The sequence below is a fragment of the Streptococcus sp. HMSC076C09 genome (assembly GCF_001837905.1).
GTDB classification, from domain to species: Bacteria; Bacillota; Bacilli; order Lactobacillales; family Streptococcaceae; genus Streptococcus; species Streptococcus parasanguinis_I.
Genome location: NZ_KV834640.1, coordinates 220139 through 265509, shown reverse-complemented (window position 1 = coordinate 265509; position 45371 = coordinate 220139). Strand labels below are relative to the sequence as shown.

45 protein-coding genes are annotated in these 45371 nt (G+C 43.8%); 41 read left to right on the top strand and 4 right to left on the bottom strand.

Annotation, left to right across the window (positions count from 1 at the left end):
- Window positions 1-154: 154 nt before the first annotated feature.
- On the top strand, window positions 155-748 hold the full coding sequence (locus HMPREF2704_RS05140) for a TetR/AcrR family transcriptional regulator (RefSeq protein WP_070465310.1): 594 nt from the start codon (window positions 155-157) through the stop codon (window positions 746-748).
- Window positions 748-1311, top strand: coding sequence for an NAD(P)H-dependent oxidoreductase (locus tag HMPREF2704_RS05135; protein WP_003004666.1), 564 nt, complete (start codon window positions 748-750; stop codon window positions 1309-1311). The genes HMPREF2704_RS05140 and HMPREF2704_RS05135 overlap by 1 nt, the downstream gene beginning before the upstream one ends.
- Window positions 1312-1396: 85 nt before the next feature.
- Here the strand turns inward: HMPREF2704_RS05135 and HMPREF2704_RS05130 are convergent, their stop codons facing one another.
- A complete protein-coding gene (locus HMPREF2704_RS05130; protein WP_049475195.1) occupies window positions 1397-2251 on the bottom strand; it encodes a putative RNA methyltransferase in 855 nt (284 codons plus the stop codon).
- Window positions 2252-2486: 235 nt separating this feature from the next.
- Here HMPREF2704_RS05130 and HMPREF2704_RS05125 point away from each other — a divergent pair, with 235 nt between their 5' ends.
- From HMPREF2704_RS05125 to HMPREF2704_RS05110, 4 genes are read left to right on the top strand one after another with little or no spacing between them, the layout of a single operon-like run.
- Entirely contained in the window at window positions 2487-3353 is an 867-nt protein-coding gene (locus HMPREF2704_RS05125) for an ABC transporter ATP-binding protein (protein WP_061590718.1), read from the top strand.
- Window positions 3353-4195, top strand: coding sequence for an ABC transporter permease (locus HMPREF2704_RS05120; RefSeq protein WP_061590717.1), 843 nt, complete (start codon window positions 3353-3355; stop codon window positions 4193-4195). The genes HMPREF2704_RS05125 and HMPREF2704_RS05120 overlap by 1 nt, the downstream gene beginning before the upstream one ends.
- 18 nt (window positions 4196-4213) lie before the next feature.
- Window positions 4214-4669 (top strand): LytTR family DNA-binding domain-containing protein, encoded by a 456-nt coding sequence (locus HMPREF2704_RS05115; protein WP_003013710.1) that lies wholly within the window; start codon window positions 4214-4216, stop codon window positions 4667-4669.
- Between the two features lie 9 nt (window positions 4670-4678).
- Complete coding sequence (locus tag HMPREF2704_RS05110; protein WP_003009732.1) at window positions 4679-5092, top strand: DUF3021 domain-containing protein; 414 nt, start codon at window positions 4679-4681, stop codon at window positions 5090-5092.
- A gap of 62 nt (window positions 5093-5154) precedes the next feature.
- Here the strand turns inward: HMPREF2704_RS05110 and tyrS are convergent, their stop codons facing one another.
- On the bottom strand, window positions 5155-6411 hold the full coding sequence (gene tyrS / locus HMPREF2704_RS05105) for a tyrosine--tRNA ligase (protein ID WP_003004779.1): 1257 nt from the start codon (window positions 6409-6411) through the stop codon (window positions 5155-5157).
- A 182-nt stretch (window positions 6412-6593) separates the two neighbouring features.
- Here tyrS and pbp1b point away from each other — a divergent pair, with 182 nt between their 5' ends.
- The 18 genes from pbp1b (at window position 6594) to folK (ending at window position 28046) form a co-directional block, all read left to right on the top strand.
- A complete protein-coding gene (gene pbp1b, locus HMPREF2704_RS05100) occupies window positions 6594-9050 on the top strand; it encodes a penicillin-binding protein PBP1B (RefSeq protein WP_070845892.1) in 2457 nt (818 codons plus the stop codon).
- A 351-nt stretch (window positions 9051-9401) separates the two neighbouring features.
- Entirely contained in the window at window positions 9402-12971 is a 3570-nt protein-coding gene (gene rpoB, locus HMPREF2704_RS05095; protein WP_023919659.1) for a DNA-directed RNA polymerase subunit beta, read from the top strand.
- A 159-nt stretch (window positions 12972-13130) separates the two neighbouring features.
- Window positions 13131-16784, top strand: coding sequence for a DNA-directed RNA polymerase subunit beta' (gene rpoC, locus HMPREF2704_RS05090; protein WP_049486486.1), 3654 nt, complete (start codon window positions 13131-13133; stop codon window positions 16782-16784).
- A gap of 191 nt (window positions 16785-16975) precedes the next feature.
- Complete coding sequence (locus tag HMPREF2704_RS05085) at window positions 16976-17365, top strand: DUF1033 family protein (protein WP_049496842.1); 390 nt, start codon at window positions 16976-16978, stop codon at window positions 17363-17365.
- Between the two features lie 87 nt (window positions 17366-17452).
- A complete protein-coding gene (gene comGA, locus HMPREF2704_RS05080) occupies window positions 17453-18394 on the top strand; it encodes a competence type IV pilus ATPase ComGA (RefSeq protein ID WP_061590712.1) in 942 nt (313 codons plus the stop codon).
- Window positions 18327-19358, top strand: coding sequence for a competence type IV pilus assembly protein ComGB (gene comGB / locus HMPREF2704_RS05075; RefSeq protein ID WP_176745634.1), 1032 nt, complete (start codon window positions 18327-18329; stop codon window positions 19356-19358). The genes comGA and comGB overlap by 68 nt, the downstream gene beginning before the upstream one ends.
- Window positions 19355-19672, top strand: coding sequence for a competence type IV pilus major pilin ComGC (comGC, locus tag HMPREF2704_RS05070; RefSeq protein WP_070845890.1), 318 nt, complete (start codon window positions 19355-19357; stop codon window positions 19670-19672). Before comGB ends, comGC begins: the two co-directional genes overlap by 4 nt.
- Window positions 19662-20066, top strand: coding sequence for a competence type IV pilus minor pilin ComGD (gene comGD, locus HMPREF2704_RS05065; protein ID WP_003004513.1), 405 nt, complete (start codon window positions 19662-19664; stop codon window positions 20064-20066). Before comGC ends, comGD begins: the two co-directional genes overlap by 11 nt.
- The gene (gene comGE, locus HMPREF2704_RS05060; protein WP_003004353.1) at window positions 20032-20319 is read left to right on the top strand and encodes a competence type IV pilus minor pilin ComGE; all 288 of its coding nucleotides are present in this window, start codon (window positions 20032-20034) and stop codon (window positions 20317-20319) included. The genes comGD and comGE overlap by 35 nt, the downstream gene beginning before the upstream one ends.
- On the top strand, window positions 20309-20761 hold the full coding sequence (gene comGF / locus HMPREF2704_RS05055) for a competence type IV pilus minor pilin ComGF (RefSeq protein ID WP_024054897.1): 453 nt from the start codon (window positions 20309-20311) through the stop codon (window positions 20759-20761). The genes comGE and comGF overlap by 11 nt, the downstream gene beginning before the upstream one ends.
- Window positions 20748-21185 carry a competence type IV pilus minor pilin ComGG gene (comGG, locus tag HMPREF2704_RS05050; RefSeq protein WP_227038501.1) on the top strand — a complete coding sequence of 146 codons (438 nt, stop codon included), beginning with the start codon at window positions 20748-20750 and terminating at the stop codon, window positions 21183-21185. The genes comGF and comGG overlap by 14 nt, the downstream gene beginning before the upstream one ends.
- Before the next feature lie 30 nt (window positions 21186-21215).
- The gene (locus HMPREF2704_RS05045) at window positions 21216-22169 is read left to right on the top strand and encodes a class I SAM-dependent methyltransferase (protein ID WP_070845888.1); all 954 of its coding nucleotides are present in this window, start codon (window positions 21216-21218) and stop codon (window positions 22167-22169) included.
- A 51-nt stretch (window positions 22170-22220) separates the two neighbouring features.
- On the top strand, window positions 22221-23414 hold the full coding sequence (locus HMPREF2704_RS05040; RefSeq protein ID WP_023919646.1) for an acetate kinase: 1194 nt from the start codon (window positions 22221-22223) through the stop codon (window positions 23412-23414).
- A gap of 72 nt (window positions 23415-23486) precedes the next feature.
- Entirely contained in the window at window positions 23487-24218 is a 732-nt protein-coding gene (locus tag HMPREF2704_RS05035; RefSeq protein ID WP_070845886.1) for a CPBP family intramembrane glutamic endopeptidase, read from the top strand.
- A 162-nt stretch (window positions 24219-24380) separates the two neighbouring features.
- Window positions 24381-25337 (top strand): dihydropteroate synthase, encoded by a 957-nt coding sequence (gene folP / locus HMPREF2704_RS05030; protein WP_070845884.1) that lies wholly within the window; start codon window positions 24381-24383, stop codon window positions 25335-25337.
- Window positions 25338-26648 (top strand): bifunctional folylpolyglutamate synthase/dihydrofolate synthase, encoded by a 1311-nt coding sequence (locus HMPREF2704_RS05025; RefSeq protein WP_070845882.1) that lies wholly within the window; start codon window positions 25338-25340, stop codon window positions 26646-26648.
- Window positions 26649-26656: 8 nt separating this feature from the next.
- Window positions 26657-27211: a GTP cyclohydrolase I FolE gene (gene folE / locus HMPREF2704_RS05020; RefSeq protein WP_003019101.1), complete on the top strand. Its 555-nt coding sequence runs from the start codon at window positions 26657-26659 to the stop codon at window positions 27209-27211.
- A gap of 25 nt (window positions 27212-27236) precedes the next feature.
- Entirely contained in the window at window positions 27237-28046 is an 810-nt protein-coding gene (gene folK / locus HMPREF2704_RS05015) for a 2-amino-4-hydroxy-6-hydroxymethyldihydropteridine diphosphokinase (RefSeq protein ID WP_070845880.1), read from the top strand.
- Between the two features lie 65 nt (window positions 28047-28111).
- Here the strand turns inward: folK and HMPREF2704_RS05010 are convergent, their stop codons facing one another.
- Together HMPREF2704_RS05010 and pepA are read right to left on the bottom strand one after the other, a co-directional pair.
- Window positions 28112-29596, bottom strand: a complete 1485-nt coding sequence (locus HMPREF2704_RS05010; RefSeq protein ID WP_021154294.1) for a DUF1846 domain-containing protein — start codon at window positions 29594-29596, stop codon at window positions 28112-28114.
- A gap of 245 nt (window positions 29597-29841) precedes the next feature.
- On the bottom strand, window positions 29842-30906 hold the full coding sequence (gene pepA, locus HMPREF2704_RS05005) for a glutamyl aminopeptidase (protein ID WP_014712788.1): 1065 nt from the start codon (window positions 30904-30906) through the stop codon (window positions 29842-29844).
- A gap of 142 nt (window positions 30907-31048) precedes the next feature.
- On the opposite strand from pepA, the gene HMPREF2704_RS05000 reads away from it, so the two are divergent.
- The 17 genes from HMPREF2704_RS05000 (at window position 31049) to HMPREF2704_RS04915 (ending at window position 45334) form a co-directional block, all read left to right on the top strand.
- Window positions 31049-31339: a DUF4651 domain-containing protein gene (locus HMPREF2704_RS05000; protein ID WP_003004245.1), complete on the top strand. Its 291-nt coding sequence runs from the start codon at window positions 31049-31051 to the stop codon at window positions 31337-31339.
- A complete protein-coding gene (locus HMPREF2704_RS04995) occupies window positions 31336-31653 on the top strand; it encodes a thioredoxin family protein (protein WP_003009797.1) in 318 nt (105 codons plus the stop codon). The genes HMPREF2704_RS05000 and HMPREF2704_RS04995 overlap by 4 nt, the downstream gene beginning before the upstream one ends.
- A 9-nt stretch (window positions 31654-31662) precedes the next feature.
- The gene (ytpR, locus tag HMPREF2704_RS04990; RefSeq protein WP_003009800.1) at window positions 31663-32289 is read left to right on the top strand and encodes a YtpR family tRNA-binding protein; all 627 of its coding nucleotides are present in this window, start codon (window positions 31663-31665) and stop codon (window positions 32287-32289) included.
- Window positions 32290-32390: 101 nt separating this feature from the next.
- On the top strand, window positions 32391-32786 hold the full coding sequence (locus HMPREF2704_RS04985; protein ID WP_003004675.1) for a single-stranded DNA-binding protein: 396 nt from the start codon (window positions 32391-32393) through the stop codon (window positions 32784-32786).
- A gap of 188 nt (window positions 32787-32974) precedes the next feature.
- A complete protein-coding gene (locus HMPREF2704_RS04980; RefSeq protein ID WP_003009806.1) occupies window positions 32975-33958 on the top strand; it encodes a substrate-binding domain-containing protein in 984 nt (327 codons plus the stop codon).
- Window positions 33958-35274, top strand: coding sequence for a sensor histidine kinase (locus tag HMPREF2704_RS04975; protein ID WP_003009809.1), 1317 nt, complete (start codon window positions 33958-33960; stop codon window positions 35272-35274). The genes HMPREF2704_RS04980 and HMPREF2704_RS04975 overlap by 1 nt, the downstream gene beginning before the upstream one ends.
- 5 nt (window positions 35275-35279) lie before the next feature.
- Window positions 35280-35963, top strand: coding sequence for a response regulator transcription factor (locus HMPREF2704_RS04970; RefSeq protein WP_037585171.1), 684 nt, complete (start codon window positions 35280-35282; stop codon window positions 35961-35963).
- Window positions 35960-37258, top strand: a complete 1299-nt coding sequence (locus tag HMPREF2704_RS04965) for an ABC transporter substrate-binding protein (RefSeq protein WP_070845878.1) — start codon at window positions 35960-35962, stop codon at window positions 37256-37258. Before HMPREF2704_RS04970 ends, HMPREF2704_RS04965 begins: the two co-directional genes overlap by 4 nt.
- Before the next feature lie 140 nt (window positions 37259-37398).
- Window positions 37399-37836, top strand: a complete 438-nt coding sequence (locus tag HMPREF2704_RS04960) for a PTS sugar transporter subunit IIA (protein WP_070845876.1) — start codon at window positions 37399-37401, stop codon at window positions 37834-37836.
- A 14-nt stretch (window positions 37837-37850) separates the two neighbouring features.
- The gene (locus tag HMPREF2704_RS04955; protein ID WP_000261775.1) at window positions 37851-38345 is read left to right on the top strand and encodes a PTS sugar transporter subunit IIB; all 495 of its coding nucleotides are present in this window, start codon (window positions 37851-37853) and stop codon (window positions 38343-38345) included.
- A gap of 56 nt (window positions 38346-38401) precedes the next feature.
- Window positions 38402-39244, top strand: coding sequence for a PTS mannose/fructose/sorbose/N-acetylgalactosamine transporter subunit IIC (locus HMPREF2704_RS04950; protein WP_014712796.1), 843 nt, complete (start codon window positions 38402-38404; stop codon window positions 39242-39244).
- The gene (locus HMPREF2704_RS04945) at window positions 39228-40082 is read left to right on the top strand and encodes a PTS system mannose/fructose/sorbose family transporter subunit IID (protein WP_037585172.1); all 855 of its coding nucleotides are present in this window, start codon (window positions 39228-39230) and stop codon (window positions 40080-40082) included. Before HMPREF2704_RS04950 ends, HMPREF2704_RS04945 begins: the two co-directional genes overlap by 17 nt.
- Before the next feature lie 98 nt (window positions 40083-40180).
- On the top strand, window positions 40181-40474 hold the full coding sequence (locus tag HMPREF2704_RS04940) for a hypothetical protein (RefSeq protein ID WP_003004348.1): 294 nt from the start codon (window positions 40181-40183) through the stop codon (window positions 40472-40474).
- Window positions 40475-40603: 129 nt separating this feature from the next.
- Window positions 40604-40885, top strand: a complete 282-nt coding sequence (gene groES / locus HMPREF2704_RS04935; RefSeq protein WP_070845874.1) for a co-chaperone GroES — start codon at window positions 40604-40606, stop codon at window positions 40883-40885.
- A gap of 21 nt (window positions 40886-40906) precedes the next feature.
- Entirely contained in the window at window positions 40907-42532 is a 1626-nt protein-coding gene (gene groL / locus HMPREF2704_RS04930; protein WP_070845872.1) for a chaperonin GroEL, read from the top strand.
- A 749-nt stretch (window positions 42533-43281) separates the two neighbouring features.
- Window positions 43282-44016 carry a response regulator transcription factor gene (locus tag HMPREF2704_RS04920; protein ID WP_070448909.1) on the top strand — a complete coding sequence of 245 codons (735 nt, stop codon included), beginning with the start codon at window positions 43282-43284 and terminating at the stop codon, window positions 44014-44016.
- A gap of 31 nt (window positions 44017-44047) precedes the next feature.
- On the top strand, window positions 44048-45334 hold the full coding sequence (locus tag HMPREF2704_RS04915; RefSeq protein WP_256318012.1) for a sensor histidine kinase: 1287 nt from the start codon (window positions 44048-44050) through the stop codon (window positions 45332-45334).
- Window positions 45335-45371: the final 37 nt, after the last annotated feature.

Sequence of the window (45371 nt, the reverse complement as noted above, 5' to 3'; positions counted from 1 at the left end):
AAGTCTTCTTAGAAACTTTCCTTAGGTGAGTACGTGACAGAAGGTCAGAGACCCTGAAGCTAAGTTTTGAGTATTTTTTATTTGACAAATATAAGTAGACAGTGTATACTTTAAAAAGTAGACGGCGTATACTTTGATAAGGAAAGGTGGTCAAATGAAACGGAATACGGAAGAACTGAAAGAAAAGTTAATTTTGGTCGGCATTGAAGAAATCAGAACTAACGGGATTGACCGGATGTCTATGCGTACAATAGCTCAAAAATGCGGGGTGACTCATGGAGCTCCCTATAAGCATTTTGGAAGTAAAGATAGATATATTCAAGTGGTTATGGAACACTTATCAATGTTCTTTTTGAAAAATATGATACAAGGGATTGATACTTCTATAGATGCAAGAACTCAACTAACTCTGATGGGCTGTAACTTTGTAAGGTTTGCCCAAGAGGAACCCTATCTATTTGAAGCATTATTTATCAAATTTCCATATAACTATTTGGAGTTATCTCAGGAAACTATTTCAGTCAACTCCTCTTTACCAGGATTTGAACATTTTAAGTCGGTAGCGTTAAGACTTAAAGATGAGGAAAATCTTTCTAGTAGTGACGCAGAAATTTTGATCCATTTTTGGAGTTTTATTGCTGGTTTGGCTCTATTGGTAAGGAGTCCCGTTGGAGAAAGCTTTAAAGAAAATGATGTTCAAAAGACCGTTAGAACGATGCTTGATATTTATATAAAAGGAGATAGCTGATGAATGTTTTAATAATCTATTCACATCCGAATGAAACAAGTTATAATGCATCAATCCTTCAAACTGTGCAAAAGCATTTAGCACCAGAGCATGAGGTTAAAATAGTAGACTTATATAAAGAAAACTTTGATCCGGTTTTACGTTTTGATGAAAGGCATAAAAGGAGAGATTTACAGCATAATGAAGACATGAAACCGTATAGAGATTTATTGAGTTGGGCGGATCAGTTGATTTTTATTTTCCCTACTTGGTGGAGTGGAATGCCAGCTATTTTAAAAGGTTTTATTGATCGTGTTTTTGTTGCAGGTTTTGCTTATCAGAATGGACCTCGAGGTCCGGTGGGGCAACTAGATGGAAAAGCGTGGATCATTACGACGCATAATACGCCAAAAATTTTTCTTCCTTTTTCTCAAGACTACGCAAAGGTTCTAAAATCCCAAATCTTGAAACCCTGTGGTATTAAACCGGTTAAAGTGACACAAGTTACACGAGTGGAGTATATGAGTGATCGTCAACGGAAAGAAGAACTCGAAAAAATCGCACAGATAGCCAAAAGGATTTAAAAACGTGCGTTACAAGTCATGACAGAGCATGCAGAAGATGAGTAAAAGGCTGAGACGATTTGTCTCAGCCTTTTTACTTTTCATTTTACGTTCTTTGTATCTTGATTTTCCCAACCAATATTTGGGCCTCAATGGTGATTTCTGTGAGTTGGGTCCAGTCGATTTTTTCTTGGTCTACGTGAAATAGAAGAGGGGTCATGGCGAGGAGCGCCTGGCGTTCTTCAGGAGTTAAACTCTTGGTGAGGCTGACCGTTTCGGATGAGAGGATTTGGCAGTGGTCTTCAAAGTGCACCAAAATTTCCTGGTTGGAGTAGGATTGCTTGGTCAATTGATCTTGGGCCAACTGACGAATTTCTTTCAGATGAGAAGAGGTTGGAACGACCTTAATGATGACCCCTTCAGCCTTTAAAACACGCTCAAATTCAGCGTAATTAGCCGGGGAGAAGATGTCCAAAATGACCTCTATACTCTTGGATTGAATGGGTAAATGAGCCAAGTCTCCTACAAACCAATTGACCTTCCAGCTAGCGTCACTCTTGGCAGCTAGTTGCACAGATTCCTTGGAAAGATCAAAGGCATAGAAAGTAGCCTTGGGATAGGCTTCTTGTAGTTTTCGGGAGTAATAGCCTTCTCCGCAACCGATATCTAGAATTCTAGCATCACTGGTCGGAATTTTTTGTCCGATCGCTGTTAGAATCGGCTCATAAAAACCTGCTTCTAAGATCAGCTGGCGATTCTGGAAATTTTCTTTGTCATAGTCCTTCGATTGTTTGATCTGAGGAGCCAGGTTGACATAGCCAAATTTTGCTAAATCAAAAGAATGGCCCTTGGGACATTTAAAACTGGTCCCCACAAGTTCTAGGTTCAATTGACAAATGGGACAGGCAAAAGCAGTGGCTGTTTGAAATCGTTGTAATTTTGGTTTGATCGGTGTATTCATATTAGTAGTGTAACAAAAGAGCCTCTAGATAGCAACCGATGTTTTAATGGGACTAAGTCACACTTTTTTAACGAATCTACGCGGTATTGAATGGAACTTGAGTCTCTTTATTTAATTTCCTCATTTTAATCTCTTCTATCTCGCCACTCATCTCTTCATTTTGACCACTTATCCCCAAAAGCCGTTTTTTAAGCGGCTTTTTTGCTAGACTGGTTCTATCAAAAGGAGAGAGAACATGATATTACAAGCTAAAAACATCAGTAAACGATATGGAAATCATTTAGCCGTAAACAATATTCACTTACAGTTTGAAAAGGGAACGTTTAATGCAATTCTAGGACCAAATGGGGCGGGGAAATCAACGACGATTTCCATGTTGATTGGTTTGAAACAAGCAACGCAAGGTGAAATCATCTATGAACCAGATACTAAAATTGGTGTGGTCTTCCAGACTAGTGTCTTAGATGAGATGCTAACGGTTAGAGAAAATCTGACCATTCGTGCCAGACAGTACAAAGGCCTAAAACCCAATCGTGTATCTAGTCTCATTAATCGGCTAGGTCTATCAGCTTTCCAAAAGCAGAAATACGGGACGCTTTCAGGTGGCCAAAAGCGTCGGGTTGATATTGCGCGTGCTTTGCTCTCACAACCAGATATTCTTTTCTTAGACGAACCAACGACAGGTTTAGACATTCAAACCCGGAAGTCTATTTGGGATTTGCTCTATCAATTGCAGAAAGAAGAGGGAATGACTGTTGTTTTGACCACGCATTATCTTGACGAGGCAGATGAAGCTGATCAAATTTATATTGTAGACCATGGGGAAGTGATTGCTCAAGGATCGGCACTAGATATTAAGAGTCAATATGCAAAAAGCATCTTGAAGATTCGTTTCAAGGAGAGACAGCAGATAGAAAGTCTCAAAACTTCGGGAATGTCAGTAGAGCAACAAAGTCAATTGGAGTATGTTTTTCAACCTGAGAGTGAAAGGGAAGCCATTGATTACCTGACACAAGTTAGAGATAATCTAGCCCATTTTGAGTTTCGTCCAGGGACCATGGATGATGCCTTTATTGCACTTACAGGAAGGGAGGTTCGCTAATGCTAGCCTTACTAAAGCGAAATTTTTTATTGTACTTCAGGAATCGTTCAGGAGTTTTCTTCTCTCTGTTGGGAGCCTTGATTTCCTTTGTTCTCTATATTATTTTTCTTCAAAAAAATCTAACAGATGCTTGGGCTCAGCTCCCCAATAGTGGTCCTGTGTTAAATAATTGGTTAATGAGTGGGACGCTGGCTGTGACAGGGATTACGACAAGTCTGGCTTCCCTGACTCAGTTAGTAAAGGACCGTGAACATCAAGTAGATCAGGATCTTTATTTATCGGATCAAGGGAAGTGGCGGTTAGCATTTTCGTATCTAACGAGTGCGATCATCATTTCTTTTTCCATGCAGATCCTTATGTATGTGCTGATGTGTGGCTATTTTAGAGAAGTTCCAACCTTATCTCTATTACCTGAAGTGCTCCTCATTATGCTCCTTAGTAGCCTGCTTTCTAGCTTAGTGAATGCCATTTTTGTTTATTTTTTCCAATCCGTAGACAGTCTTGGGAAGTTTTCGACCATAGTGGGTACAGCTTCTGGTTTTTTGGTAGGGACTTATGTTCCTTTAGGTGTTTTACCCACTTTTGCACAATCACTAATGAAGTGCACTCCAGCAACTTATATTGCTGCACTTTATCGACAAGTCCTCATGAAAGAAGCATTAAGTGAGACCTTTAAAGGTCAAGATAATCTTCTTCGAGAGTTTCAAGAAAAAATGGGTGTTCAGCTCAAATGGCAAACTTTATTGACAAAGGAACAAACATACCTTATAGTGTTAGGAGATATTCTTCTAGCTTTGGGGATTTGGATTTCCTTGGCAAAAAGATCGAGTAAAAGAAAGTAAGTGAGAATTGGAGTAGGAATGAAGATTCGTTTTGAGGAAAAACAAGATATCCCAGAAAACGACCCCTGTGTGGTCATTCAAGCCAAGCAATTATCCGATCAAGCACGAGAGGTGATGGACTATCTCGAACAGTTTTCGACAGTGAATCAAGTAGTGATCCCTATCAAAACAGATGATCATTTGATCATGGTGAAAATTGATGACATTATTCTAGCCGAGATAGATAAGAATCAGCTAACCATTTATACGACAGACAAAACGTTCATCGTCAGAGATACTTTGACAAATTTTCAACATCGGATTAATCGTCGTAATTTTTTACAGATATCCCGCCACGCGGTGATGAATATCGACCATTTGGAATCGCTATCGGATAGTTTTTCAGGCAATATGATGGCTAAACTGACACGCGGAGTAAAATCAAGTGTCAGTCGGAAATATGTCAAATCCTTGATGGATTATTTAGGGGTATAGGAGAAAGTGATGAAACGATTTATAGCTTATTTTGTATCTGGTATGAGGACAGGTTCCTTCTTTTATTTGTGTTTGGTGTTATTATCCCATGTCTATCCCAACATCGTCTATCCTGCTGTGAATGTACGCAACATTCTAGCGATCTTTTTAATGAGTGGAACAATGGGGGTCTTGACCTTCATTCTTGAGGAAGAAGAGTTTTTGACCTATAGTTTGCGTGTGGTCCTGCATTTAGTTGTGACAGCTACCATCTTAGCATTAACCTACTTGTTTTTTGGCTGGGGGGCAGCCTTACGGAGCCCGATTCCTTGGTTGATCTTTCTAGCAATTTACGGCCTGATCTGGCTTTATCAGATTTGGCAGCTCCATAAAAAAACTCAACGAATTAACCAAGCTTTGTTGCATCGCAGAAAAGGGAAATAGTCCCAGAAAAAAGTGTATAAGAAAACCACGAAGTTCATACCAAACTTCGTGGTTTTGCTTTCTTAATAAGTCAAAACAAAGTATTTTTTCTTACCGCGACGGATAACGGTCAATTCATTTTCTAATTTATCGCTATCGCTCAAGACATAGTCAAGGTCTTGGATGCGTTCGCCGTTGACGTAGATAGCTCCATTTTGAACATCTTCGCGGGCTTGGCGTTTAGAATTTACCACACCAGCTGTGACCAAGAGTTCAACAATGTTGAGGTTGTCTTCTGCTTGGACCTGGTAGTTTGGCACACCACGTAGGCCTTGTTTGAGTTCTTTAACAGAAAGGTTTTTGATGTTTCCTGCAAAGAGTTGTTCTGTGATGTTGAGGGCTTCCTTGTAGGCTTCTTCGCCGTGGACAAGGGTGACAACTTCACGCGCCAAGATCTTTTGAGCCAAGCGTTCATGAGGAGCGGCCTCAAACTGTTTGCGGATCTCTTCAATCTCATCAAGTGACAAGAAAGTGAAGATCTTCAAGAAGCGCACAGCATCCGCATCCATCACATTCATCCAGAATTGGTACATTTCGTATGGAGATGTTTTGTCTGCATTGAGCCAGACCGCATTGCCTTCTGATTTACCGAATTTCTTACCAGTTGCATCTGTGATCAAAGGCACAGTCATAACATGACCAGTTTTATCTGCTTTACGACGCATCAACTCAGTACCGGCTGTCATGTTTCCCCATTGGTCAGATCCACCGATTTGAAGAGTTACATTGTGTTCTTGGTTGAGGACGTAGAAGTCATAGCCTTGCATAATTTGGTAGGCAAACTCTGTGTAAGAAATCCCTGTTTCAATCCGTTTTTTAACAGATTCTTTACTCATCATAGCATTGACTGTAAAGTATTTTCCGACATCACGAAGGAAGTCGATAAAGCTAATGCTTCCGAACCAATCGTAGTTGTTGACCATTTCGGCTTTATTGTCACCATTTTCAAAATCGAGGAAACGAGACAATTGCCCTTGAATGGAGCGAACCCATTCTTGTACAGTTTCTTTTGTTTGGAGACTACGTTCAGCATCTTTGAAGGACGGATCTCCAATGAGACCAGTCGCACCGCCAACGAGCGCATAAGGTTTGTGGCCTGCTAGTTGAAGACGACGGCTCGTCAAGATGGCAACCAAGTGACCAAGGTGAAGGCTGTCAGCAGTTGGATCATAACCAGTATAATAAGAAACCTGACCTTCTTCCAGTGCTTTGCGCAAGGCTTCTTCATCCGTCGTTTGAAATACCAAACCACGCTCTTTTAGCTCATCAAAAATGTGCATGTGTCTTTTCTCCTTTATAAGTTTATTCATTTCTCTATTCTACCATAAACCACGGAAATGGCAATGCTTTCCATCATTTTCTTGTCCTTACCCAAGCAGAATGAGTGACGATTTCTACGCTCTTGTGATTGAAAACAAAGGGCCTAATCTGCTATAATATAGGGAACAAGGAGAAAGAATCAGTGAATCAATTAAAAGAGAAGCTGCAAGAGTTTTGGAAGAAGGTTCAAAAATTCTTTGCAAAGATGTATACAGAAACTCCGAATAAGGAAAAAAATGAGGAAAGTAGCTGGTCTGTCGGTGATATTTTTGCGACCTTTTTGCGAACCCTCAAACTCTTGTGGGATGTCATGATCGCCCTGTTCGTGTGCCTCTTTTTATTTGGCGCAGGGATCGGGATTGGTTATGCGGCGAGCCTCTTTAGCAATGTCAAGGTTCCAAAGACAGAAGAATTGGTCCAGCAGGTCCGAAACGTCAGCAGTGTTTCAAAACTGACTTATTCCGATAAGAGCTTGATTGCAGAAGTGGACAGTGATTTGATCCGCACGCCAGTCGCAGGAGACGCCATTTCAGATAATGTCAAGAAGGCTGTGATCGCTACTGAGGATGAGAATTTTGAAAGCCACAAGGGGGTTGTACCTAAAGCCGTTCTTCGGGCAACACTTGGATCCGTAGCCGGTGTGGGTTCCTCTAGTGGGGGATCAACCCTGACCCAGCAGTTGATCAAACAGCAAGTCGTGGGAGACGCTCCAACCTTTACTCGTAAGGCGACAGAGATTGTTGATGCCTTGGCTTTAGAGCGGGGAATGGATAAAAATGAAATCCTGACCACCTACTTAAATGTTTCGCCTTTTGGACGCAACAATCGGGGACAAAATATTGCGGGTGTGGAAGCTGCAGCTCAAGGGATCTTTGGCGTCTCTGCGAAAGACTTGTCCGTTCCACAAGCGGCCTTTATCGCTGGCTTGCCACAGAGTCCGATTGTCTACTCTCCTTATGCTGCAGACGGTAGCCTAAAGAGCAAGGAGAACCTCGAGTTAGGTCTGGCGCGTGCCAAAGACGTTTTGTTCAATATGTACCGGACAGGAGCCTTGTCGAAAAAAGACTACGAGACCTATGCTCAGTACGACTTGACCAAAGACTTCATCGCTCCAGATGGCATCGAGAAAACACCGCATGACTACCTCTACTTCCAAGCCATGGCAGAAGCAAAAGAGGCCATGTATGATTACTTGATCAAGCGAGACAATGTCACCAAGCAAGACCTGAAAAATAATGAAACCGTCAAGGCTTACCAGGAATTAGCTGAGAGCGAGTTGCGCGAAGGTGGCTACACCATTCAAACCACGATTAACAAACCGGTTCACAATGCGATGCAGGCCGCGGTATCGAATTTTGGAAGTGTCTTGGATGATGGGACGGGTCTTGTAGAAGTTGGGAATGTCCTTATGGACAACCGAACGGGTGCCGTTTTAGGATTTATCGGTGGACGGAATTTTGACGGCAACCAAAACAACCATGCCTTTGATACAGAGCGTTCCCCAGGGTCTACAATCAAACCGCTGTTGGCCTATGGTATTGCCATCGACCAAGGCTTGATGGGAAGCAATAGCATCCTTTCTAACTATCCGACTAATTTCTCAAGTGGGGAGCCGATCATGCACGTGGATAGCCGAGGAACAGCCATGATGGATCTCCGTGAGGCCCTCAATACCTCTTGGAATATTCCAGCTTACTGGACTTACCGAACCCTTCGTGAAAAGGGTGTGGATGTCCCATCCTACATGAAGAAAATGGGCTATGATATCCCTGAATATGGCATTGAAAGCCTGCCAATGGGGGGAGGAATTGAGGTCACTGTTGCCCAACATACCAATGGTTTCCAAACCATTGCTAACAATGGGAACTACCTCAAACGCTACATGGTAGAGCAAATCATTGATCGAGATGGAGATGTGGTGTATAAGCACGAGGCAGATCCTGTTCGTGTCTACTCTCCAGCAACGGCAACGATTATGCAGGATCTCTTGCGCGGGGTTATTACGTCTGGTGCTACAACGACCTTTAAGTCACGGATTAGCCAAGTCAACCCAACGCTGGCAGGTGCTGACTGGATTGGAAAAACCGGTACCACTAACTCAAATGGGGATATGTGGCTCATGCTGTCCACCCCAAATGTTTCTTTAGGAGGTTGGATCGGCCATGACAACAATGCTTCCATGCAGACCTTGACTGGATACAACAACAATGCCCAATACATGGCGCAGTTGGCGAATGCAATCTACCAAGCAGATCCAAGTCTCTTTGGAATTCAGGATAAATTCACTCTCGATAAGAGTGTGATCCGCTCTGAAGTGCTCAAATCGACTGGTGAAAGACCGGGCCGCGTCAATGTCAATGGTCGGGATATCGATGTGAGCGGTCAAATGGTGACGAGCCTTTGGGCCAAAAACGGAGCGCCAACCACTCAATACCGCTTTGCCATCGGGGGATCGGATAGCGATTATCAAAGTGCTTGGGCAGCGATTCTCGGTAATTCCAGTGGAAATCAGTCGAATAATAAGAACAATTCGACAACCAATAGTTCATCCAGCAATAGTTCAAATCGAAACAGCTCAAATCGTGGCAATCGACACTAGTCTGATCCAGTAGAAAACCTGGAGAAAGCCTTGATTTTTGGAGCAAAAAACGGTATAATAGTGATAACTAATTTGTCGTGTGCTTTATTTGAAATATTGTCCAAATAAGAGCTTACAGCAGTTAAATCTTACTTGAATAAGTCGATTTAGCTGCTCTTTTTGTGCCTATTTTTCAGAAAAATACTAGTTTGTTACACAAATTTAATTTTTCTAAAAATTATAAAAAGCGACGAATGAGGTGAAGAGACAGCTCTTCACGTGATGCAAATCACACAATTGTAGTTAAAACCGGATAGGTGGTGAAAGTCATTTCACCAAGCTATCCTAGTATGGAAAAAGGAGCTAAAAACTTTGGCAGGACATGACGTTCAATACGGGAAACATCGGACCCGTCGTAGTTTTTCAAGAATCAAAGAGGTTCTTGATTTACCAAACTTGATTGAAATCCAGACAGACTCATTCAAAGATTTCTTGGATCATGGCTTGAAGGAAGTATTTGAAGATGTGCTTCCCATCTCAAACTTCACGGATACAATGGAATTGGAATTTGTGGGTTATGAAATCCGCGAACCTAAGTATTCGCTTGAAGAAGCGCGCATCCACGATGCCAGCTACTCAGCACCAATCTTTGTGACCTTCCGTTTGGTCAACAAAGAAACAGGTGAAATCAAGACCCAAGAAGTTTTCTTTGGTGATTTCCCAATCATGACTGAAATGGGAACCTTCATCATCAATGGTGGAGAACGGATTATCGTATCTCAGTTGGTCCGCTCACCAGGTGTCTACTTCAATGATAAGGTGGACAAGAATGGTAAAGTTGGTTATGGATCAACTGTTATCCCTAACCGTGGGGCTTGGTTAGAGCTTGAAACCGACTCAAAAGACATTGCTTACACACGTATCGACCGCACACGTAAGATTCCATTTACAACTCTTGTGCGTGCTCTTGGATTCTCTGGAGATGATGAAATCATCGATATCTTTGGGGACAGCGAATTGGTTCGCAATACCATTGAAAAAGATATCCACAAAAATCCAATGGATTCACGGACAGATGAAGCCCTCAAAGAAATCTACGAGCGTCTTCGTCCAGGTGAACCAAAAACAGCGGAAAGCTCACGTAGCTTGTTGGTAGCCCGTTTTTTTGATCCACGTCGTTATGACTTGGCACCAGTTGGTCGCTACAAGATCAACAAGAAACTCAATATCAAGAACCGCTTGTTGAACCAAACCATCGCAGAACCATTGGTAGATGCTGAAACAGGGGAAATCCTTGTAGAAGCTGGTACTGTCATGACGCGTGATGTAATCGACAGCATCTCAGAACAATTGGATAACGGCTTGAACAAAATCACCTACATTCCAAATGATGCTGCTGTTTTGACAGAGCCAGTAGAATTGCAAAAATTCAAAGTTGTCGCTCCGACAGATCCAGATCGTGTTGTCACCATCATCGGAAATGCTAACCCATCTGACAAAGTACGGATTGTGACTCCAGCTGATATCTTGGCAGAAATGAGCTATTTCTTGAACCTTGCAGAAGGTATTGGCCGTGTAGATGATATCGACCACCTTGGAAATCGTCGGATTCGTGCCGTTGGTGAATTGCTTGCCAACCAAGTGCGTCTTGGACTTTCACGGATGGAACGAAACGTTCGCGAACGGATGTCTGTACAAGATAACGACGTCTTGACACCACAACAAATCATCAACATCCGCCCAGTAACTGCAGCAATTAAAGAATTCTTTGGATCTTCACAGTTGTCACAGTTCATGGACCAACACAACCCACTTTCTGAGTTGTCTCACAAACGTCGTTTGTCTGCCTTAGGGCCTGGTGGTTTGACACGTGACCGTGCCGGATATGAAGTGCGTGACGTGCACTATACCCACTATGGTCGTATGTGTCCGATCGAAACACCTGAAGGACCAAACATCGGTTTGATCAACAACTTGTCATCTTATGGACACTTGAACAAATATGGCTTCATCCAAACGCCATACCGTAAAGTGGACCGGGAAAAAGGTGTAGTCACCAACGAAATCGTTTGGTTGACAGCCGATGAAGAAGATGAGTACATCGTCGCTCAGGCTAACTCTAAGTTGAACGAAAAGGGTGGCTTTGCTGAGCCAATCGTTATGGGACGTCACCGTGGTAACAACCAAGAATTCCCATCTGATCAAGTCGACTACATGGACGTATCTCCAAAACAAGTAGTTGCCGTTGCGACAGCATGTATTCCTTTCTTGGAAAACGATGACTCCAACCGTGCCCTCATGGGTGCCAACATGCAACGTCAGGCTGTGCCATTGATCGATCCAAAAGCCCCTTATGTGGGTACTGGTATGGAATACCAAGCAGCCCATGACTCAGGAGCTGCAGTCATTGCTCAACACGATGGTAAAGTTACTTATGCAGATGCAGACAAGGTAGAAGTTCGTCGGGAAGACGGTTCGCTTGATGTCTACCATATTCAAAAATTCCGTCGTTCAAACTCAGGTACTGCCTACAACCAACGTACCCTTGTAAAAGTTGGCGATGTCGTTGAAAAAGGCGACTTTATCGCTGATGGTCCATCGATGGAAAAAGGGGAAATGGCCCTTGGTCAAAACCCAATTGTCGCTTACATGACTTGGGAAGGGTATAACTTCGAGGATGCCGTTATCATGAGCGAACGCTTGGTGAAAGAAGATGTCTACACATCTGTTCACTTGGAAGAATTCGAATCAGAAACACGCGATACCAAGTTAGGCCCTGAAGAAATTACCCGTGAAATTCCAAACGTCGGTGAAGATGCTCTTCGTGACTTGGATGAAACAGGTATTATCCGTATTGGTGCAGAAGTAAAAGAAGGCGATATCCTTGTCGGTAAGGTAACACCGAAGGGTGAAAAAGACCTTTCTGCTGAAGAACGTCTCCTTCACGCGATCTTTGGAGATAAATCTCGTGAAGTGCGGGATACTTCTCTTCGTGTACCTCACGGTGGAGATGGAGTCGTTCGTGATGTTAAGATCTTTACACGTGCAAACGGAGATGAATTGCAATCTGGTGTGAACATGTTGGTTCGTGTTTACATCGCACAAAAACGCAAGATCCGCGTCGGAGATAAGATGGCCGGTCGTCACGGAAACAAAGGGGTTGTGTCTCGTATTGTTCCAGTTGAAGATATGCCTTACCTTCCAGACGGTACACCGGTTGATATCATGTTGAACCCTCTTGGGGTGCCATCACGTATGAATATCGGTCAGGTTATGGAACTTCACCTTGGTATGGCGGCTCGTAACTTGGGTATCCATATCGCAACACCAGTCTTTGACGGAGCAAGCTCAGAAGATCTCTGGGATACTGTGAAAGAAGCTGGTATGGATAGCGATGCCAAGACCATCCTTTACGATGGACGTACAGGTGAGCCGTTTGACAACCGTGTTTCTGTCGGTGTCATGTACATGATCAAGCTTCACCACATGGTTGATGATAAACTCCATGCCCGTTCAGTTGGACCATACTCAATGGTTACCCAACAACCACTCGGAGGGAAAGCTCAGTTTGGTGGACAACGTTTCGGGGAAATGGAAGTGTGGGCCCTTGAGGCTTATGGTGCATCAAATGTCCTTCAAGAAATCTTGACCTACAAGTCAGATGATGTCAACGGACGTTTGAAAGCTTATGAAGCGATTACCAAAGGTAAACCAATTCCAAAACCAGGTGTACCAGAATCCTTCCGCGTTCTTGTCAAAGAATTGCAATCTCTTGGACTTGACATGCGTGTCTTGGACGAAGATGATCAAGAAGTGGAACTTCGTGACCTCGATGAAGGGGAAGACGATGATGTGATTCATGTGGATGACCTTGAAAAAGCACGTGAAAAAGCAGCTAAGGAAGCAAAAGCAGCCTTTGATGCTGAAGAATCAGAAAAATAATCAGTAAAAATGATTGTCTTGTAAGAAACCAATGCTTCTGACAGGATGATTCGATAACAAGATACAGACACAAGGAGGTGGCAAGAAAGTTTTCTTTCTTTCCCCACCTAAGCTGTATCCAAATGAAACAAGTATGAAAACAAGGAAAGGTAAGAAATAGTGGTTGATGTAAATCGTTTTAAAAGTATGCAAATCACCCTAGCTTCTCCAAGCAAGGTCCGTTCATGGTCTTATGGAGAGGTCAAGAAACCTGAAACAATCAACTACCGTACATTGAAACCAGAACGTGAAGGTCTCTTTGATGAAGTCATCTTTGGACCTACAAAAGACTGGGAATGTGCGTGTGGGAAATACAAACGGATCCGTTACAAAGGGATCGTTTGTGACCGCTGTGGGGTTGAAGTAACACGTGCCAAGGTTCGTCGTGAACGCATGGGGCACATCGAGTTGAAAGCTCCTGTATCACACATCTGGTACTTCAAAGGCATCCCTTCTCGTATGGGATTGACCTTGGATATGAGCCCTCGTGCCCTTGAAGAAGTCATTTACTTCGCAGCTTACGTGGTGATCGATCCAAAAGATACACCACTTGAGCACAAATCCATCATGACAGAACGTGAATACCGTGAACGCTTGCGTGAATACGGACCAGGTTCCTTTGTAGCTAAGATGGGTGCAGAAGCGATCCAAGACCTCTTGAAACAAGTGGATTTGGAAGCTGAAATTGCTCTCTTGAAAGAAGAATTGAAGACTGCAACTGGTCAAAAACGTGTGAAGGCTGTTCGTCGTTTGGATGTCTTGGATGCCTTCTACAAATCTGGTAACAAGCCAGAATGGATGGTTCTCAATATCCTTCCAGTTATTCCACCAGATCTTCGTCCGATGGTCCAATTGGATGGTGGCCGTTTTGCTGCCTCTGACTTGAACGACCTTTACCGCCGTGTAATCAACCGGAACAACCGTTTGGCACGTTTGCTTGAGTTGAATGCCCCTGGTATCATCGTGCAAAACGAAAAACGGATGCTCCAAGAAGCCGTTGATGCTTTGATCGATAACGGTCGTCGTGGTCGTCCGATCACAGGACCAGGTAGCCGTCCACTGAAATCATTGAGTCACATGCTCAAAGGGAAACAAGGACGCTTCCGTCAAAACTTGCTCGGTAAACGGGTTGACTTCTCAGGACGTTCCGTTATCGCCGTTGGTCCAACTCTTAAGATGTACCAATGTGGTGTGCCACGTGAAATGGCGATCGAGCTCTTCAAACCATTCGTCATGCGTGAAATCGTTGCGCGTGATATCGTGCAAAACGTTAAAGCTGCAAAACGCTTGGTCGAACGTGGAGATGAACGTATCTGGGATATCTTGGAAGAAGTGATCAAAGAACACCCAGTTCTCTTGAACCGCGCACCGACCCTTCACCGTTTGGGGATCCAAGCCTTTGAACCTGTCTTGATTGACGGGAAAGCCCTTCGCTTGCACCCCCTTGTCTGTGAAGCCTACAATGCCGACTTCGATGGAGACCAAATGGCCATCCACGTACCGCTTTCAGAAGAAGCTCAAGCAGAAGCTCGTATCTTGATGTTGGCTGCTGAGCATATCTTGAACCCTAAAGATGGTAAACCAGTCGTTACGCCATCTCAGGATATGGTATTGGGGAACTACTACCTCACTATGGAAGAAGCTGGTCGTGAAGGTGAAGGAATGGTCTTTAAAGACCGTGATGAAGCCGTGATGGCTCTTCGCAATGGCTATGTTCACTTGCATACACGTGTCGGAATTGCGACGGATAGCTTGAACAAACCATGGACAGAAGCACAACAACACAAGATTCTCTTGACAACTGTTGGTAAGATTCTCTTTAACGATATCATGCCTGCAGAGCTTCCATACCTTCAAGAGCCTAATAATGCCAACTTGACAGAAGGTGTTCCAGCTAAGTACTTCTTGGAGCCTGGTCAAGATGTCAAATCAGCGATTGAGAAATTGGAATTAAACGTTCCATTCAAGAAGAAAAATCTTGGAAATATCATCGCCGAAATCTTCAAACGTTTCCGTACAACTGAAACGTCTGCTTTCTTGGACCGCTTGAAAGACTTAGGTTACCATCATTCAACCCTTGCTGGTTTGACAGTGGGGATTGCCGATATTCCGGTCGTTGAAGATAAGGCAGAAATCATTGAAGAATCTCACAAACGTGTGGAACAGATCACGAAACAATTCCGTCGTGGTTTGATCACGGATGACGAACGCTACAATGCCGTTACAGCTGAATGGCGTGCAGCCCGTGAGAAATTGGAAAAACGCTTGGTGGATAACCAAGATCCGAAGAACCCAATCGTTATGATGATGGACTCTGGAGCCCGTGGTAACATTTCAAACTTCTCGCAACTTGCCGGTATGCGTGGTTTGATGGCCGCTCCAAATGGACGGATCATGGAATTGCCAATCCTGTCAAACTTCCGCGAAGGTTTGTCAGTACTCGAAATGTTCTTCTCAACTCACGGTGCCCGTAAAGGGATGACCGATACGGCCTTGAAGACAGCCGACTCAGGTTACTTGACTCGTCGTTTGGTTGACGTGGCCCAAGACGTCATTATCCGTGAAGATGACTGTGGAACAGACCGTGGACTTGTGATCCGTGCCATTACTGATGGTAAGGAAATGATCGAGCCACTCGAAGAACGCTTGACTGGTCGTTATACCAAGAAATCTGTTAAACATCCTGAAACAGGTGAAGTCATCGTTGGTCCAGATACCTTGATTTCAGAAGACCTAGCACGTGAAATTGTCAAAGCTGGTGTTGAAGAAGTCACTATCCGCTCTGTCTTTACATGTAACACCCGCCATGGTGTCTGCCGTCACTGTTATGGTATCAACTTGGCGACTGGTGATGCGGTTGAAGTGGGTGAAGCAGTCGGAACTATCGCTGCCCAATCTATCGGGGAACCTGGTACACAGTTGACCATGCGTACCTTCCACACGGGTGGGGTTGCCTCAAATACCGATATCACTCAGGGTCTTCCTCGTGTCCAAGAAATTTTTGAAGCCCGCAATCCAAAAGGGGAAGCGGTCATCACTGAGGTCAAAGGGGAAGTCACAGCCATCGAAGAAGATGCTTCTACACGGACCAAGAAAGTCTTTGTTAGCGGAGCAACTGGTGAGGGCGAATACGTTGTCCCTTACACTGCCCGCATGAAAGTCGAAGTGGGAGATCAAGTTTCTCGTGGTGATGCTCTGACAGAAGGATCTATTCAACCAAAACGTCTCCTTGCCGTTCGTGATGTCTTGTCAGTTGAAACATACCTCCTTGCGGAAGTACAAAAAGTATACCGTAGCCAAGGGGTAGAAATCGGCGACAAACACATCGAGGTAATGGTGCGTCAAATGATCCGTAAAGTACGTGTCATGGATCCAGGAGATACAGACCTTCTCATGGGTACTCTGATGGACATTACAGACTTTACAGATGCCAACAAGGACGTCCTTATTTCTGGTGGAGTTCCTGCGACAGCTCGTCCAGTCCTTATGGGAATTACCAAAGCCTCACTTGAAACCAACAGTTTCTTGTCTGCGGCTTCCTTCCAGGAAACAACTCGTGTTCTTACAGACGCAGCGATCCGTGGTAAGAAAGACCATCTCCTTGGACTTAAGGAAAATGTTATCATTGGTAAGATTATTCCTGCAGGTACAGGTATGGCTCGTTACCGTAACTTGGAACCACAAGCGATTAATGAAGTTGAAATTATCGAAGAAGTGCCATTAACAGATGGAACAGTTGATGAAGTTCAAACAGCTGAAGTCGTAGAAGAATAAGAAAATTAGTCGGAACTACAAGTTCCGGCTTTTTTTTGAAAAAAGGACCCAATAGTAATTAGGCAGTCTATTTTTGGAAAATATTGGTGAAAATCACCTGAAAACTGCCTGAAAAATCATGCTCTGAGCAGAAAACTTTTATTCTCAAAGAATTTTCTATATAATAGACGATACAAAGGATGGAAGAGTTTATGTATCGAGTGATTGAAATGTACGGGGACTGTGAACCCTGGTGGTTTTTAGATGGTTGGGAAGAAGATATCGTGAGTAGTCGGAAGTTTGAAGACTATTACCAGGCTTTGAAATACTACAAGCAGAAGTGGTTGGAGTTAAATGAGCACTTTCCAAGTTATAAGAGTCGGAGTGACCTCATGACGATCTTTTGGGATACCAAGGAGCAAGAGTGGTGTGAGGACTGCAGTGAAGATGTGCAGTTTTTCCATTCGATTGTCCTCCTAGAAGACGAGCACAAGATCCCTAAAAGCAAGCTCCGTCCAGGTTACGAAAAGGAAAGAGGCAGTCGCAAGCACCGTTCTTGTCAATATACACTCGATTCAAAAAAGGGGACGACCCTGTCATAAGAGAAATGCGGAAGATTTTTTAGAGCGATCTAGAAAGTCTTCTTTTTTTGTCTTCTTTTTCGAATAGTATAAGTGAGAGGAGGAACTATGGTTCAAGAAATTGCAAAAAAACTGATCCGTATGGGGAAAAAGGAAGAAGCTCAGGATCTTTACTTCATTCCTCGGAAGGAGAAGTACCAAGTTTTTATGAGGGTGGGAGACGAGAGGCGCTTTGTGCAGTCCTTCCCTTTTGAGGAGATGACAGCTATTATCAGCCACTTTAAGTTCGTAGCAGGGATGAATGTGGGAGAAAAAAGGCGCAGCCAGCTAGGATCGTGTGATTACCCTTTGGAGAATGGAGTGGTCTCGATTCGCTTGTCGACGGTGGGGGATTATCGTGGTTATGAAAGCTTGGTCATTCGGCTCTTGCATGATGAGGAACGTGAATTGCGGTTTTGGTTTGATCAGTTGCCGGACTTGAAGAAGAAATTGGCTGGTCGTGGCCTCTATCTCTTTGCAGGTCCTGTTGGTTCGGGAAAGACCACTCTCATGCATGCGTTGGCGCAAGAGCGCTTTGCGGACCAGCAAGTCATGTCTATTGAAGACCCTGTCGAGATCAAGCAGGACAATATGCTTCAACTTCAGCTGAATGACCAGATCGGCATGACCTATGACAACCTGATCAAACTCTCCTTACGCCATCGGCCGGACCTTCTCATTATTGGAGAGATCCGAGATAGGGAAACAGCTCGTGCGGTCGTACGAGCTAGTTTGACAGGAGTCACCGTCTTCTCTACTATTCATGCGAAAAGCGTTCGAGGTGTTTATGAGAGGCTCTTAGAACTTGGAGTGAGTGAGGAAGAGCTCAAGATTGTTTTACAGGGTATTTGCTACCAACGATTAATTGCAGGAGGAGGTGTGGTCGATTTTGCGACGGAAAACTACCAAGAGCACTCAGCCAGCCGCTGGAACCAACAAATGGATCTCTTGGCTCAATCGGGATATATCCAGCTGGCTCAGGCGCAAGCCGAAAAAATTATCTACAGCTAAACAAAAGCAAATCATTGAATTGTTTTTGAATCTTTATTCAAGTGGTTTTCATCTAGCTGAGATTGTCGATTTTCTGGATCGCTCTCACCTAGTGGAGAGTCGGTTGGTCTCCCAGATGCGAGAGGACCTCTCTCGGGGGCGGAGTTTTTCAGAGATGATGGCAGGGATCGGTTTTTCAGATGCGGTCACGACGCAACTGTCTCTCGCTGAGCTCCATGGCAATCTTGCATTGAGCTTGGAGAAAATCAGTGCTTATTTAGAAAACATGCGCAAGGTCAAGAAAAAGCTGATTGAGGTGAGCACTTATCCTCTTATCTTACTTGGGTTTTTAGTTTTGATTATGCTAGGCCTGCGTAATTATTTGCTCCCTCAAATGGATGCTCAAAATATTGGGACACAATTGATCAGTTCCTTCCCCCAACTCTTTTTGGCCTTAGGAGCGGGACTGGTGACCTTCTTCTTACTCGGCTTTCTCTATTATCGGAAGTCGGGCAAGATCAAGGTTTTTAGAACCTTGTCTCATCTGCCTTTCGGGAAAGGCATGATTCAAGCTTATTTGACAGCCTATTATGCCAGAGAATGGGGCAATCTGATTGGGCAAGGATTGGAATTGTCTCAGATTTTTTCCATGATGCAGGAGCAAAAATCCCAGCTTTTTCAAGAAATTGGGAGGGACTTAGCTCTTTCTTTAGATCGTGGCCAGTCCTTTTCAGAAACGGTCAGGGGGTATCCTTTTTTCAAAAAAGAATTGCCCCTTATGATTGAATATGGTGAAGTCAAATCAAAGCTCGGAAGTGAGTTAGAGATCTACGCTGAAAAAACATGGGAAGATTTCTTTCGTCAGGTTCACAAGGCCATGAATGTGATACAACCCTTGGTGTTTGTCTTTGTGGCTCTTGTGATTGTGTTACTCTATGCAGCCATGTTGCTGCCGATTTATCAAAATATGGAGGTTCATTTATGAAAACATTAAAAACCTATCAGGTTAAAGCCTTTACACTTATTGAAATGTTGGTGGTCTTATTGATCATCAGTGTGCTTTTATTGCTCTTTGTGCCGAATTTGACCAAGCAAAAAGACTCCGTGAAGGAGACAGGAAATGCAGCGGTTGTGAAGGTGGTCGAAAGCCAGGCTGAATTGTACGAGCTCAATCATACCAATGACCAAGCCACTCTAGCAAAGCTGATTGCTGATGGAAATATTACCAACAAACAAGCAGAGTCCTACCGTGCCTATTATGCGAAAAATAGTGGAGAAACTCGTGCGGTTGCAGATTAAGGCCTTCACCTTGGTGGAGACTCTTCTGACCTTGATGATCGTCAGTTTTATCTATCTGGGCTTATCGGGATCGATCAAGACGAGCTTTCAGCAGGTGGAAGAAAAAGTATTTTTTGCAGAGTTTGAACACCTCTATCAAGAAAGCCAGAAAATAGCGCTGGCAAGGCAAACGGAATTGGATGTTGAAGTGACTGCAAGGAAGATTCAAACGCCTTACCAGACGGTGGAGATTCCTGATTCTGTCATTTTGCAAGATCCTAAAACTATTCGTTTAGACCGAGCAGGTGGCAATTCATCCCTGGCCAATGTTCACTTTCAGACACAGAGAGGAGTGGTGACCTATCAACTGTCGCTTGGAAATGGGAAAATTAAAAAAAGCATCCGTTCCCGCTAGTATTCTCATAGAATCCTTAGTTGCCTTGGGTTTATTTGCCATGATTACGACCTTATTGTTAGGGGAGATCCGGCGTTCGCGCAAGGAGCGACTAGCGGATTTCAAAGAGGTAGAGGTCTTATCTGTCGCTCAAATGGCGCTTCAGACAGGGCAAAATCATCTGGAGGCCAATGGTATTCAGGTTCAAGTCGAAAAAGATGCCGATCAGCTCACGGTCTATCATCAAGGGAAGGTGGTACTGCATGTGGAATAACGGAAAGGTCAATGCCTTTACCCTGCTCGAAGCCTTGGTCGCTCTCTTGGTGCTCAGTGGGGGTGTGTTGGTCTTTCAAGGCTTGACCAAGCTCCTGCATGCTGAATTGGACTACCAGGCGCATCAAAAGCAGGAAGAATGGGTACTTTTTCAGCAACAATTGCAGGTGGAATTGGATCGGAGCCATTTTGAAAAAGTAGCGGACAATCATATCTACTTGGTTCAGGATCAAAAACCAATTGCCATTGGTCAATCTAAAGGAGATGATATCCGAAAAACAGATGATAAGGGCAGGGGCTATCAGCCTATGATTTCAGGAGTTCGCTCTAGCCAAATTTGGCAGGAGGGAGAGTTGATTCATCTGCGTTTGAATTTTGAAGAAGGTCTAGAAAGGGAGTATGTCTACCATGTGGTACCAGCGATGCAAAATGAAAAAAGTTAAGGCTGGTGTCTTGCTCTACGCCCTCTTGATGGCAGCGATTTTTAGTCTCTTGCTTCAGTTTTACCTGCACCGTCAGGTTGCGGAGAGACGGATCTTAAAGACGAGTCAAGATCGCCTTCGGGCCTATGCTTTGGTGCAATTGGCTCTTGAAAAGAGAAAGAGTGATGAGAAGACATCAGAGATTCATTTAAAGTCTGGAACAGTTCAGCTAAAGAAGGATACTGGTTTTCTTCATGCTCAGGCTAAGATGGATGGCGAAAGCTATGAGTTTGTCCTTCCTGTAAGGGAAGAAAAGGAAAGCAAGAAGAGTCAAAAAGAAAAGAAGAAGACGCAGAAAGATAAGGAGAAGGCAGGGAGCGAAAAGCCTTCTGAAGAGACGCCAAAAGAGGCCAAGGAGCCATCAGAAAATAGCGAAAAAGACTAATTTTTGGTATGATAGGGTGCGGAGGAAATCATGAATTTCGAAAAAATTGAACAAGCCTATACCTATCTATTAGAAAACACTCAAAGTATTCAAAATGAATTGTCGACCAACTTTTATGACGCCTTGATTGAACAGAATGCCATGTATTTGGATGGCAAGACGGATCTAGACATTGTTAAAAACAATAGCAAAAAATTAAAAGAACTAGGTTTAAGTAAGGAAGAATGGCGCAGAGCCTACCAATTCCTTTTTATGAAAGCTGCTCAGACAGAACCTTTACAAGCGAATCACCAGTTCACACCAGATGCGATTGGTTTTATCATTACATTTTTGATCGATCAGTTGGCTAAAAGCGACCAACTGGATGTCTTAGAAGTGGGAAGTGGAACCGGAAATCTCGCTGAGACCATTGTCAACAATAGCCGCCTCAAGATTGATTACTTAGGATTGGAAGTAGATGATCTCTTGATTGACCTATCTGCTAGTATCGCAGATGTGATGGAGTCTAGCGTTGTCTTTGCACAAGGCGACGCGGTGCGTCCACAAGTGTTGAAAGAAAGTGACTTGATCGTTAGCGACTTACCGATTGGCTATTATCCAGATGATGCGATTGCACAGCGCTATCAGGTGGCGAGCTCCGAAGGCCATACCTATGCCCATCACCTCATGATGGAACAGGCTCTGAAATACCTGAAACCTCAAGGAGTAGCCATCTTTTTGGCTCCAAATAATCTCTTGACGAGCCCTCAGAGTGATCTGTTGAAAGCTTGGCTAACAGACAAGGCTCAAATCCTTGCCATGCTGACCTTGCCAGAAACTCTCTTTTCAAATCCAGCCTATGCTAAGACGATTTTCGTCCTACGGAAACAAGAAGAAGAGTCTGTTCAGCCCTTTGTCTATCCGTTTACCGATCTCCAGGATCAAGACCAGGTGGTTCACTTTACGGAAAGTTTCCAAAACTGGTTAAAGGATAGTGAAATTTGATCAAAGATCTGATATAATAGAGGAAGTGAAAACGCTTAATGAGGTGAATATATGTCGAAAACAATTTCTATTAATGCAGGAAGCTCTAGTTTGAAATGGCAATTATACCAAATGCCAGAGGAAACTGTTCTTGCAAAAGGGTTGATTGAACGGATCGGTTTGAAAGATTCTATTTCAACTGTTAAATTTGATGGACGCTCTGAAAAACAAGTATTAGATATCCAGGACCATACACAAGCTGTAAAAATTTTGTTGGATGATTTGATTCGCTTTGATATTATCAAATCCTACGATGAGATTACAGGTGTGGGCCACCGCGTCGTTGCTGGTGGAGAATACTTCAAGGATTCTGCCTTGGTAGATGACGAAGTCCTTCGAAAAGTAGAAGAATTGTCTTTGTTAGCACCTCTTCATAATCCTGCAAATGCAGCTGGAATTCGTGCCTTTAGAGAGATTTGCCCAAATATTACCAGTGTTGTGGTATTTGATACTTCTTTCCATACAACCATGCCGGAAAAAGCTTATCGTTACCCTCTTCCAACTAAATATTACACAGAAAATAAGGTCCGTAAGTACGGCGCTCATGGAACCAGTCATCAGTATGTAGCTGGTGAAGCTGCTAAACTTCTTGGAAAACCATTAGAAGAATTGAAATTGATCACCTGCCACGTTGGAAATGGTGTATCTGTTACAGCGGTTGACAAGGGAATCTCTGTGGATACCTCAATGGGCTTCACCCCTCTAGGTGGAGTCATGATGGGAACCCGTACAGGGGATCTCGATCCAGCGATTATTCCTTACTTGATGGAACATACAGAGGATTTCAATAAGCCTGAAGATATCAGCCGTATCCTCAATCGTGAATCAGGTCTTCTGGGTGTTTCTGGATCTTCTAGTGACATGCGGGATATCCATACAGCGATGCACAATGGAGATGAAAAAGCTAAATTGGCTTACGATATCTTTATCGATCGTTTGCAAAAATACATCGGTCAATACTTGGCTGTCTTGAATGGTGCAGATGCCATCATCTTTACAGCAGGAATCGGTGAAAATGCAGTAAACGTTCGTTCTTCTATTATCAATGGAATCAGCTGGTTTGGCTGCAAGGTCGACCCTGAAAAGAACGTCTTTGGAGTTGTCGGAGATATTTCCACAGATGATTCCCGTGTGAAGGTATTGGTGATTCCAACTGATGAAGAGTTGGTGATTGCGCGTGACGTTGAACGTTTCAAAAATCAGTAAACTGAAATAAAGAGAGAAGGCTGAAGGCGAAAGTCCCAGTCTTCTTATTTTATACAAGAAAGAGGTTGTCCATTGAAAAATATACAGTCTTTTGTTCGAAAGCACCCATTATGTAAGAATGCCCTCTGGCTCCTTCTTTTTGTGCCCTTATTCTTCCTCTCACAATTTCCCCTCATCACTATGATTTATTCCCTTCAAGAAGGAATGGATGCAAGGTGGATCACTATCCTCACTCTCATGGTGACAGTGGCAGTGCTCTTTGTTTTTTATAAGGTCATCAAGATGAGCCCTCTGGAGAACTTAGATGTTCGGGTCATTACCTGGCCGGCTTTGGGGAGAAATTTTCTTTTTCTTCTCTTGTTGATGGCTAATAATCTGCTCGCCTATCCCTTGTTGAAACAAGAGGCAGGTGGTACAACAGCAAACCAAGCGGCTCTGAATGAGCTGCAATCTCATGCTCCTTTTCTTGCTATGGGAATGGTCGTGATCCTTGTCGCTCCGATTCTAGAAGAGCTACTTTGTCGGGCCATCATCCCTCGTTTGATCTTTCGAGGAGCAGAACCGATCGGTTACTTAGCCGGTGCTCTCTTTTTTACTTACTTGCATGGACCGAGCGCCTTGGGGGAATGGGTAGCCTACGGAGGCATGTCCTTGATCTTAACTTGGGTGGCTTATCGCTACAAGCGGATCGAGTATAGCATCTGTCTCCATATGACCTTGAATGCGCTAGCTTATTATTATCCGGCTGTACTCCTCCTTTGTTTATTGCCGGTATCGAGAGTTTTCTTCCATGATAAATTATGATAAAATGGTAGGTACCAATGAGTTTTGATGCAGAATCTTCGTACAGAAGGTCAGAAAAAATGAGAAATCCGTATGGAGAATGAACTCAGAGGTTTAGAACATTTGTTCTAGCCTCTTTTGTTCGCAATCATGCTGTTGGAAAGGAATTGATGGAGAACGAAAATGATTGATAAAAAATGGCTGAATGGCCAAGGGACCCTTCTTTGTGGGATCTTAAATGTCACTCCGGATTCATTTTCTGATGGGGGTAAGTATACGAGTGTGGATGCAGCCTTGCAACAGGCGAGAAAACTGATCCAAGAAGGGGCTCAGATCCTCGATATCGGGGGAGAATCAACCAGACCCAGACCAGGAAGTCATTATGTGGAGATCCAAGAAGAGATTGACCGCGTGGTTCCAGTGATTAAAGCTATCCGGAAAGAAAGTGATATCTTGATCTCAGTGGATACCTGGAAGTCCCAGGTGGCGGCGGCAGCGCTGGAAGCTGGAGCCGATATTGTCAATGATATTACTGGTTTTCTTGGGGATTCTAAGATGGCTACTGTGGTTGCAGAGCATGAAGCCAGCGCAGTTCTCATGTTTAATCCAGTGATGGCAAGACCGCATCATCCAAGTTCCACTATTTTTCCAACTTTTGGTTTCGAACCAGCTTTTACAGAAGCAGAGCTTCAAACAATGGCTCAAGAACCGATTCAAGACGTGATGTGGACCTTCTTTGACCGCTCGCTTGCAGTCGCAAAAGAAGCCGGTGTCCAGACGGAACGGATCATGCTGGATCCTGGGATCGGCTTTGGTTTGACCAAGCGCGAGAATTTGCTCTTGTTGCAAGAGCTTGAAACCATCCACCAAAAAGGTTATCCGATCTTTCTAGGGGTCTCCCGCAAACGTTTTGTGGTCAATATTATTGAAGAAGCTGGATTTGAGACAGATCCTGCAACGGAGACTGGTTTTTGGAATCGGGACCTGGCTTCGAGCCATTTGACCAGTATTGCAGCCAGTCAAGGAGTCGAAGTGGTGCGGGTGCATGATATTCCCCTACACAAGATGGCAGCCAGTCTGGGCCAAGCCATTTTCCAAGCCCAAGAGGCAGCAGATACCAATTTAAAACAATACAAGTAAATGAAGACAAAAGAACATCAGTTGGATCTTCGTTGGCTAGAAGCCTATCGTTCCCAAGATCCACATTTCGGCTTGGAGCGCATGGAAGCTCTCTTGGCTTTGAGAGGAAATCCTCACCTAGACTGTCGGGTCATTCATGTTGCGGGGACCAATGGCAAAGGCTCTACCATTGCTACCTTGTCCCAACTCTTGAGGAAGGCAGGTTTACGCGTTGGAGTCTTTACCTCTCCTTATCTGATCCATTACAATGACCAGATCACCATTAATGGCGAAGCCATTTCCGATCAAGACCTGCAAACCTACCTGGATAGCTACCAACAGCTCTTGGAAGCTGAAGAATCAAGAGACATCTTTCAAGGTTTGACGGAATTTGAAGTGATGACGGCGATCGCCTATGATTATTTTGCTCATGAGGAGCTGGATTATGTGATCATGGAAGTCGGTATGGGGGGACGACTAGACAGTACCAACGTCTGCCAGCCCGTTCTGACTGCGATCACTTCGATTGGCTTGGATCATGTCGCCCTTCTTGGGCCAGATCTGGCTTCCATCGCCCGTGAAAAGGCAGGCATCATTAAGCCAGGAATTCCTCTGGTTCTAGGGAAATTAGAAGCAGAAGCCAGCCAAGTCATTGAAGGCATTGCGATTCAGAAGCAGGCACCGATAACAGCCTATGACAGAGATTACCAAGTTGAGCTAGAGGCCTCTTGTCTATCGGGCCAATCCTTTTCTTATCACAGTTCCAAAAGAGAAACAGCCTCCTATCAAGTAGCGCTCTTGGGTCATCACCAGGCCAGAAATGCAGCTCTTGCGATCAGTATCTGTGATGTACTTTTTGAAAGAGAAGGGCGTGAACTCTTGTCAAGAGAGTTAGTGGATGAGGCCTTGCATCAAGTCGTCTGGCCTGGCCGGATGGAAGTGATCTCTCAAAAACCCATGATCTTGCTGGACGGGGCCCATAACCCCCATGCCGTTGCGCCTTTGATCGCAAGTCTTCGGGAACTGTTTCCAAGTCAAAAAAAGACCATTCTTTTTACCTGCATCCGGACCAAAGCCTTAGAAGAGATGCTCATTCAGTGGCAGGAACTGGAAAATAGTCGCTTGATCCTCACGACTTTTGAAGATCCAAGAGCCTATTCTCAAGAAGAGATGACAGCTGCTGCGAACCACCACCAGCTGGAGGAAGTCAACTGGCGAGAATTTCTACAAAACTGGCAAGCTGGAGATGATGAGCTCCTCATTGTAACAGGATCGCTCTATTTCCTTAGCCAGGTACGACCTTATTTATTAAAAACAGAAAAATCCAACTAGGAGATGATATGGATACAAAGAAAATTGAAGAAGCAGTGAAAATGATCATCGAGGCAGTCGGTGAAGATGAGAACCGTGAGGGACTTCAGGAAACGCCGACCCGCATTGCAAAGATGTACCAAGAAATCTTTGCAGGACTGGGGCAGACAGCAGAAGAGCACCTGTCTAAATCATTTGAAATCATTGATAACAATATGGTGGTCGAGAAGGATATTTTCTTCCATTCCATGTGTGAGCATCACTTTTTGCCATTTTATGGAAAAGTGCACATTGCCTACATTCCAAATGGCCGTGTTGCTGGGCTTTCAAAACTGGCTCGTACGGTCGAAGTTTACGCTAAAAAACCACAGATTCAGGAACGTTTGACGGTAGAAATCGCAGATGCCTTGATGGAATATCTTGGAGCACAAGGAGCACTTGTCTGGGTAGAAGCAGAGCATATGTGTATGAACATGCGTGGTGTCCGTAAACCTGGGACCGCTACAGTGACAACTGCTGCGCGTGGACTGCTTGCGACAGATAAAGACTTAAAAAATGAAGCCTATAAACTCATGGGCCACTAATGGCTGGCTATAAGAGGTGAAGAGAGTGGATCAATTACGGATCAAGGACTTAGAGGTATACGCCTATCACGGTGTTTTTCCAGCAGAAAAAGAATTAGGACAACGCTTTGTCCTAGACCTATGGGTAGATTATGAGATGACTCGTGCTGCCCGTACAGGTGATTTGGAAGCTTCGATCCATTACGGGATCTTGGCGGAACAGTTGACCGAGTGGATGCAGGCAGAAAAGATCGATCTGATTGAAACGGTGGCCTTTCAATTGGTTCAAAAGATTTTCGAAAGCTATTCCTTTGTAGAAAAAGTTCGTCTGGAGTTGAAAAAACCTTGGGCTCCTGTTCCCTTGCCACTAGAGACTTGTTCGGTGACAATCGAACGGGAGAAAAAACGGGTCTTTATTGGGCTTGGCACCAATATGGGAGATAAACAACTGCAACTAGAGACGGCGCTAGAAAAACTCAAGGATCGAGGCATTCATCTTCTTCAGACATCCACAAGGATTGAAACAGAACCTTGGGGAGGAGTGGAGCAGGACACCTTTTTGAATCAGGTGGCAGAAGTTGAAACCTGGATGACCCCAGAGGATTTATTAGAGACCTTACTTGCCATTGAGCAGGAAATGGGACGTGTTCGTGAGGTCAAGTGGGGGCCACGTGTGATCGATCTAGATCTGCTCTATATGGGGGACACCATTTGTTACAGTCCAAACTTGATCTTGCCACATCCTTATGTGGCAGAACGTGCCTTTGTCCTAGAATCTTTGAATGAAATTGCTCCTCATTTTGTGGACCCTGTTCAAAGAAAGCCTATTCGCCAATTATGGGATGCCGTCAAATAGTCTCTCTTCTTTGCATCATAAAAAAAACAATCCCTATTCGAGGGATTGTTTTTGTTTGTCTGAGTTTATTTACGATACAAGCGATCGTATTGGTAGACAGGGTCCATAGTGACGTTGATACCGAGCTTGCGAAGGACATTCTTGTCTTCGTCTGTCAGCATCACGGTTGAGTGGGCTTCACTGCCTTTCAACTTGCCTAATTCTTGCATAGCAAGCTTAGCGTCTTCATTGGTCATAGCTGTAATGGCCAGGGCAATGAGGATTTCGTTCGAGTGAAGACGAGGATTGCGGCTACCCAAATGATTGATCTTCAAGCCTTGGATAGGTTGGACGTATTCTGGCTCGATTAATTTGGTTTCTTTATCAATATGCGCCAATTTCTTGATCGCATTGATTAAGAGGGCTGCGGTTGGGCCAAAGAGATCGGAGGTTTTTCCGGTTACCATCTCGCCGTTTGGCAATTCAAGGGCCAAGGCTGGCTCCCCTGTTTCTTCTTCTTTCTGACGAGCAAGAACAGTCACTTTCCGGTCATTTGGAGTAATGCCCAAATCATTCATCAAGAGCTCAATCTTCTTGACAGCTCCTTCACCGACGCGTTCAGCTTTGACATCCAAGATGGTTTGGTAATAGCGACGGATGATTTCTTGTTGGGAAGCTTCAATCGCAGCGTCATTGTCCACAATGGCAAAGCCAACCATGTTGACGCCCATGTCTGTTGGAGAAGCGTAAGGAGAGGTTCCTAAGATGCGTTCCAACATGCGCTTCAAGACAGGGAAGATTTCGATATCGCGGTTGTAATTGACCGTTGTTTCTCCGTAGGTTTGGAGGTGGAAGGGATCGATCATATTGACATCGTCTAGATCTGCAGTCGCTGCTTCATAAGCCAAGTTGACTGGGTGGTGCAAAGGAAGATTCCATACTGGGAAGGTTTCAAACTTGGCATAACCTGATTTGATCCCATTTAATTGGTCATGGTACATATTGGACATACAAGTTGCCAGCTTACCAGAACCAGGTCCAGGAGCTGTCACAACGACCAAATTGCGGCTAGTCTTGATGTAGTCATTTTTCCCCATCCCTTCAGGAGAGATGATGTGGTCCATATCGGTCGGATAGCCCTTGATCGGATAGTGGAGATAAGAGGCGATCCCGCTCTTGTCCAGTTGTTTGCGAAAGGCATCTGCTGCAGCTTGTCCAGCATATTGGGTGATGACGACAGAGCCTACAAAGATCCCCAATTCATTGAATTTGTCGATCAAGCGTAGCACTTCTTGGTCATAAGAAATTCCTAGATCCCCACGGGCTTTTGAGTGCTCAATGTTGTTGGCGTTGATGGCAATGACAATTTCCACCTGGTCGCGCAATTCTTGGAGCAACTTGATCTTATTGTCTGGTTCGTATCCAGGGAGGACACGAGCAGCGTGGAAGTCTTCTAACATCTTACCACCAAATTCAAGGTAGAGCTTGCCATCGAATTGGTTGATCCGCTCAATAATGTGGTCACGTTGCAAGTTCAAATACTTTTCAGAACTAAAAGCTTGTTTTTTCATGTAAAACTCCTGTATATAAGGGAAGGGTCTGCCTCACAAATCCAAGGATGAGTGTTCCGTTCCCTACCATTTCATTCTTTCATATTATATCAGAAAACAGATGGAAGATAAAATATTCTAAGATACTTTCCTAAGGGGAGTGTGGATGCCAAAGGGTTTAATGGTGACTCACGCTGGAAAGTTTCAAAGAGAACCTTGTTTTCCCCCTAAAAAAGCCCCTTACGGGGCTTCGTGATAGATGTTGTTTAATAGTGTTTGATCAAATCAACTGTAGAACGATCCAATTTCTTAACCAATGCTTGCAAGAAGGCTTGTGCTTGCAAGAAATCATCCATGGCATAGAGGGTTTGGTGAGAGTGGATGTAACGTGCACAGACACCAATGGTTGTTGATGGGACTCCGCCATTCTTCAAGTGTGCTGCACCTGCATCGGTACCACCTTTGGCACAATAGTATTGGAATTTGATGCCCGCTTCTTCAGCAGTAGTGAGCAAGAAATCTTTCATATTTGGTAGCATGATGTGACCTGGATCGTAGAAGCGAAGCAGTGTTCCTTCCCCAATCGCACCTTGGTCTCCAAAGACATCAGCTGCTGGCGAACAGTCTACAGCAAGGAAGATTTCAGGATCAAATTTAGTGGTTGAAGTGTGAGCTCCACGAAGTCCCACTTCTTCTTGAACGTTGGCCCCTACATAGAGTTCGTTGTTTAAGGCTTGTCCAGAAAGGCTCTTAGCCAATTCGCTGACCATCAAGACGCCGTAGCGGTTATCCCATGCTTTGGAGATGACGTTTTTACCATTAGCAGTGAGAATCGCAGAGCTATCTGGGACCAAGGTATCTCCAGGACGAACCCCATAGCTTTCAGCTTCGGCTTTAGAGCTAAAGCCTGCATCAAAGACGATGTCACTAATGGCAGGTACGGTTGGTCCACCTGTTCCACGTGTCAAATGAGGAGGAACAGATCCTGAAATAGCAGGGTATTCACGTCCGTCACGTGTAAAGAGTTTGAAGCGTTGGCTGCTGACGACCATCGGATTCCAACCTCCGATTGGGACAACACGGAAAGTTCCGTCAGCTTTGATTTCGCTGATCATAAAACCAACTTCGTCCATGTGAGCAGCTACTAAGATACGAGGTGCATCGGCAGCTGTTGAATGTTTGACCCCAAAGATCCCACCGAGACCATCTGTCACGATTTCGTCCACATGAGGGGTCAATTGTTGGCGCAAATAATCCCGTACAGGAGCTTCATGACCTGAGATAGCAGGGATTTCAGTTACTTCTTTGATTTTAGAAAATAAATCAGTCATAGGTTACCTTCTTTCTGATGCTATTTTAACACTTTTTCTACAAGGATGGTAGCGTTATTATGGAAATCAATCTCAAAAAGCAGAGGGAGAGATCCAGCCTAGACCGTTGTCCCTCTGCTTATTTTGTGTTACAATAGGCACTATGAAAGCTAAAAAAATTATTTTGTCTAGTCTGGCTGTAGCAAGTGCAGGAGCTCTTGCGGCCGGTGTTTATAAAATCGCCAAAGATCAAAAGCGTCTCCGTACCCAAGAAGAGTTGGTAGCAGAAGTACGGGAGCAAATGGAAGCCATGGGGACGATTGCGACCCTGTATGTGGAACTCTACGAGTCTAGTGAAGAACGCTTAGTAGGAGGCGTCATTTTTGAAGATGAGCGCCATTACCGCTTTGTCTATGAGGACGGTCTCTTGCATTATGAAGAGGAAAAACTATGATTACACCAAATTCTCTAGAAGAAATTGCTTCTTATGTAGAGCAAGATGGCAAGAAAGTGTTTGTCTTTTCAGCAGATTGGTGTGGGGATTGTCGTTACCTCAAGCCTTTTTTGCCGGAGATTGAAGCTGAAAATCCCGAATTTACCTTTATCTTGATTGACCGAGATGCCTATATGGATCTGGCGAAAGTCTGGGATGTTTATGGGATCCCAAGTTTGGTGGTTCTGGAAAAGGATAAGGAAATCGGTCGGTTTGTCAATCGGGATCGAAAAACCAAGGCGCAGCTTACAGCATTCTTAGCAGGATTAAAATAGGAGAAAAACATGATTGTAACATACAACAAAGAACAAGTCGGCGATGTCTTGATGCTGACCTTGAAAAATAGTGGAGAAGCAAAGCTCGCGGTGGAGAGAAAAGGAAAAGTGGCTCGCGTTTACCGTGAGGACAAGCAAGAAACCGTTGCCTGGAATATTTTTGATGCCTCATCTTTCTTCGCCATCGAAGGCAAGGGCCAAGTCTTTTTGACAGATGAGCAAGTAGCTCGTTTGAATCAAGAATTGGAAAGAGAAGGCTTCGCAGAACGTTTGGTCAATGATCGGGAACCAAAATTTGTGGTGGGAGAAATCCTTGAAATGGTAGCCCATCCAGATAGTGACCACTTGAATATCTGCCAAGTAGCAGTTGGACCAGATAAGACGGTTCAGATCGTAGCTGGAGCTCCAAATGCGCGAGTGGGTCTCAAGACCATTGTCGCTCTTCCAGGTGCCATGATGCCGGATGGTAGCTTGATTTTCCCAGGGGCCCTTCGTGGAGAAAAAAGCTATGGGATGATGTGCAGTCCGCGCGAATTGCACTTGCCAAATGCTCCTCAAAAACGAGGCATTATTGAATTGGATGACGCAGAAGTAGCAGGGACACCTTTTGATCCTGCTCGTCACTGGCACGAATAAAGAGAAGAATCTAGGATGTTTTGGATCCTAGATTTTTTTGATTTTGGTTTGTCACCTCCATTTTTTGAAATTTTTTCGAATAAATAGATAGGAGGTAAATGATGTATAATAAAGTTATTTTAATCGGTCGCCTAGTAGCGGCCCCAGAATTGCATAAAACCAGCACAGACAAATCCGTTGCCCGAGTGACCGTTGCGGTCAATCGTCGCTACAAGGACCAAAACGGGGAGCGAGAGACTGATTTTGTCAATGTCGTTGTCTGGGGGAAATTGGCTGAAACCATGGCTAGTTATGCTAGCAAAGGGAGCCTGATCTCTTTGGATGGAGAGATTCGGACGCGCCGCTACGAGAAAAATGGCGTCATGCAGTATGTGACAGAGGTCCTCTGCCAAAGTTTTCAGTTGCTAGAGAGCCGCGCTCAGCGAGCGATGCGTGAAAATGGTGGAACGGGAGATTTAGCCGATATCATCTTAGAAGAGGAAGATCTTCCCTTTTAGGATCAAAAAAGAAAGCTGGTTCGTTTATAGACCAGCTTTTTTGATACTTGCTAGGGATTTTATTCGGGAACGACTCTTTTAAAAATAAATCAAAAATATGCATCTGTACAATAAAAGCCAGCACTTTTCTTGAAAAAGTAGTAAAATAAAGTAATATATATTCAAAATTTTCAGAAAAGGAACGGAGTTTGAAGAGGAAAGAAGAAAGAAAAGAACTGTTAAAATGGCTGATAAAACGGGTTCTACTGGTGATTCCAGTGGCCTGCCTCCTCTTGTGGATCTATGCCGTTTGTCAAACCAGTAGCATCAAGGATCAGACCAAGATTGGTGTCACCTATATGACCATGAACAATGAGTTCTATAAAAGTATTCATTCGGAAATTAGTCGGATTGCCGATGAGAGAGGGGCTCTTGTATCTGTTCGAGATCCGGAATTGGATGAAAAAAGGCAGAGCCAGCAGATCGATGATTTTTGCGCTCAAAAAGTAAATGTGATTGTGATTAATCCGGTCAAAGGGGATAGTCAGCCGATTTTAAGGGCTCTTAAAAAAGCTAGAAAACAAGGAATTAAGATCATTGCAGTTGATACCCAGCTCAAGCATTTTAAGCCGGATGCCAGCATTGTCTCCGACAACTACCAAGCAGGAGTCTTGATTGCGAAAGAGTTGATGAAACGCTCTTCAAATGCTCGGATCCTTCTCTTGGAGCACAAAGGGACTGTTTCGGCAGATACGCGGATTCAGGGATTTAAGGATACCATCAAAGGACATGGGTCTTATCAGATCATCTCGGAACTAGAAACCAAGGGGCAGACGGAGATCGCCATGCCAGCTGTCCGTAAGTTCTTGCAGTCAGGGGGGAATGTCGATACTCTAGTCTCCTTGAATGACCGCTCGGCTATAGGAGCTTTAGCGGCGATCAAGGAGCAAGGAATCACCCATCCCATTGCGATCTATGGGATTGATGGCTCACCAGATATGAAAGCCTTGCTACACTCGACAGATGATGTCGTAGGAACCGTTGCCCAGTCTCCGTTGAAGATGGGAGACCGCGTGATGGAGGTCATCCAAGATATGGCTGATGGGAAGAGCTACCAAAAAGAAATAACCATTCCGGTTCAGATGATGACAAAGGAAAACATCGATCAATTTGATGTGAATGGGTGGCAGTAATGAGAAAATTTAGAGGTGTGAGATACAGTTTGGCCATTCTGATGGTCGTGAATTTTATCGCTGTGATGCTCAACAGTATCATCTATCTTCAAGCAACCAATTATATCATTGCTCAACGACAAGCTTCCCTATTAGTAGAACGCTTAGAGCGCATTCCTTTTGCGCCCTCTACAACTTTTTGGTTGTCTGCACTCTTATTTGCTGGGATTGCCTTGATTTCCATGAGTCGTTATCGGTCTCAAACGAGTCGATGGTCCATTTTTGATAAGTGGAACATTCTGGAGATCCTCCTGATGTTGCTCTTGATGTGGGTCCAAAATGTAGCTTATAACGGGCTCATTCTCTTGGTTTTTGCGGATATCTTCTATGGTTCCAAAGAGTTGAATACCAAGCGAGACCGCAAGTATTGGTTTGCTTTTATCCTAGTAAGTTTCTTGATGCTTCTTGTGACCAATTCAGACGTCTTTTCGCTTTTCTTTCCGATTCCTTCTCTGGATGTCTATATTCATTTTTATCCTGCCTCCATTCGGATTCTGGCCTTTTTCTTGAAGAATTCCCTCTATGCCTTGAATATGGTGCTCTTCATTATTTCGCTTTTGTTCTATATTATGAATGTTCTTGCGGAAAACCACGAAGTAGAAGAAGAGTTGGCCATGGTTTCGAAGGTCAATACGGAGTTGAACAACTATATGGCCTTGTCTGAGAAGATTGCAGAGGATCGGGAGCGCAAGCGGATTGCTCGGGAAATTCACGATACCTTGGGACACGCGCTAACAGGGATCTCAGCAGGTTTAGATGCTGTCGGAGTCTTGATTGATATCGATCCCAATCGGGCAAAAGAGCAGGTGAAAAGTGTTTCAGAAGTGGTTCGTGAAGGAATCCAGGATGTGAGAGGCTCTCTCAACCGCCTCCGTCCAGGTGCCCTTGAGGGACGAACCCTCAAAGATGCTTTAGAAAAGATGATCCGCGAGTACCAGACGCTCTCCAACTTGCAGGTTGATTTACGCTATGAATGGGTCGATGTCGATATGGACGTCATGATTGAAGATACGATCTTTCGTGTGATCCAAGAGTCTATGACCAATGCGGTTCGCCACGGTCATGCCAGTCAGATGAGCCTTCATTTTTTTGAGGATAAAGAAAATTACCTGATTGAGTTGCAGGACAATGGGGTTGGATTTGAAACCTTGACCTATGGCTATGGGCTCAAGCAGATGATGGAGCGTATTTCCATCCTAGGAGGACAGCTTCAATTTGAAAGTCGCGATGGATTTTTCACGCGCGTCAGTTTACCGAAATATAAAGAAGGGAGATAGAGATGGTGATAAAAGTAATGGTAGCAGATGACCAGGCCTTGATTCGAGAATCTCTGAAAATTATTTTGTCAGCCCACCCCGATATTGAAGTGGTGGCCACAGTGGAAGATGGGAATCACGTCTTGTCGAGCATTCCACAGACACATCCTGACCTGATCTTAATGGATATTCGGATGCCAGGCATGGATGGGGTCTTGGCGACAAAAGAAGTCAAAGAGCACTATCCGGATATCAAAATTATTATTTTAACGACCTTTGATGATGATGAATTTATCTATAGTGCACTCAAGTATGGTGCTTCAGGTTATCTTTTAAAGGGAGCCTCGACAGAGGAACTCTATGAAGCGATTAAGGTGGTGTATCAAGGCGGAGCCATGATCAACCCGAATATCGCTAGTAAAGTCTTTCAAATTTTCTCACAAATGGCCAAGACCAACTTCTCTATTGCTGTGGATGAGGACAATGTCAAGGATTTGAGCACGACGGAATGGCGCATTATCCAAGAAGTCGGCTATGGGGAGTCTAATAAAGAAATTGCGGCTAAACTTTTCTTATCAGAAGGAACCGTGCGCAATTACTTATCAACAATTTTGGCGAAATTAAACCTACGAGATCGAACGCAATTAGCGATCTGGTCAGTCCAAACAGGAGTGACGAGACGTGATTTTTCTAAAGGAAATACAGAATGAAATTGAAGCGAAAGCATCTTTGTTGGGGGATCGGCCTCCTTGTTGTGCTCTGTGCGAGCGCGGGTTTTTATTGGTGGAAACAGCAACCGACCGTCCTCCATATCGGCGTTTATGCAGGTTCTAGCTGGGATGTGCCGACCAGTCAACGTTCCCATGCCTTGGATCGTGCGATTCAAAAATTTGAAAAATCCCATCCCCACGTTCGTGTAGAGTATGAAAATGGGATTCCTCAGTCGGATTATTCTGACTGGCTTTCCGAAAAGATTGTCTCAGGAAAGACGCCAGATGTGTTTATGGTCTCTGAGCAAGATCTTTCCTTATTAGCAGCGCGAGGCGTATTAGAAAAGTTAAACGGCTATATGGATCGAAAAGATCAAGCTGCCTTTTATCCCGTTGCCTTTGAATCCGGTGTCTATCAGGGGCAAACCTATGCCTTACCTTATGAAAGCAATCCGATTTTGATGTGTGTCAATAAAGATCTCTTGGATAAAGAAGGTATCGCGGTTCCCAAAGAAGGCTGGACCCTTGAAGAGTTCTATACGATTTGCAAGAAACTAACCAAAGATACCAATGGGGATGGGCAATTGGACCAATTTGGGAGTACAGAATACACCTGGAAAGAAGCCTTGGCGGCAAATGGAGGTCATCTCTTCCAAGGAGGCATGCTCAAGCTGACAGCTCCAGAAGTCAAAGAATCTTTGACTTTTCTGCAAAAATTGGAAGATCTAAATAAAAATTACAAGGTGAGCTCTAAAGATTTTGACCAGGGGAAAGTCGCCTTCTATCCCATGACCTTGGCCCAATATCGGACCTATAAACCTTATCCTTACCACGTTTCTAAATATTCAAACTTCACCTGGACCTGTATCCCGATGCCTGCTAAGTCAAAAACGACCAAGGCAACCTTGGTCACAACGACTTCTTTTGCTATGTCAGCTCGAAGTTCTCATTCCAAGTTGGCTTGGGAACTGATGCAAGTTTTGACAGAGGATCCAGACATTCAACAAACCCTCTTTGCCCAATCCCAAGGGATCTCCGTCATGCCACAGGTCGTCAAGAGTCGCTCTAGTAAAGACCTCCTGCAGGTAGATGATTTTGGGACGGATTCCTTGACCAATCAGACCTTGAACCGCATCATGGAACAAGCTGTTGAAAGTAGCCCGAAAAATGTCTCAAAAGAGCTGTTAGAAAAGTTAGATTACTTGATTGGCAATGCCTTGCGCGATCAAGATGTTGAGAACCGCTTGCCTCAAATTCAGAGGGAGATTGAAAGTAGTCTACAGGTAGGAGTTTAGAGTAAAATAAGATGGCATTTTGTCAAGTGACAGATGTCATTTTTTTATTGCTAAATGTCATATTGGGAATGTGACATTTGACAATGTAAAAGCGCTTTCAAATAGTCTACAATAGAGTCAAATAAAGGAGGCGTAGCAAAATGAAATACCTCATTTTGGTCAGTCATGGTGGACTGGCAGAAGGTCTAAAAACATCACTAGCCATGTTTGCTGGTGACAAGTTGGATCAGGTCATCGCAGTTGGACTCAAAGAAGGAAAATCGGTCGATGACTTCGCAGTTGATTTCAGAGAGAGCATTTCAGGATTGACAGCTGATGATTCTGTTTTGGTCTTGGCAGATATCGTAGGTGGTAGTCCATTAACCACTGCAGCCACGGTTCTAGAAGAAGCTGGAAAGCTCGATGGAGCCTTGATCCTTGGTGGGATGAACCTCACCATGGCCTTGACGGCAGTTGTGATGAAGGATGTGTTGGATGGAGACGAATTGTCAGCCACCATCTTATCAGAAGCACGATCTGCACTACAGCCTTTTGAAGTTTCAGCCACTGGTGCTGAAGAAGATGATGACGATATTTAATAGGGAGGTACCTTATGGTAGTAACATTTGTACGGATTGATGACCGCATGATTCACGGTCAGACAGTCACACGCTGGGCAAAGGAAAAACCATGTGATGGTTTGATTGCCGTAAACGATGCAGCAGCATCAAACAAGGTTTTGATCCAAGCTTACAAAGGCGCATCAGACAAGAAAACCTTTGTATGGACAAAGGAAGCCTTTAAGGAAAAATCAGCAAAAGTAACAGAATCAGATAGTCGTTACTTCTTGATCACCAAAAATCCAATCGATATGAAGGAAATTTTGGTCGACCAAGGGTTTGTCCCAGGTGATGTTAAAGAAATCATTGTTGGCCCTGCAAATGATCGTCCTGGAGCTGTGAAATTGGGAAATAACCAATCCATCACTCAGGAAGAAGCAGAAGCCTTCCAAGCCATTCAAGCAGCAGGCTACAAGGTGAAATTCCAATTGTTGCCAGATGTTTCCATCGGGTATTGGGATGATTTCAAATCAAAATTTGGTTTTTAAAACTAACAGTCCTATCTGTTAGGTAAATATATTTACAAACAAAAGGAGCGTTTGTTATGACAATTTCATGGATTCAAGCAATCTTGCTTGGTATTTTCGCCAGCTTGTCTTCAATGCCTGGTATGGGGGGTTCCAGTATCGGGAACTATACACTCGGTCGTCCTTTGATCGGTGGGTTGATTTCAGGTTTAATTCTTGGAGATGTGACAACTGGTATTATGGTCGGGGTTGCCCTTCAAGTCGTTTATATCGCCTTGGTAACACCTGGTGGTACCGTATCTGCCGATGTGCGTGCCATCTCTTACATTGGTGTTCCTCTTGCTATCTTGTTTGTGCATGCCAATAACATCACAGATGAAGCAGGAATCGCCGCAGCTGCAGCTCCAATCGGTGCAGCCGTTGGGACAATCGGTACAGTTCTTTTCTACGGTACCGCTACTATGAACTTGGTATGGCAACACATTGGTTGGAAAGCCGTTGAAGAAGGAAACTTCAAAAAACTCTACGCAGTTGACTGGGTTTACCCTTGGATCTCTCACTTCCTCTTCTCTTTCCTTCCAACAATGATTATCACCAAATACGGTGAAAACATGGTTGATTTGATGAAACAATACCTTCCTATGGATGGTTACTGGATGAAAGCCCTCTTTACAGTCGGTGCTCTTCTCCCATGTGTCGGTATTGCCATCTTGTTGAAACAAATTGTTACAGAAGCAACTGACTTCATTCCATTCTTTGTTGGATTTACCTTGGCAAAATCTCTCGGATTGAACTTGGTATCCAGTGCTGTTGTTTCATTAATCTTTGCAGTAATCTACTATGAACTTGAAGTGATCAAATCGATGAAAGCTGCTCCAGCCGGAGTGGTGGACCTAGACGATGATGAGGAGGATATTTAAAATGGCTGATAGAAAGAAAATTTCAAAGAAAACATTAGCAAAAGCATTCCATCATTGGTATTATGGTCATTTGACTTGTTTCTCTCAAGAACATATGCAAACCTTCGGGTACTTGACTTCTATGCTTCCAATCGTAGAAGAAATGTATGACACAAAAGAAGAACAAAAGGATGCTATGCAAACCTATACGGCCTTCTTCAACACTGAACCACAACTTGGATCTCTTGTTGTAGGGATCACAGCTGGTTTGGAAGAAGCGCGTGCAAACGGAGATGCAGTGGATGGCGAAACCATCAACGGTATGCGTGCCGGTTTGATGGGACCAATCGCTGGTATTGGTGACTCATTGGTTGTTGGTACCTTGATCCCAGTTCTCTTGGGGATTGCCCTTGGACTTTCTAAAGGTGGTAACGTCGCTGGTGCCCTCTTCTACATCGTCGTATGGAACCTCTTAGTCTACTTTGGTATGCGCTTTGCCTTCTTCAAAGGTTACCAATTAGGGGATAAAGCCGTTGAATTCCTTGTAGGACCAAAAGGACAAGCTCTTCGTAAAGCGATCAGCGTCGTCGGTGGTATGGTTATCGGTGCCGTAGCAGCTACTTGGGTATCTGTTACAACAGCCCTTCAATTCAAGAATTCTGAAGGAAAAGTCTTCTTGAACATCCAAGAAAAGATCGATGGTGTTTATCCAGGTCTCTTGACAGCAGCCTTCATCACTCTTTGCTGGTGGTTGATGTCTAAGAAAAAAATTTCACCAAACAAAGTTATGTTACTTCTCGTTGTAGTTGCTTTGATCGGTGTTGCCCTTGGTATCTTTGACCCACATCTTAAATACTAAGGTAAAAAAACGAATTTGCTAGTAGGAGTTTTTGAGAATGAAGTGAATGGACCTCCTTTACTTGCACTTCATTCTCAATTTTTATCAGGAGGAATCCCATGGTTACAAAACAAGAACTTGTCAATGGATATGAAACAGAAATCAAGTACCAACGCCACATGCTTGAAAACCTTGGTCGTTGGTTCAGCTTACTCTTTATCATTGCCAGTATTGGTGTGGTATTGATCTATCTCTTTCACAAAAGTTTCCTCCCACTCTTGATCCTCGGGATTTTACTAGCCTTGGTTGGAATTTTAGGCATGATTGTTTTTGGATATGGCATCTACCGCGGGCGGATCAATCTTCAAAAAGTGATCGACGATTTCAATCAAAAATTGACAATTTTAAATTGATATTTTAGAAACATCTCATCTATTTTTGAGGTGTTTTTTTCTTGACTATTTCTGACCAAGTGATACAATAGAAACATAAGTTAGCACTTACGTATAGAGAGTGCTAAAAACACGTATGGAGGAATGAACATGTTAAAACCATTAGGAGACCGTGTGGTCTTAAAAGTCGAAGAAAAAGAACAGACTGTTGGAGGTTTTGTCCTCGCAAGTGCGAGCAAGGCTGATACAAAAACAGCTGAAGTAGTGGCCGTTGGTGAAGGTGTGCGTACCCTAAGTGGTGAACTCATCGCTCCAGCTGTAAAAGCAGGAGACCATGTTTTGGTTGAAAGCCATGCAGGAATTGAAGTGAAAGATGGGGAAGAAACCTACACCATCGTTGGAACAGCAAACATTCTTGCAATTGTAGAGTAAGAGAGGAAAGAGGTAAGAGAAATGGCAAAAGATATTAAATTTTCATCTGATGCACGTTCTGCAATGGTCCGTGGTGTCGATGTCTTAGCAGATACAGTGAAAGTTACGTTGGGCCCTAAAGGTCGCAATGTGGTTCTTGAAAAATCATTTGGTTCACCTTTGATCACAAATGATGGGGTGACCATCGCAAAAGAAATCGAATTGGAAGACCATTTTGAAAATATGGGTGCCAAATTGGTGTCAGAAGTGGCTTCTAAGACCAATGATATCGCAGGTGACGGTACAACGACCGCAACGGTCTTGACTCAGGCCATCGTCCGTGAAGGGATCAAAAACGTCACTGCAGGTGCTAACCCAATTGGCATCCGCCGTGGGATCGAGACCGCTGTTGCAACAGCAGTAGAATCTTTGAAAAACAATGCGATCCCAGTATCAAGCAAGGAAGCCATTGCTCAAGTAGCTGCTGTGTCTTCTCGTTCTGAAAAAGTCGGTGAGTACATCTCTGAAGCCATGGAAAAAGTTGGTAAAGATGGGGTCATCACGATTGAAGAGTCTCGTGGAATGGAAACAGAACTGGAAGTCGTTGAAGGTATGCAGTTTGACCGTGGTTACCTCTCACAATACATGGTCACAGATAATGAAAAAATGGTGGCAGACCTTGAAAATCCATACATTTTGATCACTGATAAGAAGATTTCAAATATCCAAGAAATCTTGCCATTGTTGGAAAGCATTCTTCAAAGCAACCGTCCACTCTTGATCATCGCAGATGATGTCGATGGCGAAGCTCTTCCAACACTTGTCTTGAACAAGATCCGCGGTACCTTTAATGTCGTAGCTGTCAAGGCACCAGGATTTGGTGATCGCCGCAAAGCCATGCTAGAAGACATTGCCATCTTGACTGGTGGTACAGTCATTACAGACGATCTTGGTTTGGAATTGAAAGATGCAACCATTGAAGCACTTGGTCAAGCAGCTAAAGTGTCAGTCGATAAAGACAGTACTGTCATTGTCGAAGGTTCTGGTAACCCAGAAGCGATCGCTAACCGTGTTGCGGTTATCAAGTCACAAATCGAAACCACAACCTCTGAATTTGACCGTGAAAAATTACAAGAACGTTTGGCTAAATTGTCTGGTGGTGTTGCCGTAATCAAGGTCGGTGCTGCAACAGAAACAGAATTGAAAGAAATGAAACTCCGTATCGAAGATGCCCTTAATGCGACTCGCGCAGCCGTTGAAGAAGGGATCGTTGCCGGAGGTGGTACAGCTCTTGTCAATGTCATCTCTGCAGTCGCAGCCCTTGAATTAGAAGGAGATGAAGCGACCGGACGCAATATCGTTCTTCGTGCCTTGGAAGAGCCGGTGCGCCAAATTGCCCACAATGCCGGTTACGAAGGATCTATTGTGATTGATCGCTTGAAAAATGCCGAAGTCGGAACAGGTTTCAATGCTGCAACAGGTGAATGGGTGAATATGATTGATGCAGGAATCATCGACCCAGTTAAAGTGAGCCGTTCAGCCCTTCAAAACGCCGCTTCCGTAGCGAGTCTGATCTTGACGACCGAAGCAGTCGTAGCCAACAAACCAGAACCAGCAGCCCCAGCAGGACCAGGAATGGATCCAAGCATGATGGGTGGGATGATGTAACCTGATACCAATGATTGGTGCTAAAGCACCGAATCATTGGACGGTAGCCGCTATGTTGCGGCCTACCTAATCATCTTACTAGCTCAAAGGGAGGAAAATATCGTTCCTCCCTTTTCACGTCGTAACCCCTTGGTTAATTTATCAGGTGCATTTATTGTTATGGCAAGCACCATGGTGCCTTGCCGAAGTGTCTTACTAGCTCAAAGGGAGGAAAATATCGTTCCTCCTTTTTTATCGTGCTTTGGAATTTTCATGTGTTGTGGAATAATATTTTTATTTTAAATTTTGTAACAGAAATGATAAATACTAATTAAAGAGGACTTGCGTAGATGCTTGGGAATCAAGCGTTTGTGGTGTTTTCAGGCGGAGGAATATTTGCCAACAAATTGCAATACAAATTAACTGATTTTGTAATAATTCTAGTGTATACTAGTAAGAGTAGATCACAGGTCTACATTGTTGCAAGGGGAGAACTTCCCACATACATGTCTATTGACAATAAAACTTGATCGTAATATCGCTGTTAGTAAAATGAGAGTTTGAACATAGCATAGATTTTATCGACCTTTTTCATATTAAAAAATATTTTTCAAATTCCCCTTGCGCAAGCTCTTCCGGATTCCTCCGGGAGAGTTTTTTGTTTAGGAGAAAAGGTAGAAGGCCTATCAAGTCTCTTTTGAAAGAGTGGCTCAGTAGGCATCATTTATGGTAAAATAGAACATATTCGTAGAGGGGAAGGAGTGAGGACTTTGTTGAAGATTTTTGTGTTAGAAGATGAATGGATCCAACAATCGCGTATCGAAGCGGTCTTGCAGGATCTCATCCGTCAAAAATCCCTGCAGTGCAAAGCGCCAGAAGTGTTTGGGAAGTCAAGCCAGTTGCTGGATGCTGTCACAGAGAGAGGCGCCCATCACCTATTTTTTTTAGATATCGAGATTAAAGGTGAGGAGAAAAAGGGTCTAGAGATCGCAAAAGAGATTCGTAAGAAAGACCCCCATGCGACCATTGTCTTTGTCACCACTCACTCTGAATTCATGCCCATTACCTTTCAGTACAAAGTAGCTGCCTTGGATTTTATCGATAAAACGCTGGGTGAGGAAGAGTTCAGAGAGAGAATCAGCTCAGCCATCGATTATACCTTGGAGCAAGCTGGGACCACGATTGCGCAAGATGCTTTTACATTTGAGAGTGCGATGGCGCGTGTACAAGTTCCCTTTAATAAGATTTTGTATGTTGAAACGTCTCCAACTATTCACAAGGTCATTTTACACACTCAGGATGAGCGCTTGGAATTTTACGCTAGTATTGCCGATATCGAAAAAGCAGATCCCCGCTTGTATCGGTGCCACCGCTCCTTTGTGGTGAATCCACAAAATATTACGAAGATTGATAAAGAAGCCAAGAAAGCTTTTTTTGAAAATGGGGACAATTGCTTGATCTCACGGACCAAGTATAGAGGCTTACTGGAAGCTTTGAAAAAATAGAAGGGAGAAAGAATTGCTGTTAGATATTCTAATGTCTTACCTAAAGTTCTTCGTCAGCATGCTGATCTATCGTCATATCAGTAGACAAGAGTTCGCTTGGCGCTGGCTCTTTTTGTGCCCTTTCTTCTTTGCAGTCGTCTTTACCCTTGTGCCACCGGTAGGCTTTTTTGGCTATTTCTTAGTATTTATTGCCTATAGTTTCTATCGAAATCGTAACATACGACACCTCTTGAACATTTTTTATGGGCTCTACCCGGTTGTCGTGGAGAGTCTCATTGGGCGCCTCCTAGCCTTTTATGTCTTTCCGATGCTCGGGATTGTACTTGTTCATGAGGCATCTGTCAGCTGGTATGATGCTCTACTTGAATTGTTGGTCTTTCCTGTTTATATAGGAATCACTAAATTGTTAAAACTAGATTTTACAGATTTAAAAGTAGGGTTTCAACGGCAGTATTTTAATCGTTTCTTACTCCCAATGAATCTTTCCATGTTTGTGTATTTGCTCAGTGTTGTAGGTCTGGTGGTTTTTGAGGATATTATTCCGCATGCAGATGCTTTACGGGAACAGTTAAATAGTATTTATTTGATTTTGTTTTTTGTGATGCTCTTGTATTTCAATGCAGTGTCCAAAGAACGATTGAAACAAGAGATTCTAGAGCAAAAAGATAGGCAACTGCAGGAGTTAGCCACCTATAGTCAACACGTCGAAATGCTCTATGGGGAGATTCGTGCCTTTCGTCATGATTACCTGAATATTTTAACCAGTCTCAAGTTAAGTATTGAGCATGAAGATCTCAATGCGATCAGGGAAGTCTATGAGAATGTTCTTCGAGAGAGTGGCCAACAATTTTACGATAGCAAGTTTGATATTGCCAAACTCAGTCACATCGAAAATCCAGCTGTAAAAAGTGTTCTGTCTGCAAAATTGTTGGAAGCCCAAAATAAAGGGATTGGGATCTCTGTCGAGATCGATGAACCTGTTCGTGATTTATTCATCGAGGTTTTAGATTTCATCACCTTCTTATCCATTCTTTGTGACAATGCTATTGAAGCGAGTCTTGAATCAGATGACCCACAGCTGACTCTTGTCATGCTCCAGGAGGAAAACTCCCTCACCTTAATAGTTGAAAATAGTACAAAAGCTGAAAAAATAGATCTGGCGAGAATTTTTGAAAAGGACTACTCAAGTAAAGGAGATGGCCGCGGTCTTGGCTTGTACAAGATCCAACAATTACTGGAAAAATATCCCAAAACGACAGTGTCTACCAAGAGTTCAAACTACCGATTTACTCAGAGCTTGACCTTTTGGAAGGAATAATGGAAGAGAGAGTGGGACAGAAATCGGTCATTCGTTA

Excerpts from the sequence above, each read along its gene's own strand:
- HMPREF2704_RS05140 (WP_070465310.1), top strand. The coding sequence starts at position 155 with ATGAAACGGAATACGGAAGAACTGAAAGAAAAGTTAATTTTGGTCGGC.
- HMPREF2704_RS05135 (WP_003004666.1), top strand. The coding sequence starts at position 748 with ATGAATGTTTTAATAATCTATTCACATCCGAATGAAACAAGTTATAAT.
- HMPREF2704_RS05130 (WP_049475195.1), bottom strand. The coding sequence starts at position 2,251 with ATGAATACACCGATCAAACCAAAATTACAACGATTTCAAACAGCCACT.
- HMPREF2704_RS05125 (WP_061590718.1), top strand. The coding sequence starts at position 2,487 with ATGATATTACAAGCTAAAAACATCAGTAAACGATATGGAAATCATTTA.
- HMPREF2704_RS05120 (WP_061590717.1), top strand. The coding sequence starts at position 3,353 with ATGCTAGCCTTACTAAAGCGAAATTTTTTATTGTACTTCAGGAATCGT.
- HMPREF2704_RS05115 (WP_003013710.1), top strand. The coding sequence starts at position 4,214 with ATGAAGATTCGTTTTGAGGAAAAACAAGATATCCCAGAAAACGACCCC.
- HMPREF2704_RS05110 (WP_003009732.1), top strand. The coding sequence starts at position 4,679 with ATGAAACGATTTATAGCTTATTTTGTATCTGGTATGAGGACAGGTTCC.
- tyrS (WP_003004779.1), bottom strand. The coding sequence starts at position 6,411 with ATGCACATTTTTGATGAGCTAAAAGAGCGTGGTTTGGTATTTCAAACG.
- HMPREF2704_RS05085 (WP_049496842.1), top strand. The coding sequence starts at position 16,976 with ATGTATCGAGTGATTGAAATGTACGGGGACTGTGAACCCTGGTGGTTT.
- comGA (WP_061590712.1), top strand. The coding sequence starts at position 17,453 with ATGGTTCAAGAAATTGCAAAAAAACTGATCCGTATGGGGAAAAAGGAA.
- comGC (WP_070845890.1), top strand. The coding sequence starts at position 19,355 with ATGAAAACATTAAAAACCTATCAGGTTAAAGCCTTTACACTTATTGAA.
- comGE (WP_003004353.1), top strand. The coding sequence starts at position 20,032 with ATGGGAAAATTAAAAAAAGCATCCGTTCCCGCTAGTATTCTCATAGAA.
- comGF (WP_024054897.1), top strand. The coding sequence starts at position 20,309 with ATGTGGAATAACGGAAAGGTCAATGCCTTTACCCTGCTCGAAGCCTTG.
- comGG (WP_227038501.1), top strand. The coding sequence starts at position 20,748 with ATGAAAAAAGTTAAGGCTGGTGTCTTGCTCTACGCCCTCTTGATGGCA.
- HMPREF2704_RS05045 (WP_070845888.1), top strand. The coding sequence starts at position 21,216 with ATGAATTTCGAAAAAATTGAACAAGCCTATACCTATCTATTAGAAAAC.
- HMPREF2704_RS05040 (WP_023919646.1), top strand. The coding sequence starts at position 22,221 with ATGTCGAAAACAATTTCTATTAATGCAGGAAGCTCTAGTTTGAAATGG.
- folP (WP_070845884.1), top strand. The coding sequence starts at position 24,381 with ATGATTGATAAAAAATGGCTGAATGGCCAAGGGACCCTTCTTTGTGGG.
- HMPREF2704_RS05025 (WP_070845882.1), top strand. The coding sequence starts at position 25,338 with ATGAAGACAAAAGAACATCAGTTGGATCTTCGTTGGCTAGAAGCCTAT.
- folE (WP_003019101.1), top strand. The coding sequence starts at position 26,657 with ATGGATACAAAGAAAATTGAAGAAGCAGTGAAAATGATCATCGAGGCA.
- HMPREF2704_RS05010 (WP_021154294.1), bottom strand. The coding sequence starts at position 29,596 with ATGAAAAAACAAGCTTTTAGTTCTGAAAAGTATTTGAACTTGCAACGT.
- pepA (WP_014712788.1), bottom strand. The coding sequence starts at position 30,906 with ATGACTGATTTATTTTCTAAAATCAAAGAAGTAACTGAAATCCCTGCT.
- HMPREF2704_RS05000 (WP_003004245.1), top strand. The coding sequence starts at position 31,049 with ATGAAAGCTAAAAAAATTATTTTGTCTAGTCTGGCTGTAGCAAGTGCA.
- HMPREF2704_RS04995 (WP_003009797.1), top strand. The coding sequence starts at position 31,336 with ATGATTACACCAAATTCTCTAGAAGAAATTGCTTCTTATGTAGAGCAA.
- ytpR (WP_003009800.1), top strand. The coding sequence starts at position 31,663 with ATGATTGTAACATACAACAAAGAACAAGTCGGCGATGTCTTGATGCTG.
- HMPREF2704_RS04985 (WP_003004675.1), top strand. The coding sequence starts at position 32,391 with ATGTATAATAAAGTTATTTTAATCGGTCGCCTAGTAGCGGCCCCAGAA.
- HMPREF2704_RS04975 (WP_003009809.1), top strand. The coding sequence starts at position 33,958 with ATGAGAAAATTTAGAGGTGTGAGATACAGTTTGGCCATTCTGATGGTC.
- HMPREF2704_RS04965 (WP_070845878.1), top strand. The coding sequence starts at position 35,960 with ATGAAATTGAAGCGAAAGCATCTTTGTTGGGGGATCGGCCTCCTTGTT.
- HMPREF2704_RS04960 (WP_070845876.1), top strand. The coding sequence starts at position 37,399 with ATGAAATACCTCATTTTGGTCAGTCATGGTGGACTGGCAGAAGGTCTA.
- HMPREF2704_RS04955 (WP_000261775.1), top strand. The coding sequence starts at position 37,851 with ATGGTAGTAACATTTGTACGGATTGATGACCGCATGATTCACGGTCAG.
- HMPREF2704_RS04950 (WP_014712796.1), top strand. The coding sequence starts at position 38,402 with ATGACAATTTCATGGATTCAAGCAATCTTGCTTGGTATTTTCGCCAGC.
- HMPREF2704_RS04945 (WP_037585172.1), top strand. The coding sequence starts at position 39,228 with ATGAGGAGGATATTTAAAATGGCTGATAGAAAGAAAATTTCAAAGAAA.
- HMPREF2704_RS04940 (WP_003004348.1), top strand. The coding sequence starts at position 40,181 with ATGGTTACAAAACAAGAACTTGTCAATGGATATGAAACAGAAATCAAG.
- groES (WP_070845874.1), top strand. The coding sequence starts at position 40,604 with ATGTTAAAACCATTAGGAGACCGTGTGGTCTTAAAAGTCGAAGAAAAA.
- groL (WP_070845872.1), top strand. The coding sequence starts at position 40,907 with ATGGCAAAAGATATTAAATTTTCATCTGATGCACGTTCTGCAATGGTC.
- HMPREF2704_RS04915 (WP_256318012.1), top strand. The coding sequence starts at position 44,048 with ATGTCTTACCTAAAGTTCTTCGTCAGCATGCTGATCTATCGTCATATC.